At 38.5% G+C, this 57671-nt stretch carries 53 protein-coding genes (2 of these 53 cut by a window edge); 20 read left to right on the top strand and 33 right to left on the bottom strand.

Annotated elements, in window-relative coordinates; all coding sequences use genetic code 11:
• Positions 1-20, bottom strand: the beginning of a protein-coding gene (locus tag BMW39_RS02960; protein WP_131474341.1) for a glycoside hydrolase family protein. Its footprint begins 1219 nt before the window's first position; the window shows 20 of its 1239 coding nt (coding positions 1-20); the start codon lies at positions 18-20; the stop codon falls past the left edge of the window.
• Positions 1-805, bottom strand: partial view of a glycosyltransferase family 2 protein gene (locus BMW39_RS02955; protein ID WP_034977055.1) — the 5' portion only. The gene continues 8 nt to the left of window position 1, outside the view; 805 of the gene's 813 nt are visible here — the first part of the coding sequence; it begins with the start codon at positions 803-805; its stop codon lies off the left edge, out of view. Before BMW39_RS02955 ends, BMW39_RS02960 begins: the two co-directional genes overlap by 28 nt.
• A complete protein-coding gene (locus BMW39_RS02950; RefSeq protein ID WP_083391871.1) occupies positions 783-1820 on the bottom strand; it encodes an EpsG family protein in 1038 nt (345 codons plus the stop codon). The genes BMW39_RS02955 and BMW39_RS02950 overlap by 23 nt, the downstream gene beginning before the upstream one ends.
• Positions 1820-2968, bottom strand: coding sequence for a glycosyltransferase family 2 protein (locus BMW39_RS02945; protein ID WP_034977053.1), 1149 nt, complete (start codon positions 2966-2968; stop codon positions 1820-1822). Before BMW39_RS02945 ends, BMW39_RS02950 begins: the two co-directional genes overlap by 1 nt.
• 14 nt (positions 2969-2982) lie before the next feature.
• Positions 2983-4476 carry an oligosaccharide flippase family protein gene (locus BMW39_RS02940; protein WP_034977051.1) on the bottom strand — a complete coding sequence of 498 codons (1494 nt, stop codon included), beginning with the start codon at positions 4474-4476 and terminating at the stop codon, positions 2983-2985.
• A 28-nt stretch (positions 4477-4504) separates the two neighbouring features.
• Positions 4505-5008 carry an N-acetyltransferase gene (locus BMW39_RS02935; protein WP_034977049.1) on the bottom strand — a complete coding sequence of 168 codons (504 nt, stop codon included), beginning with the start codon at positions 5006-5008 and terminating at the stop codon, positions 4505-4507.
• A gap of 5 nt (positions 5009-5013) precedes the next feature.
• Positions 5014-6075: a DegT/DnrJ/EryC1/StrS family aminotransferase gene (locus tag BMW39_RS02930; RefSeq protein ID WP_034977048.1), complete on the bottom strand. Its 1062-nt coding sequence runs from the start codon at positions 6073-6075 to the stop codon at positions 5014-5016.
• Complete coding sequence (locus tag BMW39_RS02925) at positions 6075-7163, bottom strand: DegT/DnrJ/EryC1/StrS family aminotransferase (protein ID WP_034977046.1); 1089 nt, start codon at positions 7161-7163, stop codon at positions 6075-6077. Before BMW39_RS02925 ends, BMW39_RS02930 begins: the two co-directional genes overlap by 1 nt.
• A 6-nt stretch (positions 7164-7169) precedes the next feature.
• Positions 7170-8192 (bottom strand): polysaccharide biosynthesis protein, encoded by a 1023-nt coding sequence (locus tag BMW39_RS02920; RefSeq protein ID WP_034977044.1) that lies wholly within the window; start codon positions 8190-8192, stop codon positions 7170-7172.
• 25 nt (positions 8193-8217) lie between these two features.
• On the bottom strand, positions 8218-10572 hold the full coding sequence (locus tag BMW39_RS02915) for a GumC family protein (protein WP_034977042.1): 2355 nt from the start codon (positions 10570-10572) through the stop codon (positions 8218-8220).
• Positions 10573-10580: 8 nt separating this feature from the next.
• Entirely contained in the window at positions 10581-12911 is a 2331-nt protein-coding gene (locus tag BMW39_RS02910; RefSeq protein ID WP_051880023.1) for a GumC family protein, read from the bottom strand.
• 16 nt (positions 12912-12927) lie between these two features.
• A complete protein-coding gene (locus BMW39_RS02905) occupies positions 12928-13647 on the bottom strand; it encodes a polysaccharide biosynthesis/export family protein (RefSeq protein ID WP_245750440.1) in 720 nt (239 codons plus the stop codon).
• 125 nt (positions 13648-13772) lie between these two features.
• The gene (locus BMW39_RS02900) at positions 13773-15704 is read right to left on the bottom strand and encodes a polysaccharide biosynthesis protein (protein WP_034977038.1); all 1932 of its coding nucleotides are present in this window, start codon (positions 15702-15704) and stop codon (positions 13773-13775) included.
• Positions 15705-15722: 18 nt separating this feature from the next.
• The gene (locus BMW39_RS02895) at positions 15723-16856 is read right to left on the bottom strand and encodes a DegT/DnrJ/EryC1/StrS family aminotransferase (protein WP_034977036.1); all 1134 of its coding nucleotides are present in this window, start codon (positions 16854-16856) and stop codon (positions 15723-15725) included.
• A gap of 205 nt (positions 16857-17061) precedes the next feature.
• Positions 17062-17448 (bottom strand): NeuD/PglB/VioB family sugar acetyltransferase, encoded by a 387-nt coding sequence (locus tag BMW39_RS02890; RefSeq protein ID WP_245750448.1) that lies wholly within the window; start codon positions 17446-17448, stop codon positions 17062-17064.
• A gap of 38 nt (positions 17449-17486) precedes the next feature.
• A complete protein-coding gene (locus tag BMW39_RS19070) occupies positions 17487-17675 on the bottom strand; it encodes a PglD-related sugar-binding protein (protein WP_051879988.1) in 189 nt (62 codons plus the stop codon).
• Positions 17668-18276: a sugar transferase gene (locus tag BMW39_RS02885; protein WP_034977034.1), complete on the bottom strand. Its 609-nt coding sequence runs from the start codon at positions 18274-18276 to the stop codon at positions 17668-17670. The genes BMW39_RS19070 and BMW39_RS02885 overlap by 8 nt, the downstream gene beginning before the upstream one ends.
• A 45-nt stretch (positions 18277-18321) precedes the next feature.
• The gene (locus tag BMW39_RS02880; RefSeq protein WP_034977032.1) at positions 18322-18576 is read right to left on the bottom strand and encodes a hypothetical protein; all 255 of its coding nucleotides are present in this window, start codon (positions 18574-18576) and stop codon (positions 18322-18324) included.
• A 194-nt stretch (positions 18577-18770) separates the two neighbouring features.
• The gene (locus BMW39_RS02875; RefSeq protein ID WP_034977030.1) at positions 18771-21986 is read right to left on the bottom strand and encodes a T9SS type A sorting domain-containing protein; all 3216 of its coding nucleotides are present in this window, start codon (positions 21984-21986) and stop codon (positions 18771-18773) included.
• A 230-nt stretch (positions 21987-22216) separates the two neighbouring features.
• The gene (locus BMW39_RS02870) at positions 22217-27376 is read right to left on the bottom strand and encodes a YDG domain-containing protein (RefSeq protein WP_034977028.1); all 5160 of its coding nucleotides are present in this window, start codon (positions 27374-27376) and stop codon (positions 22217-22219) included.
• A 239-nt stretch (positions 27377-27615) separates the two neighbouring features.
• On the bottom strand, positions 27616-28038 hold the full coding sequence (locus tag BMW39_RS02865) for a hypothetical protein (protein ID WP_034977026.1): 423 nt from the start codon (positions 28036-28038) through the stop codon (positions 27616-27618).
• A 391-nt stretch (positions 28039-28429) separates the two neighbouring features.
• Positions 28430-28816 carry an HU family DNA-binding protein gene (locus tag BMW39_RS02860; RefSeq protein ID WP_034977024.1) on the bottom strand — a complete coding sequence of 129 codons (387 nt, stop codon included), beginning with the start codon at positions 28814-28816 and terminating at the stop codon, positions 28430-28432.
• A gap of 181 nt (positions 28817-28997) precedes the next feature.
• Positions 28998-29777, bottom strand: coding sequence for a hypothetical protein (locus tag BMW39_RS02855; RefSeq protein WP_034977022.1), 780 nt, complete (start codon positions 29775-29777; stop codon positions 28998-29000).
• Between the two features lie 301 nt (positions 29778-30078).
• Here BMW39_RS02855 and glgP point away from each other — a divergent pair, with 301 nt between their 5' ends.
• Both glgP and BMW39_RS02845 read left to right on the top strand, forming a co-directional pair.
• Positions 30079-31731, top strand: coding sequence for an alpha-glucan family phosphorylase (gene glgP, locus BMW39_RS02850; RefSeq protein ID WP_034977020.1), 1653 nt, complete (start codon positions 30079-30081; stop codon positions 31729-31731).
• A 99-nt stretch (positions 31732-31830) separates the two neighbouring features.
• The gene (locus BMW39_RS02845) at positions 31831-32487 is read left to right on the top strand and encodes a ComF family protein (RefSeq protein WP_034977019.1); all 657 of its coding nucleotides are present in this window, start codon (positions 31831-31833) and stop codon (positions 32485-32487) included.
• A gap of 62 nt (positions 32488-32549) precedes the next feature.
• Here the strand turns inward: BMW39_RS02845 and upp are convergent, their stop codons facing one another.
• The gene (gene upp, locus BMW39_RS02840) at positions 32550-33200 is read right to left on the bottom strand and encodes a uracil phosphoribosyltransferase (RefSeq protein WP_034977017.1); all 651 of its coding nucleotides are present in this window, start codon (positions 33198-33200) and stop codon (positions 32550-32552) included.
• Positions 33201-33877: 677 nt separating this feature from the next.
• Positions 33878-35188 carry a ribosome biogenesis GTPase Der gene (gene der, locus BMW39_RS02835; protein WP_028121367.1) on the bottom strand — a complete coding sequence of 437 codons (1311 nt, stop codon included), beginning with the start codon at positions 35186-35188 and terminating at the stop codon, positions 33878-33880.
• A gap of 399 nt (positions 35189-35587) precedes the next feature.
• On the opposite strand from der, the gene BMW39_RS02830 reads away from it, so the two are divergent.
• The 4 genes from BMW39_RS02830 (at position 35588) to murA (ending at position 38684) form a co-directional block, all read left to right on the top strand.
• Positions 35588-36049, top strand: a complete 462-nt coding sequence (locus tag BMW39_RS02830) for a heme-binding domain-containing protein (protein WP_034977916.1) — start codon at positions 35588-35590, stop codon at positions 36047-36049.
• On the top strand, positions 36046-36468 hold the full coding sequence (locus tag BMW39_RS02825; RefSeq protein WP_034977015.1) for a thiol-disulfide oxidoreductase DCC family protein: 423 nt from the start codon (positions 36046-36048) through the stop codon (positions 36466-36468). The genes BMW39_RS02830 and BMW39_RS02825 overlap by 4 nt, the downstream gene beginning before the upstream one ends.
• A gap of 234 nt (positions 36469-36702) precedes the next feature.
• A complete protein-coding gene (locus BMW39_RS02820) occupies positions 36703-37371 on the top strand; it encodes a DUF4290 domain-containing protein (RefSeq protein ID WP_034977013.1) in 669 nt (222 codons plus the stop codon).
• A complete protein-coding gene (gene murA, locus BMW39_RS02815) occupies positions 37371-38684 on the top strand; it encodes a UDP-N-acetylglucosamine 1-carboxyvinyltransferase (protein WP_034977011.1) in 1314 nt (437 codons plus the stop codon). The genes BMW39_RS02820 and murA overlap by 1 nt, the downstream gene beginning before the upstream one ends.
• A gap of 60 nt (positions 38685-38744) precedes the next feature.
• Here the strand turns inward: murA and BMW39_RS02810 are convergent, their stop codons facing one another.
• The 3 genes from BMW39_RS02810 to BMW39_RS02800 form a co-directional block, all read right to left on the bottom strand.
• The gene (locus tag BMW39_RS02810; protein ID WP_074719303.1) at positions 38745-39056 is read right to left on the bottom strand and encodes an NIL domain-containing protein; all 312 of its coding nucleotides are present in this window, start codon (positions 39054-39056) and stop codon (positions 38745-38747) included.
• A gap of 25 nt (positions 39057-39081) precedes the next feature.
• Positions 39082-39513, bottom strand: a complete 432-nt coding sequence (locus tag BMW39_RS19690; protein ID WP_074719284.1) for a DUF4395 domain-containing protein — start codon at positions 39511-39513, stop codon at positions 39082-39084.
• A gap of 197 nt (positions 39514-39710) precedes the next feature.
• On the bottom strand, positions 39711-40337 hold the full coding sequence (locus tag BMW39_RS02800; RefSeq protein ID WP_034977008.1) for a YiiX/YebB-like N1pC/P60 family cysteine hydrolase: 627 nt from the start codon (positions 40335-40337) through the stop codon (positions 39711-39713).
• A 307-nt stretch (positions 40338-40644) separates the two neighbouring features.
• Between BMW39_RS02800 and BMW39_RS02795 the strand changes: the two genes are divergently transcribed.
• The 6 genes from BMW39_RS02795 (at position 40645) to proC (ending at position 45508) form a co-directional block, all read left to right on the top strand.
• A complete protein-coding gene (locus tag BMW39_RS02795) occupies positions 40645-41847 on the top strand; it encodes a pyridoxal phosphate-dependent aminotransferase (RefSeq protein ID WP_034977007.1) in 1203 nt (400 codons plus the stop codon).
• A 17-nt stretch (positions 41848-41864) separates the two neighbouring features.
• The gene (locus BMW39_RS02790) at positions 41865-42311 is read left to right on the top strand and encodes a hypothetical protein (protein ID WP_034977005.1); all 447 of its coding nucleotides are present in this window, start codon (positions 41865-41867) and stop codon (positions 42309-42311) included.
• Positions 42311-43324, top strand: a complete 1014-nt coding sequence (gene murB, locus BMW39_RS02785; protein WP_375600491.1) for a UDP-N-acetylmuramate dehydrogenase — start codon at positions 42311-42313, stop codon at positions 43322-43324. The genes BMW39_RS02790 and murB overlap by 1 nt, the downstream gene beginning before the upstream one ends.
• A 73-nt stretch (positions 43325-43397) precedes the next feature.
• Complete coding sequence (locus tag BMW39_RS02780; RefSeq protein WP_034977001.1) at positions 43398-44099, top strand: DsbA family oxidoreductase; 702 nt, start codon at positions 43398-43400, stop codon at positions 44097-44099.
• A 234-nt stretch (positions 44100-44333) separates the two neighbouring features.
• Positions 44334-44621 (top strand): hypothetical protein, encoded by a 288-nt coding sequence (locus tag BMW39_RS02775; protein WP_131474340.1) that lies wholly within the window; start codon positions 44334-44336, stop codon positions 44619-44621.
• Positions 44622-44704: 83 nt separating this feature from the next.
• Entirely contained in the window at positions 44705-45508 is an 804-nt protein-coding gene (proC, locus tag BMW39_RS02770; protein WP_034976997.1) for a pyrroline-5-carboxylate reductase, read from the top strand.
• A 39-nt stretch (positions 45509-45547) separates the two neighbouring features.
• On the opposite strand, the gene BMW39_RS02765 is transcribed toward proC, so the two are convergent.
• Entirely contained in the window at positions 45548-45982 is a 435-nt protein-coding gene (locus BMW39_RS02765) for a VanZ family protein (RefSeq protein ID WP_175459319.1), read from the bottom strand.
• 89 nt (positions 45983-46071) lie between these two features.
• On the opposite strand from BMW39_RS02765, the gene BMW39_RS02760 reads away from it, so the two are divergent.
• Together BMW39_RS02760 and nhaA are read left to right on the top strand one after the other, a co-directional pair.
• Positions 46072-48273 carry a RelA/SpoT family protein gene (locus BMW39_RS02760; protein WP_034976995.1) on the top strand — a complete coding sequence of 734 codons (2202 nt, stop codon included), beginning with the start codon at positions 46072-46074 and terminating at the stop codon, positions 48271-48273.
• Complete coding sequence (nhaA, locus tag BMW39_RS02755) at positions 48273-49439, top strand: Na+/H+ antiporter NhaA (protein WP_034976994.1); 1167 nt, start codon at positions 48273-48275, stop codon at positions 49437-49439. Before BMW39_RS02760 ends, nhaA begins: the two co-directional genes overlap by 1 nt.
• Positions 49440-49648: 209 nt before the next feature.
• Here nhaA and BMW39_RS02750 read toward each other — a convergent pair whose 3' ends face one another.
• Positions 49649-50587, bottom strand: coding sequence for a YihY/virulence factor BrkB family protein (locus tag BMW39_RS02750; RefSeq protein WP_034976992.1), 939 nt, complete (start codon positions 50585-50587; stop codon positions 49649-49651).
• Between the two features lie 30 nt (positions 50588-50617).
• On the opposite strand from BMW39_RS02750, the gene rlmH reads away from it, so the two are divergent.
• Positions 50618-51091, top strand: coding sequence for a 23S rRNA (pseudouridine(1915)-N(3))-methyltransferase RlmH (gene rlmH / locus BMW39_RS02745; RefSeq protein ID WP_034976990.1), 474 nt, complete (start codon positions 50618-50620; stop codon positions 51089-51091).
• Between the two features lie 231 nt (positions 51092-51322).
• On the opposite strand, the gene BMW39_RS02740 is transcribed toward rlmH, so the two are convergent.
• Both BMW39_RS02740 and BMW39_RS02735 read right to left on the bottom strand, forming a co-directional pair.
• Entirely contained in the window at positions 51323-51883 is a 561-nt protein-coding gene (locus tag BMW39_RS02740; protein ID WP_034976989.1) for a phosphatase PAP2 family protein, read from the bottom strand.
• Positions 51884-51888: 5 nt separating this feature from the next.
• A complete protein-coding gene (locus BMW39_RS02735; RefSeq protein ID WP_034976987.1) occupies positions 51889-52215 on the bottom strand; it encodes a Sec-independent protein translocase subunit TatA/TatB in 327 nt (108 codons plus the stop codon).
• A gap of 149 nt (positions 52216-52364) precedes the next feature.
• Here BMW39_RS02735 and BMW39_RS02730 point away from each other — a divergent pair, with 149 nt between their 5' ends.
• Positions 52365-53615: a chloride channel protein gene (locus BMW39_RS02730; RefSeq protein WP_034976986.1), complete on the top strand. Its 1251-nt coding sequence runs from the start codon at positions 52365-52367 to the stop codon at positions 53613-53615.
• Between the two features lie 95 nt (positions 53616-53710).
• On the opposite strand, the gene BMW39_RS02725 is transcribed toward BMW39_RS02730, so the two are convergent.
• Positions 53711-54928, bottom strand: a complete 1218-nt coding sequence (locus tag BMW39_RS02725; RefSeq protein WP_034976984.1) for a TCR/Tet family MFS transporter — start codon at positions 54926-54928, stop codon at positions 53711-53713.
• A 125-nt stretch (positions 54929-55053) separates the two neighbouring features.
• Here BMW39_RS02725 and BMW39_RS02720 point away from each other — a divergent pair, with 125 nt between their 5' ends.
• From BMW39_RS02720 to BMW39_RS02705, 4 genes are all read left to right on the top strand, one after another.
• Positions 55054-55887, top strand: a complete 834-nt coding sequence (locus BMW39_RS02720; RefSeq protein ID WP_034976982.1) for a hypothetical protein — start codon at positions 55054-55056, stop codon at positions 55885-55887.
• A 105-nt stretch (positions 55888-55992) separates the two neighbouring features.
• Entirely contained in the window at positions 55993-56364 is a 372-nt protein-coding gene (locus BMW39_RS02715; RefSeq protein ID WP_034976980.1) for a hypothetical protein, read from the top strand.
• Between the two features lie 57 nt (positions 56365-56421).
• Positions 56422-56688, top strand: coding sequence for a hypothetical protein (locus tag BMW39_RS02710; protein ID WP_131474339.1), 267 nt, complete (start codon positions 56422-56424; stop codon positions 56686-56688).
• Positions 56689-56758: 70 nt separating this feature from the next.
• Entirely contained in the window at positions 56759-57451 is a 693-nt protein-coding gene (locus BMW39_RS02705; RefSeq protein ID WP_034976976.1) for a hypothetical protein, read from the top strand.
• Positions 57452-57671: the final 220 nt, after the last annotated feature.

The following is a 57671-nucleotide window of genomic DNA, read 5'->3' as shown; positions in this document are numbered from 1 at the left end:
GTTTTAAATAAACTAAGCATAATCTTCTAAAAAATTTGAGATATGAAAATAATAAAACTTTTACCAACTTACCAAAACCAAGCGCTTTTGCATGATAAAGATCTTTATACGTGGATATTTCCCCTTTTTGCATGGCGAAAAGATGGGCAGACAATCCGCTTTGTCCAAAGTTAGCTTTTCCAAAAGCGTTTTTTCCGAGGATCTTATTAATGAAAATAGCATCCCGTTTCTGTAACAACCTTAACCAAAGATCATAATCTTCGCCGTATCTTTTGTTATCGTCAAAAAAGTGATCCATCTCCAAAAGGTATTCTTTTTTGATAAAAACCATAGGCGTCGCGAAATAGTTCTTGAACAACAATTGGTCAAATGTGATCTTTTCAAAGTAAGGCACATTCTCCTCCACCTCATGATAAAAGGCGCCTGCGATGATAGAAACCTCTGGATACTGAAGTGCCAGATCAAGCTGCTCTTGCAACTTGCTTGGGATCCAGACATCATCGGAATCCAGGAATGCAATATAAGTTCCTTTTGCCAGATCGATCGCTCTGTTTCTGGTTCGTGATGGGCCAGCATTGGGCTGATCGAACAAACTAAACCTTGATCTGATCTCATCGTTTTGGGAATTGATGAAATTTTCTACGATCTGTTTGCTGTCGTCTGTAGAGCCATCATTTACGATGACAACTTCCCAATTGGTATAGGTCTGTTCCAATACAGATCGTAAACTAAGTACAATCGAATCTTGCGCATTGTACAAAGGAACAATGACGCTGACCAAGTTATCTTTCCCAATAAAACTCATAAGGCAGGAATGGTGTTGTTACTTCTTTCTCTTCGTTCATAAAGTTTCTTATCTTCAGTGAAAAACTCATAAAGCCAATCAGAATGAAATAGATCAAATATCGTTTTTTGAATTCTTTGATCTCCTGAAAAAATGCAATGTAGATCAACAGTGTGAAAATAAACAAACTCTGGAATCTTAATCCAGAATATGAGCTAAGCGATAATATAAACGATGCGATCTGAAGCCCAAATATGATGAAAAATATTTTGTTTATCTTTTTATTTAAAAACCAATTGAGGCCAAAGATAAGCGTAAACAATATAAGCGGCGTGATCCCAGAAATACCTGAGGGTTTTGTAAGGTCTTTGTACATATCGACCTTATTATCAAAATAACTAAGATCCAGAACGTTGAAAAGGACGTAAACGACAACAATCAACAGGACGGTATGAATTTTTTTGAAGTTAATTCTCGAAAAGTAGATCATAGCAATAATGATAATTGAGGAATATTGCATGCTGACGGCCAAAAGTCCGAAGAAGAAAAATGATTTTACCTTATCCTCTAGAATTAGTTTTGCAGCATAGGCACTGATCGCAAAACTTAGACCGTACCTAAGACCATTCATTGTCATATCGAAATAGAAGAATGGAAACAGGAGGAAGGTAAAAACAATCAAACGCCATTTGCTATCCGAAAAGGCTAACCAAAGAAATATGGTTGTAATTAACCCTACTACCGGAATGATAAAGTATTCACTAGGATAGATCAGTGATAACCAATAGGTCAAATATTTGAAGCCTGGCTCATAGGCAATTTTATCTATATCCCCTTCGAAAGTATTGGAAATCCAAATGTAGTAACTAGACTTATCTGTACCCGAATCACCACTTAATATCGCTATTAAAGCAGCAGGCAGTAGACCCAGGAACAATATTGCTTTGTAGGATTTTAGGTTTAGTTTGGAGACATACGTCATGAACGTAACACCGGCCAAAAATAAAAATGGTAATAAATAGACTAAGAAACCCATTAAGACTTGTTTACCGTTTGGTTATATAATTTGAAGGCCTGTAGAATATCTTCTACATTCTCTATCACGACAGATTTGGAAGCGAAAGAATCTCTGTACATTCTCTTGCCTTTATCTATAACTAGACCAAGCACAGAAAAAGATACTCGACTCCAAAAGACCAGTTTGCCAATCTTCTTTTCCTTCCTTAATTTTTCACACTTTTCAATCATGTAGTTTAGAATCTGCTTTCTATTCATAAGAAGAGCTTGTGCCACCAATGGATAAATATTAAAATATTGGCGGTACTCAGGCATTTTCATGGCATCTATACTATTGAGCCCACTGTCTCCCCAGATTGTGGTCACACTATAGAATTCCGGAATGTCCTTATCCCAAACATATGGAACTTTACGATTCCTCAGGTGAGGCATATCCTTGAGTTCACCACTGTGTAAACCCTTGAACTGATCTGCTGTGGTACTTGTTCTACAAACACCTGCAATCGTCAAAGGTTTATCAATAATATAATGATTTTTACAAGAAAGTGCAATCGCCACCACAGAAAAAATATCTGGACTAAGCGCTCCGTAAAAATTACCCGATTTTTCCTTTATCTCAAGCATTATGTCTTTTTTCACAAAACCATGATAGGATTTGGGAAGATCAAAGAACATATAATTTACAATGCCAGCTTCCAATAACTTGACCAATTCTTTTTTGGCATCTACTTTCTTCTTTCCTTCTGTAAATTTGCTCACAAACAATCCACCGCTTTCATAACTTGGATGTGCGCCCGGCCAAAAATATGGGATAGTGTCTTTGCAGCAGAAAGAATCAATATTATTCAATTTCGCCCATTCCAGATAGTCCATGGCTTCTGGCAAGATGCCGTCATCATCACCTAGCAGACAGATGTATTCACCTGTGGTCATTTCCATAGCACGGTTGAAGTTATCTATAGATGAGATCGGACTATTATCATAAAGATATGCAATCTGCGGTGATGCCAGAGCATCCACGAATTCTTTGACCTTAGTTGTATTGCTATTGTCTGCAACTGTGATCTGAATCCTATCATCCTTAAATGAAAGAATAGACTGAATGGTCTTGATACAGTATTGTTCTCGATCTTTGGTTGCTATTGCTATGCTTAATAATGGTTGCATTGTTAAAATAGGTATTATTTTTTTTTCAGATTGATCAATTGCTTTATATCTTTAATGGGAACCAAAACAAACAATGATATCATTAAGGTTGCAAATGTAGCAATACCTATCCAAACTAAAGAAAAGATTCTGCTATTATCTACCAGAATAGGAATCTTGGAAAATAGATAAGCTACGATTCCCGCAATTAAAAACGGTAAAACGAATTGTCTCCAATAGATATCCTTGATGATATCACTTTTGATAAATTTTTTATTAATAAAAAACAAATAAATAATCGTGGTAACTATCTGAACACCACAAAAAACTGAAGCTGCCCCTATGGCTCCATAATATTTTGTAACAAAAAAGTATCCTGGAATAGTTGCGAAAAGGCTAATAATCCCTAATACATTATTCAGCTTAGTATAGCCATTTGCAATAGCAATATTGTACGGTAAAAACTGTATCGCAAACATAGCATAGGCCATTGCCACAATTGGAACAAGATGACGTGTTTTCTCCGCCAATAATTCATTACCTGTCCAAACCCAAATCAAATCCTTGGCAAAGAAAGACATAACCATCATAATTGAGAATACTAAAATAGAAACGAGAACACTCATTCTTGTGAAGAGTAATCTTGCTTCTTGATGTTTGTCAGTAGAGAAAAAGGCAGTAAATCTAGGTAACAATGCCGTTGCAATGGGGTTTACCAAAATGATAAGGCCTTGACAAAGCGAAACAGCCAAAGTGTAATATCCAAGATTTTCTATAGACAATAATTTACTAATAGCCAATTTGTCCATCTGTGTATTGAACGCTGACACCAGAGCGATAAGTAACATTCCTGACGCAAATTGCCAGACCTTCGAAAGGATCTGTTTTTCTATTTTAAAGTTGAAATTGAGTGTATATATTCCAAGAACAATCTTGTCTAAAAAAATCTTAGTAATTATTGTGAATACAATGGTTGCGATGGCTTGCCAAGCAAAAAACATTTCTAAAGTGGGAAAATAGATAATAGCCAACACGACGAGACCATTTCTAAAAATACCCCATCCAACTTGAACAATATTGGCTTCAACTTGTTTTTCTAAACCTAAAAGACCACCCATGTAGAACCTCAAAAGAAGTTGAAAACCAATCTCAAAACTGATGATTTTTAAAAAAAAAGAAATTCTATCAGGAGTTATTGTATTTATCTTTAGCCACTTATCAGCCACATAGTCTGATGAAACAAAAATACTGAGGATACAAATGAAAATTACAATGAAATATAGTGTCTCTAAATTCTTGAAAATATTTCTTTTTTCGGTAATATCATTATCCCTTCGCGCAAATTCTCTGGATAATGTAGCAGTAAGGCCACCGTCCAAAACTGCCATTATACCAGCAATCATCAGTGTAAAACTGATGACAGAATAACTTTCAAAACCAAGGTATTTTATATAAAGTGGAATAAATAAAAAATTTGAGAGTATGCCCCAAAATCTTCCGACAAAATTAGCTATTATGTTTTTTTTCATCCTTATGTCAAGTCAAAATCATTGATTTTTAGAAATTCCTATCATTATATGTCAACGATACTACCACTTGAGGGAAATCATAGATCATGAAATTGATCTCATTATACTTTTCGGCTTGTACCGAATGTTTATCAATTAGTTTCCACCCAAATTTTTCGTAATAGAGAACAAGGTGGTCTTTACAAAGCAAAATGCCTTTCCATTGGTTTTGCGTCAATACGGTATTCACTTCTTTCATCAAAACATTTCCAAAACCCTTTCCAGTTTCTGAAGTACAGACATTTCCTATTCCTCTAACTTGCACATTTTCATCGTTGATGATTGCAGTGATGTCGACTAAATTGGTGTAGGCAATCGGTTTCTCACCATCGTTTATTAGAATATGGAAATCATTGGCCTGGATATTCTCGATCATCCATTTTTTGTGCTGATCCAACGTGTAATCCCAGCGTATTGCTTTGAGCTTACAGATCTCCGTCAGTTGTTCCTCGGAGATGTCAGAATGCTTTATAAGTGTCGTTGTAAATTTCATTTCAATTATAAATTTACCCACCAGCCAGATGGTATTGCCACATATTTTTTCATAAACTCGTTCACGCCCGGAAGATCTTTGTCATTCTGAAAAACAGAATAAATGTTATTGTTGATATGCACGCCGGTCGCATAGAAGCCTTTATCCTTCATCTGCTGCAGGAACTCGGTTTTGTTTTCTGCCAAAACGCCATAGACCCAATAGTTTGGGTTGACATTTTTATTAATTTTCAGAGTTTTTGCGTCCGCGTGGTCTTCAAAAAAAGAATTCCATTTTTCGGCATTGGCTTTTTGCTTAGCAAACAAAACTTCTATTTCCTCCATCTGTTTCATTCCAATGTACGAATTGATCTCGCTCATTGTCGCACCATATCCCTCGATAGAAATGTCACAATTGGGATTGATCTCGCCGTTTTGCAGACGAAAATTGGCTCTTTCGATACCGTAATCTCTTACCAGCTTTGCTTTTTCAAAGAAGGCTTTATTATTAAAAGCGATGGCACCACCATCAATAGTGTTCGGCAAACGCACGGTCTGAAATGAGAATACCGTCATATCGGCGCCGGTATTTCCTGTCTTCTTTCCTTTATATTCTGTCCCGAAAGCTTCTATACAATCGTCTACTACAGGAATTCCAAATTCTTTTCCGATCTTATAAACTTCATCCAGTTCTCCGGCATAGCCACAAAAAAGATTGTTGAAGATAGCTTTTGTATCTTTTGTGATGAGTGATCTCAGCTGTGAAACATCCATTGCACTGGTTTCCGGGTCTACGTCGATCCATTTTACGCGAAGATTTTTCACGGCAAATGGTTGATTACTGGCAAGACAACTTACAGGACTTGCAATAATCTCGTCGCCAGGTTTCAAATCTAGAATCGACAAAACCATCAACAGTGCCTGATTGTATGTGGCAGCGGTCAGAACATCTGGATTGCCAATAAACTGAGAGAGAGTTTTTTCAAACTCCCTACCATATTTTCCATAGGCCAACTGCCCTGAATATAAAATCTCGTTAATGCCTTCCGTAATGTTCTCCGGCATGAAGGGTTTGTAAATAGAGACCATTACCAACCGCCTTTTATGATTTCTACCATCTTGTCGCAGTCCGCTTTGGTCACCCACCATCCACAAGGAAGATGCACCATTTTGCTGTAGAATTCGTCCAGGTTTGGTAATTCTAAACTAAAATCATTCAAATAGGTGTGAGAATCACTTCTCTTGTGAAGTTCGGAAGCCATGATTCCATTGTCAGCCATTTTTTTGATGAAAGCCTCCCTGTTTTCCACTTTGATGGTGTAAAGCCAGTACGAAGGTTCTGTGTTTGGATAGTACTGGATCAGTTCTACACCATCAACACCTTTTAGTTGCTCATCTAAATATTTTCCGTTGGTAATGTACTTTTGTACAAGCTCCTCGATATTTTCTAATTGTACCAATCCTACCGTAGCATTCACATTGTTCATGTGGTATTTGTAACCTTGGATGGTAATATTATTATCCATTCGGCTCAGTTTTTTATCCAAACCGAACCAGCGGATCACTTTTCCTTTTTCATACAATTCTTTGTCCTGGATCTGCAAAGCACCACCATCAATAGTAGTTAAATGCTTAATCGCCTGGAAAGAATAGACTGTAAACGGGAAATGGTTTCCTGCTTTTTTACCATTGAATTTGGAACCCAAAGCGTGCGCAGCATCCTGAATTACGGGAATATTATATTTCTCAGAAATCTCCTGAATGCGTTGGATATCGACAGGAATCCCAGCGTAATCTACTACGATGATCGCCTTTGTCTTGGGATTGATAGATTTTTCGATTGCATCCGGAGAAATATTTCCGGTTTCTGGATCCACATCTGCATATCTAATTTTTGCTCCAACTGCTTTGATAGAAGTATTTGTAGGCTCTGCTGTTAAAGCGGTACTGATCACCTCATCACCTTCTTTTACACCAGCAAGTATCAATGCGATGTGCAAAGCTGCTGTCCCAGAATTAAGTGAAAGCGTGTGACCACCTCCAATGTATTCCTCAAATTTTCTTTCAAACTCTTCTACTGCTTCACCTTGTGCAACGTAGCCGCTGTATAAAATTGCTTCCAATTTCGGCATCAAAATTTCTCTTGGCGGAATGGAAGTCTGTACTAATGGTAGCATGTTTTATTATTTGTTGTGAGTGGCTAATTCGTCTTGTACGTAATCTAGAGTAAGAAGAAGTTCTTTCAATTCCTCAACGTTCAATCTCTCTGTGTTGTCAGAATTGTACTCTTGATCTATTAATTTCGGACCGTCTTTCTGAACATAATTGGTGTAGTTCAAATCTCTGAAATCTGCAGGAACTCTGTAGAATCTACCCAAGTCTTCTGCTTTGGACATCTCTTCTTTAGAACACAAAGTTTCGTACATTTTTTCTGCATGTCTTTCACCAATGATATTGATCTCGTTGTCAGCATTGAATAATTCCTTCAGCGCTTGAGCAAGCACATGGATCGTGGCACCTGGGGATTTCTGCACGAAAATATCACCTGGCTTACCATTTTTGAATGCAAACATCACCAACTCTACAGAATCGTCCAATGACATCATGAAACGTGTCATTTCCGGGTTCGTGATTGTCAAAGGTTTTCCTTCTTTAATTTGTTTGATAAAAAGAGGAATGATAGATCCACGGGAACACATCACGTTACCATATCTAGTGGCTGTGTAAATTGCATTTGCGTTTTCCACTCTTCGGTCTCTGGCCTTTGCAACTGCCATCTTTTCCATCATCGCTTTGGAAATTCCCATCGCATTGATCGGATAGACCGCTTTGTCTGTACTTAGGACGACCACTCTTTGTACATTATTTCTAGCAGCAGCTTCTAATACGTTTTCTGCACCCAAGATATTGGTTTGCACTGCCTGCATCGGATAAAATTCACAAGAAGGGACTTGCTTCAATGCCGCAGCATGGAACACAAAGTCTACGCCGTTCATTGCTGCATTAATACTATTAAAATCTCGAATATCTCCAATCACAAAATTTAATTTGTCATTTTTATATTCGATCCGCATGTCTTCCTGTTTTTTCTCATCACGGGAAAAGATCTTTATTTCCTTTAGGTCGGAATTAAGAAAACCTTTCAACATTGCGTTTCCAAAAGAGCCTGTACCTCCTGTAATTAAAAGTGTTTTATCCTTAAACATAATAAATCATTTGTTTGTTTTTATTCTACAAAATTTTTTGCCACCATTTTTTTTCTTCAGCCTGGTAGCCATAACCATATTTATTACCATAGCCAAAATTATTCTTATGAACATCGTTGAGCACGAAACCTACATTCTTGATCTTCGCAGCATCAATATTGTTATTGGCAAAATTAATAAAATCTTTTTGTGTAACCTCCGATCTCGTGACATATACTGTAGCATCTGCAGTATCTGAGATCAGGAAGGAATCTGTTACCAGCATCAACGGTGCTGTATCCAGAATAATGAAATGATAATCGTCCTTTACAGAATCTATCAATTGCGAGTAACGTCCGTTCTGCAACAGGTCTGTAGGATTAGGCGGTATGACGCCAGAGTATATAAAATCACAATTCGGATGATAACCGCTTGGGTGGATGATCTCTTTTGCGTTTTCAATCTCTTCATAAAGATATTCAGATAGTCCTTTGACATTTTTCATTGCCGGATTATATCTTTGCAGTTGTGGGTTTCTAATGTCGGAACCAATCACCAAGACTTTTTTGGTGGCACTCGCAAGTGCAAGAGCTAGATTGACGGACACAAATGTTTTACCTTCTCCCTTGATCGTGGATGTCACAAAAACAGTTTTTGCAGAACGATCCTTTGGTAGCATAAAATTCAAATTGGTGACCAAGATCCTGAACGATTCTGCCAACGGGGATACATCATTGTTTTTAATAATCTCACCATCTCTTTTGTATAATCTCGGTATTTCTGAAAGTATCGGCGTTGTTGTAAGTTTTTCCAGATCATGCTTGCTTATCAACTTATTATTCAACAATTCTTTGATATAGATAAACAAGAAAGGTATCAGCGACCCTATAACCAGAGCTGCAAGCAACGAGATCATTTTTTTGGGTGCGACCTGATTTTTCATGATATACGCATGGTCTACAACTCTTGCCTTGTTGTCTGACATCGCCATAGAGATTGCAGCTTCTTCTCTCTTTTGCAATAGTAGCAGGTACAGGTTTTCTTTGATCTGCTGTTGACGTTCTATGTTTCTAAAAAGTTTCTCTTGTCCTGGAACCTTTTTTACCTCGTTATCACTTCTGTAATTTTCTCTTTCATTTAGATTTTTTGTAGAAATTAAGTTGGTAATGAATTGTTGAAGACTTTCTCGCATAGCAACACGAAGTCCTATCAAATCTTTAGAAACCTCTTTCACCAAAGGATTTTCGGGCGTCGCATTTTCCAAGAGTCGATTTCTATCCATCACCAATTTGTTATAGGCGGTAATGTTGGATGTTGCAGAAGGATTATCCAGCCCAACGTTCGTTGGCAAAATTTGAAATGTAGAGGTTTGATTATCGATGTACGACAGAAGCATTCTGCTGACTTCTATCTGGGTTTCCAATTCGATGCCTCTTCTTCTCGTCTCGTTGTAGATCCCCATATTCAGTTTGGCCTCGGACGGGATATCGATGATATCATTATCCAGTTTGAATCGCTCCTTATCACTCTCTACATCACCCAATTCTTTAGAGATCAAAACAATTCTTTCATCTATGAAATCTTTTGTTTTCTTTGATTCTGTGTTTTTGTCGTTGATCGCATATTCATTATAAATATCGACAAGATTGTTCAAAATGTCTTTAGACTTATCTTTGTTGGCATGTGCCATAGAAAGACCGATAACAGTCGCATCTTTGTCCACCAAACCAACATCTACAGATTCTTGGTAGCCATTTACGGTACCTACAAAATCGCTGTAGGTAAAATAGATATCATTAAGACTTAGTTTTTTTACCTTTTTTGGTTTGTAATTTTGATTTTTGGTGATGATAAAATTAGCATAAGGCAAGCTTACCGTTTTATCAAACGTCGTGATGATGTCCTTTTTCAATTCTTCTGAAGACAAGGTGATCTTCTGTCCTTCAATTTTTATATTGATCGGTTTGGTTGGAAGTGCTTCGTCTTCTTTTTCATTTACGACTAAAACGTTGAAAGGATTAGTATCCTTGTAGAGCTCCACATCGTGGTATTTTTCACGAGAGAAGATAGAGACTTGTAATTTAAGATTTTTGGTGACATCTTCTATTATTTTTTTTGATTTGAAGATTTCCAATTCATTTTCGATGCTATTGGTTCCCATACCGGCAAATCCACCTAAGCCAGATAAAACACCAAAATCACCAGATGCATTGGACATTTTTTTAGCATCTTTGATCAAAACAGAAGATTGCGCCATGTAGATCGGCGTCGTGTACTTAATATATAGTATAGCAAGGGCTAAGGTAATTATCACAGATATGAAAAACCAGTACCACTTCTTGATATAGGGTTTTATTAGTTCTCTTAAATTAAATTCATCTTCTTTCCTCGTTACGTCCATTAAAGTAATTATTTATTGTTATAGCCATAGCCATACTTGTTGCCGTAGCCAAAATTTTCTTTTGTAACATCATTCAGCACAAAAGCTACATTGTCCAATTTACCGGTCTCCATCGTGTCATTAGCGAAGTCGATCAATGCCTTGTCTGTAAAATTGGATCTCGTAACATAAAGTTTAAGATCTGCATGTTGAATAATGGTCAAAGTATCTGTCACCAATAGCAATGGAGCTGTATCCACAATGATATATTGGTATTTTGATTTAAGTTCTTCCAACAAAGCTTCTAGTCTTCCATTCTTCAACAATTCTGTTGGGTTTGGCGGAATGGTTCCAGAATAGATGATATCACACTTGACATTGTTAGGGTTTTGGAAAATGATCTCATCTACAGTTGTGCTTTTGTCATATAGGAATTCTGTCAAGCCCTTTCCTGGGTTTTTCCCTTGGTTATATCTTTGCAATTGCGGATTTCTAATATCAGCACCTATAATTATAACTTTATCACTGTCAGACTGGGACAGAGACAATGCCAGATTCATGGACACGAAAGTCTTACCTTCTCCTTTGATAGATGACGTCACAAATATCGTCTTACCACTATTTATCTTTGGTAACATAAAGCCGATATTCGTAGTTAAAATCCTAAATGCTTCTGCCAGTGGTGAGAAATCATTTTGTTTAATAACATGCGCAATGTTTTTCTTCACCGACGGAATCTCTGCCACAACAGGTGTATTTGTCAATCTCTTCAGATCATCCTTGGATGTGATCTTCGTATTGGTCAATTCTTTCAAATAGATAAACACAAAAGGTAATAAGATCCCAAGAACCAAACTCGCCAAAAGAATGATCATTTTCTTTGGCGCAACAGGCTTATCTCCTACAAAAGCCGGTTCTACGATTCTCGCCTTTGGTGCAACTACAGCCAACGAAATAGCGGTCTCCTCACGTTTCTGAAGCAACAAAAGATAAAGATTTTCCTTGATCTGCTGTTGTCTTTCCAAACTTCTGAACAGCTTTTCTTGAAAAGGGATCTTTGTAATCCTTGACCCTATCTTATTTTGCTCAGATTGGTATTCGTTTAAAGCAAGCTGCAAAGCTACTTTATTTTTATTTAAAGATTCCGAAACCGATCGCTTCATAGAATTGATCTGCTGCGTGATCTCTTGGACCAGTGGATTCTGTGGTGTAGCATTTTCCAACAACCTGTTTCTATCCATCACCATTTTATTATAATTGGCAATACTGGCATTAGATTCCTGATTATCCAGTCCTATATTGACAGGTAACAGCTGATATGTATTTTGCTTGCTAAGATAATTTATCAAGTTATTATTAAGTTCTAGCTGGGCATCCAATTCCAACTGTTTCTTTTTTGCATCTGCAGAGCTTTCCAAGTTGATCTTGGCCTCTGTCATTAGGTCTGTGATCTTGTGCTCGGTTTTGAATCTTTCTTTTTCTGACTCTACATTTCCGAGTTCCACAGATATTTTACCAATTCTTTCGTCGATGAATTCTTTTGTCTTGTGAGATTCAGAATTCTTGTCCACGATGGCATCCTTATTATAAGAATCGACCAATGATCTCAATATGGCCTTAGCCTTGTCCGTTTGTGGATGATCGATATTAAGATTGATCACAGTTGCATCCTTATCCGCAAGATCCACCTGCACCATTTTTTGAATGTTTGATGCTGCAGACTCCAAAGGCGCAAAATCAATTTCCAACTCATCCCCGATCTTCCCTGCTTTTTCCTTATCAAAAGCTGCGTTCTTTGTGATGATTATATTAGCAAAAGGAAGACTTATCGACCTGCCATATTCAACATTTTGATCAAAGTTAAATTCTTCCGATCTCAAACTTACCTTGTTTTTTTCAAAACTGATCAAGAAAGACTCCGTAGGAAAATCTTTGTTCTTCTTCTCATTGATCACATGAATAATAATCGGAGAAGTATCGCCAAAAAGTTCTCTCTTCTGGAATTCCTGGTTTGAAAACACAGAGGTCTGAAGATGATTGATAGCTGCAACATCTCGCGCCAGCTTTTTGGTTTTAAAAACCTCAACCTCATTTTCTATACTATTGGTGCTCATCCCTCCGAAACCAGAAAGTCCTCCCAGAACGCCCATATCATCAACACCTGCTCCCAGAGACTTTTGGGCATCTTTGATAAGGACTGCACTTTTCACGTTATAAACTGGCACGGACGTTTTAATAAACAAAAGGCCCAAAATTACAGCCAATACAATGCTGATAAGAAACCAATACCATCTTGTGAGGTACGGCTTTATCAACGAATTAATATCAAAATCTGAAGTGTTATTTGTGTTTTTTTCCATCATTATGTACTGTGTGTTATCTGAATAGCAAAGCCAAAAGCCCTACAACAACCGATGCAACGGAGATGAAGATACCAGTCTGTGGTCCGAATGAAGACGATCCCTTTTTTGCTTTATTTGGAGCAACATAGATGACATCATTTTGTTTCACATAGTAATAAGGTGAGTTGATGAACTCTGCGTTGGTAAGGTCAATATATTCTTTCGTAGTAGTACCATCTATATTCCTAACAATTAGAACATTCTGTCTTTGTCCGTAGATCGTGAGGTCTCCTGCCATACCCAGCATGCTGAGAATGGTCACAGATTGTCCATCCGGAATCAAAAAGGTTCCAGTTTTGCTAACTTCTCCAAGAACTGTTACTTTGAAATTTGTATTTCGCACATTGACTCCCGGATCCTTTACATATTGTTTCAATCTTTCTCTTACCACATCACGAAACTGTTCGATGGTCTTGCCACTTGTACTCAACTCCCCTAGGATAGGATATTGAATGTTGCCTTTAGAATCAACAAGGTACGAAGGTCCAGAGACAGAAGTCTGCCCTTGCATTGGCAAGTTACTACTGGAAAGTGAATATTGTGAAATTTCTCCAGAAGAATAATTCTGGTTGAAAGGTTTCACCACGTCATTATCTTTAGCCGTCACCGATATCATCAATTGATCTCCTGGCTGTATTGTGAAAGTAGATGTCTGAAGAGACGTATTGATCGCTGTCTGTTCAATATTCGTCATGTAATCGATATTATCTTTCGATTTACATGAAAAGATTACACAAAACAATGAAGCCATAAAAATTATGGATAAAACTCTTTTCATAAATGTTGTCTTAAATTTAAGGTCTGCAAATATAGGGATTCTTATTTATCTAACGATTCATAAATAGAATTATTGCTTTTAAATTCTTTTACGATAGTTTTTAATACTCTTACAATTTCGTGCTTTTCCTCCTTTCTGGAAAAGTCTATCACAAGCTCTGTCAACTCATCAATTTCATTGAAATGCATGGAAGGATCCTTGGAGATCATGATCTTTTCGTGGGACGTTGGCAGCGTGCTGGCATTGTTGCTTAGCAACTCCTCGTACAACTTTTCACCAGGTCGCAGTCCTGTACAGATTATCTTGACATCAATATCTGGCTCGAAACCGGAAAGTTTGATCATCCGTTTTGCGAGATCCATGATCTTTACCGGCTCTCCCATATCGAAAACAAAGATCTCACCACCCTGTCCCATGGTTCCGGCATTTAGAACCAATTCACAGGCTTCGGCAATGGTCATGAAATATCTCACAATATCAGGATGCGTGATCGTGACTGGACCTCCTTTTGCTATTTGTTTTCTAAAGTGTGGGATCACAGAACCGTTGGAACCTAAAACATTACCAAAACGGGTTGTGATGAACTTTGTGCGTGTGCCTTCCAAGTTTTGCAATGACTGTACAAATAACTCCGCAACCCTTTTGGACGCTCCCATCACATTGGTAGGATTCACAGCCTTATCTGTAGAAACCATCACAAACCTATTGACTTGATACTTGCAGGACAATAATGCCAAATTCTTTGTTCCCATGACATTCACAAGCACAGCTTCGTGTGGATTCTCTTCTACGATCGGAACATGTTTGTAGGCAGCGGCATGATAAACCATTGAAAAATTATACTTTTTAAAGATAGGCTCGAGGCGACCTTTGTTGGAAATATCTGCCAAAACAAATTTGAAGTTGATGTGTGGATAAGTTTCCCTCATCTCCAACTCCGTCTCATAAAGTGGTGTTTCGGATTGGTCCAGAATGATGATTTGCAATGGCTCCAGAAGTGCAACCTGCCTTACTATTTCGCGACCAATAGAGCCCGCACCTCCAGTGACCAATATGGTTTTTTGAAAATGTATCTTTTTTACCTCAATATTATCCAATTTGATCTGCCTCCTGTTGAGGAGATCTTCGATCTGGATGGTCTTGATAGAATCGATGTTTTCACTACTCCTTAGTTTTCTCAAACTCGGAGCTTTGTAGATTTTAAGGTTGTTTTCCAACAATACATTTACCCAAAAATCCAACTCTCCCTTCCGCAAAGTTTCCTTGATGACCAAGACACCGTCGACATCCTTTTTCCCTTCTTTTAGATTATTAATGAAGTTGATCTTGGTAATAATCGGCCGGTCCAATAATTTAATACTTACCCTTTTATCATGATAAGATATAAAACCTTGGATATCAAATGGCAAATTGGGATTTGAAAGGACGACTTGAGCAATGGCCACAGAAGTATCATCATCTCCCAAGATATAAATTTTCTTTCTGGTAGAGCTTCTTTTATTTTCCTTGATAATATTGAAAAAACCTTTTACACATAGGCGAAAAACGAACAAAAACAAACACGAAATGGCAAAATACAATCCTAAAAAAGGCATTAGGACAACCTTCGTGTGGAAAGTTAGATAGTAAGTATAATTAATGATCACAATGGTAAGCACTCCACATAAGTTGGCAAAGAATATCTTGAAGAGATCAACAAATGTAGAATGCCTGATGACTCCAAGATACGTTTTGAAGACATACATATAAAAAACATTGACGCCCATCATAAACATGAAAACATACACCAAAGGAAACACTTTATAATGTTTTACTTCCAGCCCAAGTATTAGCAAATGCGAAGCTAATAATGATAGTAATATAATAAATACGTCAATGACCAAGATGATCCATCTCGGCAGAAATTTGAGATCTGCGAGATCCAACACATTATCATTAAGCGAAAATCCCTTGAGATTTTTAACCTTCTCCATTTCTTTTAGGTCGCAATTTTAAAATTGAAAATTGATGATCACATCAAGAATTCTTTTTTTATCTTCATCTTTAAGGTTGGAGCCAGAGGGCAGGCAAAGACCTTGGTCAAATAATTCTTCAGCTACATTCTCTCCGTAGTATGGACAATCTTTGAAAACCGGCTGAAGGTGCATAGGCTTCCACAATGGCCGCGTTTCTATATTTTTCTCGGCAAAGGAAGCCATCAGATCATGATTCGTCTTTGCTGTTATATTTTTATCTAATGTAATACTTGTGAGCCAATGGTTGGAAAAAAAATCTGAACTCGCTTCGGTAAAGATGTTCACAGCTTCTATGTTAGCAAAAATCTCTTTGTAGAAATCATGATTTGCCCTTCTTAGTTTGACTCTTTCTTCTAAAACTTCCATCTGTCCTCTTCCAATCCCAGCGGAGATGTTGCTCAATCTATAATTGTATCCGACTTCTGAGTGCTGATAATGTGGCGCCTGATCCCTGGCCTGGGTGGACAAGAATATCGTTTTAGCCTTTTGCTCCCATGTACCACATATCAATGCACCGCCTCCTGAAGTGGTGATGATCTTGTTACCATTAAAAGAAAGTACTGAGAACGCTCCAAAGGTTCCGCATTTTTGTCCTTTATAAGTAGAACCTATGGATTCTGCGCTATCTTCGATGAGCGGAATTTCGTACTTAGTGCAAATCTCCAATATCTCATCCATCATCGCGGGCATGCCGTAAAGATGAACCACGATCACAGCTTTTGGTTTCTTATGATTCTGGATCCTGTCTTGGATCGCAATTTCCAAAAACTCAGGTGACATGTTCCAGTTGGTCTTATCAGAATCTACAAACACAGGAGTTGCTCCAAGATATTTGATGGGATTTGCCGAAGCAGAAAATGTGAAAGATTGGCAGATCACCTCATCGCCGTAGCCCACACCTAACTGTATTAATGCCAAATGTAAAGCTGCAGTTCCAGAACTAAGTGCTGCAGCGAATTTATTTTCTTGCAGGAAATCTTCTATGGCAATCTCGAATTCATCCACATTCTTTCCCAATGGCGCCACCCAATTGTGGTCAAATGCTTCCTGAATGTACCTCATCTCTCCTCCTCCCATATGAGGCGATGAAAGCCAAATTTTAGATTCCATTGTTATTTGTTTTTGAGGATGCAAATATATTACAATATCTGTATTTGTTTTGATCAATCTTAAATTATTAATTAAATTGATCACCTAATTTAGAATAGTTCAGAACAATTTTAGAATATCCGATATTTTTTATAATCTAATTTCCTTTAATTATTAGAATTTGTCAAATGCATGTTTTTTTTTTAAATCAATCTTTCATTTCTATTTAAACAACTGTGACCGTTTTAATTGGTTTTGCTGGGTTCCCAACTACCACGGTATAATCTGGCACATCATCCACTACAACGGCTCCAGCCCCAACAATGGACCATTTTCCAATAGTAATATTTTGCTTTACACATGCACCGATTCCGAGGTGCGCACCTTCCATCACTTTAACATTTCCTGCAACAGCGACTCTCGGCGAAATATGCACATAGTCTTCAATCGTACAATCGTGATCGACGCTAGCTCCAGTATTCACTATGCAATAGTTGCCAATCTTGGTAGAGGAGTTGACAATGGATCCGGCCATCATCACATTACCAAAACCCATCACTACCCTACTAGAAATAACGGCAGAAGGATGAATCAGATTAATAGGATTTTCCAGAAATTTTCCGAGGTTTTCCTTTCGACTTTTATTGCTCCCTAAGCCAAGGAAAATATTTTGGTGTCAGATATTTTTTGAAAATTATGATTGACAGGATACTCCAAAATTGTTTTCACATTCCTATCTTGGTCAAAGATCTCCACAATCTTATAGCCTAGCAACTCAGCAATCTCTATCACTACTTTTGCATGTCCACCTGCGCCCAGTATACGAATCTCCTTAGCCATTGTTCCCTTTAAAATTTTCTGTTGTTGCTTGTCCCACTGTATTGATACCTTCGCTTTGTATGACTTTTTTTACAGTCAGAAATAATATTTTGAGGTCCAAATAAAACGACATATGTTTCACGTACCACACATCAAACTCGAATTTTTTCTCCCAACTTATCGTATTCCTGCCATTCACTTGGGCCCAGCCTGTAATGCCAGGTTTGATCAAGTGACGCTTCTTTTGTTCATCATTGTAAAGTGACAGGTAGTTAACCAAAAGTGGTCTTGGTCCTATGAAGCTCATTTCTCCCTTCAAAACATTGATGAGTTGTGGCAGTTCGTCCAAAGAAGTTTTACGGACAAATTTACCAAGCCGGGTAAGTCTCATTGCATCAGGAAGCAGATCTCCATTTTCATCCCGCTGATCGGTCATGGTCTTGAACTTTATAATGTTGAAAACCTTCTCATCTTTGCCTGGCCTCTCTTGAAAAAAGAAAACATTTCCTTGGTTGAAAAGATAAAGCAAGAAGATCAATAAAATAAATACAGGAGAAAGAATGATGATCATCACCAGCGCCGAAAGGAAATCAAAAAAAGGTTTGAAGATGTTTCTGTACATGATGACAAAATAAATCCGAAATTAAGAAATTTCGGATTTAAATATTTAGATGTTAACTTTTTTATTTTTCCTCTGAGAATAAATGATAATAGACATTCCAGCGAAAAGTAACCATGGGATATAGTCATCGATTGGTGCTTTTGGTGCTCCTGGATTACCTGGAGTCCAACCACCTTCATCCAGCGAGCTTCCCTCACTTTCCAAATTTGAAGAAACCTCCGTCGAGTTGGACGAAGTTTGCCTTTCCATATTCGCCTGATTACCATCAAAGGTATTCTCTGAGAACTGAGCGAAAGACATAACACTGAATGTTATAAGTAAAAGTATGAAATATTTCTTCATTGATTGTTTAATACTAAACATGATTTTCAAGGCGTAAAGATATAAAAAATTGGCATTATTTTTAAATTTTGATATTAAATTATATTAATCCTGTGAATTAGGTAATCAAAGCGGTCAAAACTCATTGATTCGTCACTATCAAACGGTATTTTTTACTTAAAAATTTTTTTCATCTTCGGGTCTCCTGAGTTTTCAGCCTTAATAATGTAGACAGCGTTTGGTAAGTCCGATACAACCATTCTTAGCTCCTTCTCTCTAGATGATGATTCACGAACCAATCTTCCGGCAACATCATAGACTTCAACTTTCCCTAATACCTGTGAAGATTTGACCACAAAAGAGTCTCCATCTTTATATAATACAAATTCAGATTTTCTGTTATTATCAACTCCAAGCACTTGAAGGTTTTTGTAGACTATTTCAAATCGATTCTCATCTATTCCTTTTGTTGCCTCAAAGCTGTAAGATTGGGAAGTCAAATCGGTATAAATGTTTGTCTTTTTATCTTTAAGATATATTTTTTGACCGCTTTCAAATATGCCTTGTCTTTCTTTCATAATAAATGTATAGGTCCCATCTCTGTAAAATTGCGCACCAACCTTTAACCTGTCATTTTCCAAACCAGTATTATTTCTACCTTGAATACTCAATTTTTTGTAATCATTATCAGCTAGCGTGTAGAGAGCATCCGATGATAAAGAGGGAAAATCAGAATCAAATTCGTCGAGGTTATTCTGCGCATTATCATTATAAACTACTGCTGTAGTATTGATCAAATTAGTAGGTGTGGCCAGTTGCAACCAAAATACATCTTTGGCGGCAGATTGCTTGGCAAAAAAAACACCACTGTTCGAGGTACGCATATTATTTTTGAAAATAGCTGTGGGGGAAGAAATATTTTTGGCTTTCACGATAAAACCTTGTCCAACAACTATTTTGCCGTTTGGTATTTTGCTGGCATTATTCTGTGTTCCTGTTCCCGGATTCCCGACACCAGAAGGCAAATTGTATGTTGCAAAATTATTCGTACCGTAGGCAGAATAGCCTGAGCCCATCTGTACTGCTGCCGTATTTCCTGTATTGTCCCAAAACCATAGTGTATTTTCTATTTGACTAAGATTTGAAGTGTAGAAAACTTCAGCTGAAATATTAGAAGGATACGGATTTCCTATCAGATTGTATCTATTTCCAGTTGTACGTAATTCTACTGAAATGTCACCGTTATTTGGCAGTCCAAAAAATGCCGCACTAGAATTACTGAATGATTCTCCCTGGATTGAATACCCGATGCCAGATGCAAAGTTACCGGACGGAACAGCGGTATAATAATCTGTAAGTGTGTTGTAAGTATACACTCGGTTTGCTACTACAGCGTTTCCTGACTGGTACAATCCGTAGAGATTCTGTCCAGAAACAGGGGAACTCCAGAAGTTGTATTGTGTTTTTGGGACAACCGCCTCTCTCTTTACCTTGATGTTGCCGACATTGGAAGTCGAAGGATTATTTTGGATGAAATTGCCACCACTTTCAACAATCAATGTTTTAGAACTGGAAGTTCCATTGTTATTAATCAATTCATTTTCCAATGTGACAGATTGTTCATCTCCAATTGTAAGTCCTACACCGCTATTGATTGTTAATGTTTTTGCTGAGAAAGATGGTGGCGGGGTTGAATCTCCCGAGATAATCGCAGGGCTTGTGATATTTGGACCACTGATATTATTCCACGCAGTACCTGTCCAAGTGACAGTTTGGTCATTCATCAGTTTCAAATTGTAATAATTGCTTCCATCCCAGATACCACCACTTTCATTACTCGTCGTACCATCTATAGCACCGTAGACATATGCGCCACTTTCTTTTTGAAATCTGGAAGCCACGTAATAAGTTCCTGCTGGTAAATCTTTACCAAAATCTTTGATCCAGTATTCATCATTATATTCTTTTCGGAAAGCCTGCGCCTCATTATAATTCGCTACTTTCCAAGTCCAATCCGCATCGATATTTGGGTTAGAATTGTTTATACTATATCCGATCCATGCATTGACATTTGGAGCTCGTCCGTCTCCTGGCGTTGAACCATTAATATAAACTTGTGCAAAAATGTCTACTCCAATACCTTCATACATATTCTGGTGGACTTTCGGAGACTGGATGTTTGCCCAGTTGGCAACATTGGAGTTATTGACTGTAACAGCTGAAACGGAACTAACCACTTTATCACAAGCCCCAACACCAGTCGTAGCAATACAATAATAATAGTTGGTTCCAGGATTATTAAAAACAGCAGAAGGTCCTGTTGGAGGTTCATAGGTATATGATGTTGCACCTGCAATGGAAGTGCCACCATAATTGTTTGCAACAGTGTTTCTATACCACTGGTATGAAATAGTACCAGCCACAGAAACCGATAGGTTTGTAACCGCTGCGTAGAGATCAACTGTTTGGGAAATTGGCGTGATAGAAGTCGATGGATAATTATAAGAAATAGATATCGGCGTTATCGGAAGTGCATTAACACGAGCTATGGATTTGGAGTTAGATGGTGGTATTGGTGAAAAACTTAAACCATCATTTAAAAGATTAACATTAATTGTTTTTCCCGGGGAACAAGCTACTAAAGTCTCTAGCACAACATAAACACGTAAGCCTCCAGCAGGAATATCAATATTAAGTGCATCATGTCCATACTCATTATTTGTAATTGAGTTCCCTCCGTATTCACCGTAAATAGTTGCATTATTTTCTGTTCCATCGAAAGTTTCTGAACCTGTTGCCGGTTCATAATAAATTTTAAAACCATCGTTTGCTATTTCTGTACTTTCCGCAAAAGTTCCATTATTTTTAATCCAAAACCTCTGAAGTTTCCGGTCACTCAAAGACCCAAAATCTATCTTTGCCGACATGACTACATTTTTGTTTCCCACTACAATGTTGGATGATAGATCTGAACCTCTTGTCGTGAGTTCGAAAATATAATGCTGTTTCTCGTTAAGTCCAGTATTGTGCGGATTTCCGCCATAGGAATTACCATTTCCGCAATAATTCGCATGAACGGAAGTGTAAGCAATACTTCCTGGTAACATACCCGATGCAAAAGTATAATCTCCTGTAGATTGATTTACATTTTGAGTTCCGCCACAGATATTAACTGCGGTGCCGTAGGTTAATACACTAGAAGAACCCGTCCATGTTCTTCCGAAAAGTTCATAAATGTTTGATTCATTTCCAGAATTCAGGCGCATGTATGTCGTTGCATTTTTGTCAAGATAACCGTACTTTCCAATTCCGTCGGAATCTACAATATATCTTTGCCCAAAAAGCATAGTTACTCCACAAAGGAATAACCAAAAGAAAAATTTTCTCATCAGGTTTGTGTTTTTTTTAAAGTCTGCCGCAAAAATAGATTTTTTATTTGATTTACCTCAATTCATTTAATTATTATTTAACAACAACATTATCAAAGAATTAAATTACGTTTAATCGCTATTAAAGGTAATTTAACAAACGAATGTTTACTTTTTTTAACTGAAATATCGCTTGACATAAAAAAAACACCTCTCACGAGGTGTTTTTGGTAAATTATGTTGTAAAAATTCTACTTCAATATCTTTTTGGTTCTGATATCTCCAGAATTTTCTGCACGAATAATGTAAAGCCCTTCATTGAGCGTTGCTCCATGTAACCTCACAGTCTTCTGAGTCGATTTCAGACTTCTGACCAATCTGCCTGCTGCATCATAGACCTCTACGTTTCCGAGGATCTTGGAGGACTGGATGACATAATCTGAGCCGTCCCTGTAAACAGTGAAATCAGATTTACTGGATGCAGCCGTGCCTAACACAAGGTCATCCTTGAACACGATCTCAAAACGGGTCGCATCTGTTCCTTTGGTTGCGGAGAATGTATAATCACCATTACTTAAGTTGACTGTTTTACTCATCAACTTATCTTTCAGATAGATGTTTTGATTTTCCTTGAAAATTCCGGTCTTATCATCGATGCTTATTTTTTGATCTCCATTTTCGGATATTTTGATCACCAATGGGATGACATCTTGCGGATCCAAATCTCCTTTTCTGGTCTGAATTGCCAATTTTTTAGAGTCCGAACTTAATGAATAGAAATTCTCCGTTACACCTTCGTTCAATACGGCACTATCGAAGCGTTCGAAAGCATTGGTAGCGTCGCGATTATAAGACAACGCTATCACGATATTTACATTGCGAGAAGTTGAAAGCTTAAGCCAAAAATGATCATTCGCCTCAGTAGAATTATTCTTAAAATACTGAGAATTGGTACCATTATTGACAATGGCCGAAGTTCTCATCAGATTATTTTTGAAGACAAGACCTGTCGCTGTTTCTGAGGCTCTCATAATAAAGCCTTGCCCTGGTCTTATGATCCCGTTAGGTTTCTTTCCGCTTGAACCAAGGATTGAAGCAGGCGTTCCGATACCAGACGACAGATTGACCGTTGCATAATTGTTAAGAGCATATCCCGAATACGCCGACCCTAGTTGGGTCATTTGTGTATTCCCAGTATTATCCCAAAGAAAAGCGGTGGGTGTGGCACTGGTCCCATCGTTATAGAACTGAGAGGAGTTGGCATTGTACAACTCTACAAGATTAAGATTCGAAGGAAAAGGATTTCCTATCAGATTGTAATTGAAACCCGCTGTAGACAAAGGAACAGTGTTGCTACCCACTGCTGAACTTTCGTTGTTTGGAACGCCCTCAAACTTCGCAGTGATCAAGTACGGCGCTGTTGTACTAGAAGAAGGCCCTTGGATAGAGTATCCTTTGCCAAACACAGATTTAGGATTGCTTGCAGCAGGTAAGGTCTTGAAAAGGTCATTGGCTGAGTTGTATTCCATGACAAGTGGAACGCCTGTGTACAAACTGTACAAAGTCTGATCTTTGACCGGCGAGGACCAGAAATTGAACTGTACATTTGGCACCGTGGCATTTCTCAACATCGTGATGTTACCTGTATTGGCAGCATCTACATCCTGCAAGAGGTTGGCATTGTTTCCGAAGATGGCTTTACCACCTGTCACAACCTGGATTCCTTTTTTAGCAGTGACAACATATGGAGTATCAGAATCTGTTAATACTTCTGACACAGTAAGCATAGCTGTTGAATTTGTAACCTTCAGTAAATTATTGACGGTAAAGTTTTTACCGCCAGTTTCTACGTTGCTTCCGGAAACATCAACGTTTTCATACTGTGGCGTTACTTTGATTTTAGTCGCCGAGTCACCTTGGAATTCGATGGTTGAGGTTGGGTCTAGAACATATGCTCCACCTGCATCAGGTTTTGCACCATTACCACCTGTTTTGAATCTAGAACCACTATCCATCAACAGTTCTGTAACAGATTTCCCTACTGTAAAGCTTTTGCCGTCTAAAGTTGTATTTGCCATGATGCTGACCAGACCATTAATCTCTTCCGTAGCACTTGATATTTCTTTTGTACCTCCATTTGAAAATGTAAGATCAAAATAAGTTCTTCCGCCACGTAGGGTTTGACCTCCCGAATTAGATGCTAAGTCTATCTCACCACCAGTAATAGAAGTATTGTAAAATCTTGGAATATAATCGAAATCGGCCACATCAGATGGTCTAGTAATTTTATAATAAGTATCTGGTAACATTTGTAATGCTCCACCATTTGCAATACCAGAACCTCCATTGATGTATAATGCGTCAGTTTCCACCAATCTTCCTTTGCGAATATCTAAAATCCCACCATTTCCAGAATTTACATTTGCGTTGATTGCATTTGTAATTCCAAATGATGTGCTTGGCGTGAGTGTCAGATCTTTGGTTGCGAGATCCACAATAATAGCTTTCCCACTAGACGTGGCACCCACACCAGTTCCCATAACTTGATCTGTATTACCAGTATAATGATAAGTAAGAGGCTGCGTAAAGACAGGAGCGGTATTGGTTTGAATATTACCAACTGTTCCAGATGTACTATTTACACCTGCGGGAGATGTTATTTTAAGATATGACCCAGCAGCTGCACTAAAACCTGTTCCTGTAGTACCGTTTCCTAAGATATTAAGTGCAGTTGTTCCTGCAAAACCAAAATCCAAAGTTCCACCAGATAATACATTGAATTTGGAGTTGGTTCCTAACGCAAAGTTTTGATTAATCAATTTCACATATGCTCCAGAATTTACATTAAACGTGATGTTGCCTGCTGTTGCAGGATTGGCTATATCTAAGGTTTGGGTCATCGATGCTGTTGAACCATTTCCTGTTCCTGTCAAGTTGAAAGTATTAGCTCCAGTCGCATTAGAATTAATAATCGACGTACCAGATACTGATAAATCTCCTTTGAGATTTAAAATAGATGATCCTGTAATTACACCAGTAGCTCCATTCAAAACAAACGCACCTCCATTACTTATTGTTAAATCACCTTCAATTGTGAATGATGAATTAGAGCCAAGATTTGCTGTAGGTCTAAATGCTTTTGTTCCATTATGAATAAAGTTTCCTTTTACAGTTATATTCAATACTGAAGGTGTACTTAAAAAACTAATAGCTTCTGCATAAGAATTCTCTATAATCACATTTCCCCCGATAATTGTAGTAATATTGCCCGTCGATAATGGTGTTGTATCAGAATTATTTCTGAAAATTAAATCTCTATGTGTTAATTGTAAATTAAAACCTCCAGGAACAAGATTCATTTTGCCAGTCGAGTTATCAATAATAATATTTCCGAAACATGCTGTAGTACCATTTATCGCATCAGTATACAAAGATATATCTGTAGGATTTGGAACGACTAACATTGCACTAGAATTAACTGTAACAACCTTAAATATTGAGTTTGCATGAAACATTTCTTTCGCATTCCAAATTGATGATGAAGCTGCTGCAGAATGATTATATAAAAATACTCCACCATCTTTAACTTCTAATACACCACCATTTGCCTCTGTATCTATACTTACACCATTTGCCTCTTTGCTAAACGTTCCGCCATCTTCAATAATTAACTTACCGAATGTTGTAGAAATTGAAGCATGCAATATTCCAATTTTTGTTGCATCTTCGGAATCGACACCAATAACAATATCCTTTGCTGTATTGTTTCCTAATAATTTTACATCAGTATAAATATAAATTTTATTCGCAGAACCTGATGTAGGTGGTTGCGTTGGAAGTGTTTGCGGCACCCAACTTCCATTAATTCTTCTTGACCATGTAACAGTACTCCCAGATGCTGTGCTACTCCATATCCCCGATGAAGTTGATTTCCAAGCCCCATCAGCAACCGTCACTACATTCACCGTAACCATTGTACTTTGTGCCAAATGATTTGTTCCTTCAGCTTGATTTACGGTTAGTGTCTCTGAACCTACAGTTGAACCTGCAGTTATAGTCGTTCCACTTAAAGTTGCAAACCCATTATTCGTGAGCGTATAAGTATATACTCCGTTTGATGTGGAAGAGATAGTTGAGCCAGGCAGTGCATAGGTTCCTCCAGTGGTAATTCCAATAGAAGACGTTGTAAGCACAGCTGGTGCTTTCGTCACATTCCCCGTTCCCGTTCCACTAGCCAAAGAGTAATTTGTGGACAAACCACCATTGGCGCCATTCGCCAACACATATGTGACAGTTGCTGTTTTAGCTACTCCTGCGTTAGCATCTGCATAAACTCCTGTTGCCGTTGCAGTCACTGTTTCTGCAGCAATAAATCCTGAAAGCGTTCCGACAGAAATCGCTCCGGTAGCTGAAGACCCATCATATACTTTTGAAGCAATGCTCGGCGTAGTTACTGCAAGTCCTTTTGGGGTTACATTTGCGGTCAATGTTGTTGGCTGTGCTAGTGAGTAATTTCCTGATTTTGTTCCACCTAGGGTATATCCGCTCACTAAGATAGGCTTTGATGTCCCAACGTTTGCATTAGAAAAACTGAAGGTAGGGTTTCCAGACAAAGTCACATCGTCTGTACCAACAATCCCACTTAATGATGCAATCCCCGTGACAAAAGTAGCTGTTGTTCCATCATAAACTTTATTCTGTCCAGTAATTCCTGTAACACTTAATGGCTTGGCTGTCACCGTCCACGCCAAATTCTTGGTATCGCTCCCTCCGCCATTGGTAGCAGTTATACTTATATTGTATGTTCCAACATCTACATTGTTCGCCTTTGTGATGACGTTACCTGTAAATGTAAATCCCACAGGTAACGGTCCCGTACTATATGTTGGTGAACTAGATGCTGTAATGGTATATGTATCCGCTGTTCCATACATATTAGATTTGGTTTGAGAACTTGAGATTACTGGCGGTACAATGGCATTAACGGTCAAAGTTCTAACGTCCGACTCCACAGGTGCACAAGGTGAGCTACCCGTTAATATTACTTTATATTGACGCCCACTCATAGCAACCGATGTTGCCGTTGTAGTGTATGAGCTGGAATTTGTTCCCACATTGGTCCACGCCGCTGCTCCGATTTTTTCTTGCCATTGATAACTTAGCACATTAGAAGCTACCACTGAAAAAGTTGCAGTTGCAGGCTCAGTTACGGTCTGATTGACAGGTTGAGTAGTAATTATAGGTGCTGCTGTCACCGTGATTGCCTGTGAAACAGTTCCTGCAGACCAACATTCTCCAGCATCAGACTTTGCACGAACATAATAAGTACCTGATGTAGTAGGCGCATAGGCACCAGTGGTAGGAAAAGAAGTTGAAGTTCCACCAGCTGTAGTTTGCCAAAAATATTTCACATCTGTTGGTGCAGTTCCCGAGAAACTAAGGCTTGTAGAACCACAAGCTGGAGTTGCTGTAACTGTTCCTGTAGGGTCTGCCGGAGTTGAGCAAGTAGGCGCACTGGTACCTGTTAATTTTACATCATCTAATCTAAAATTCCAACCACTTGTTCCAGTAGAGTTTCTATGAAAACGTATTGAGGTAACATTATTAGGAATTACAGTCGTTGAACTGTATAATGCCCAAGTACTTCCACTTAATACACAGGAATATCTGTGAAAACACCTGTTGAACCAGTAGTACTGTAAGATATTTTAAAGTGTGTATTAGAAGCTGCATTAACTTTGATTAATCCAAATGACAAAACTAAATCAGTGTATGAATTTGCATTAATATTATCTATAATAAAGTCTTTGTCAAAAGATTCAAATGAAACATTAATTGAAGCACTTGCGCCAGTATAACCTGAAGAAGGTGAGGTATTTCTCATAACTGCTGAACCTGAAAAAGTTAATGAGCCAGTATTCTGAAATCCTGTATACGTAGCAATGGCCTGTCCAGTGGTAGCAGTTGTTCCCATACTTTCGGAAAAAACCTGCCCCCACCCTCTCACGAATGTCAGCATAAAAAGTAAAAAGAACACGGTTCTGTGGCAGAACGGAGAATAAAATTTTTTCATCAATCAAATTTTTATTGTGGTAGGCAAATTTAAACTTTTTACCCAATCCATTGCTACTTCTTCAAAAATTTAACATTACCGTAATTAATAGACTAAACTATTGTTTAATATCAATGCCATTATGATAAAGTTTTTCACTTCGCATTGCCATTGCAGCAGGTAAATTTATTCAATAATACAAAGATATCTTGGTATGGGCCTTCCTGATATTTCATACAACATATTGTCCAAGGCTGCACATGATCACTAAAAAATAGGTTGAACTGCCAGCGGAGAATACATTGTTACCTTGTCAAAAAAAAAGTAAGCCTACTCTTTTGGAAAAGTAAGCTTACTTTGGGTCAAGAGTAAGCTTACTTTTGGGTGAAAGTAAGCTTACTTTTTTAAAGCCTTAGTCCTTTTTCTTGAAGCTGGCTGTAGACAATGAATCGCTGATGCGTTTTCCAGGTCTGTAATTGACCTTTGCTCCCTTGATGTTGGCAACTGTGAAATCCACATCTTTTTCAACACCTTCGCTGGAAAGACTAGGATAGAAACTACCCAACTTATCCAGTCGGATGATCTTTCCATTGACAAGCTGATCTTGGATGACATTCTCCAATGCAATGATCACCCCACGGATGTCGGCTTCACTCAGCGCTGAGAATTTTTCGATTTGCTTTACTAGATCATCTATAGTGACTTCTCCATCGCTGGCAATGGCGGCATACCACCTTTTTCTTCCTCCACCTGCAACACCAGGCTGTGTTCTGTGCATCAATTTGTACTTGATTGGCATAATAAAAAATATTTGTGTTTCTGCATGATTGCATTGGGCTGAAATTAATAAATAAAATTGACGTAAAAAGAAAAATATTTAACAAAAACACAAATAAAATTCTATTTAACATAATATTTTACATCAAAAACACTATATATTTAACATAATATTTCAAAAACAAAAGATTAAATCAATACGATCATTTGATCACCATCATCTGACTATGCAGATTCTCAATATGCAGAATCCTGGAGAAGGGGCTGCTGATATTCTTCAACTCTTCTTTGGCGTGGATGTAGGTGTAGCGGGAAGCGATGTTGTACATGTTAGAGACCAGCACCAGCCAGCATTCTTTCGCCTTGGAATGATAAAGTTTGTACTTGCTGTTCTTCTTCTCAATCACTTGGCGGATCTTCTCGGAATGGAGCTCATCAAACAAAGAAAAGCGGTACTCCAAAAACAAAAGAACGCCCTTGTGATGGGGCGTTCTTCTGATATGTTTGACAAATTTGGTGTTCTTGTTGTTGGTGATCGCAGATGATATCTCCTTGATCAATTGCTCTGGTTGTTGATAAAAATCGTCCTGATGATAATCGATGCTGAGGTAGTAGATACCGGAAAGACTTTTATAATCCGCCAGCAAACTCTCCACGGTTCGGAAAATGTGATTGATGTAGCTTTCCTTTTTTTTGAGTTCAAAATGATTGATGATCTCCGAAACTTCTACACCGATGCTTTGCCCTTGATAATTAATAATAAAATCCGGACTCTCGCCCGTCAGATTTTCTATCTCGATATCGGGATAATGCGCGAACAAAGTACTCAGCAAGAGAAGCTCGGTCTTCTTCTGATATTCCTCGCGCTCATGCAGATTGGCGCTGCCGATGGAGTCATACCATTTGACCAGATTATCCGACTTGCCGGTTTTGGAGGCCATACAAACGTCCAAATTCTTCTGAAGGTCTTCACAATAGATCATCTTGATTTTATTAGAAATTAAACCTGTTTAAATTTAATAAATAATTGAACACTAAATACTTATATGAATTAAAATTAATAATAAAATCAAAAGGCGGCGAGAACCTCAGCCTGACGATACAGCAACAAGCGGCAAAATAAAGGTTACAAAAAATTAAGATAAACTTCATGAACAAGCAATGACAGCGTGATCCTTCATTTGATGGTTACATTTTTGCATAATATAAGACTGTAACTGACTGTACAAAAAACTAATTGTTATATTTGCAGGCATATAGACAAGACCTTAAAAATTAAAACGAATGGATTTTAAAAACTTCAAGATGCCTTACAGCATCAATCCAGATTACGCCAAAAAAACAGCTTATTTCTCCATGGAATTCGCAATCGACCAATCGCTCAAGATCTACAGCGGTGGTCTTGGATTCCTGGCGGGTTCTCATATGAAAAGTGCTTACAATTTGAAACAGGATTTCGTGGGAATCGGGATCTTGTGGAAATATGGCTACTACGACCAAAGTAGAAATATGGATCAAACCCTGAATCCGATCTGGACCAAGAAAATGTACAGCTTCCTGGAAGACACAGGCATCAAATTCCAGATCGAGATTCACAATGCTCCGGTTTGGGTAAAAGTTTGGTACTTGGCTCCAGAGACTTTCAAAACTTGCCCGATGTTCTTCTTGAGCACAGATGTTCCTGAGAATGACCATTTATCAAAGACCATCTGCCACAAACTATACGACGCGAACGAATCTACCAAAGTTGCCCAATACATCCTTCTAGGAAAAGGTGGTGCAAAATTGTTGGACGAGATGAATTTCGAAAGAGAGGTTTACCACTTGAACGAAGCGCACGGATTGCCGGCAGCATTCTATTTATTAAGAAAATATGGTGGCGACCTGGCCAAAGTAAAAGAAAAATTGGTTTTCACCACACACACACCAGAAGAAGCCGGAAATGAAAAACACAACATCCACCTTTGCCACGATATGTCCTACTTCTGCGGATTGACAATAGACGAGGTTAAGACGATTGAAGGTGTAGAAGATGACAAATTCAACCACTCACTTTGTGCTTTGAGAATGGCGAGAGTTGCGAATGGTGTTTCCCAGCTGCACGGCGTAGTTTCCAGAGAGATGTGGAACAAGTACGAAGGCATCTGTGAGATCAAATCGATCACCAATGCTCAGGAGTTCAAATATTGGGCAGACAAAGCGCTTTACCAACATAAGGAAGATGGCGACAATGTGGAATTCGACATCAGAAAAGCTTACCTTAAGAAAAGAGCTTTCCGAATTGTGGCAGACCAGACCGGAAATATGTTTGACCCGAAAGTATTGACTATTGTTTGGGCAAGACGTTTCGCAGGCTACAAAAGAGCCGACCTTCTTTTGGCGGACAAAGAGCGTTTCAGAAAAATGCTTTCGAACAAAGAACATCCGGTGCAGATCATTTGGGCAGGAAAACCATATCCAATGGATTATGGCTCAATCTCCACTTTCAACAATTTAGTTGAAGAAAGCAAGAATCATAAAAATATGGCCGTGCTTACAGGTTACGAATTATCATTAAGCAAATCATTAAAACAAGGTTCTGACATTTGGTTGAACAACCCAAGAGTGCCTAGAGAAGCCTCCGGAACCAGCGGAATGACAGCAGCCATGAATGGATCTGTGAACTTATCAACAGATGACGGATGGATCCCGGAATTTGCGAAACACGGAGAAAACTCATTCGTGGTTCCAAAAGCAGATTATGACAACTGGCCAACACTAGAGCAAGATCAATTTGACCTTAATAATCTTTATGAAGTTTTGGAAAATGAGATCATCCCAGCATATTACGAGAAGCCAGACCAATGGAGAAAGATTGTCCATACCTCGATGGACGATGTCAAAACGCAGTTCAATAGTGATAGAATGGCAGACGAATATTACAAATTGATGTATTAATTCTTCTTCCATTAAAAATAACTCTAGCCTTTCGGATTTTCTGAAAGGCTTTTTTATTTGAATTAATTTTTTAATTTAGTTTTAAGAAAAATACAACCTATGATCTTCGATTTCCTATTCCCAAACCGCTGTCTGGATTGCAATCAGTTGATTGACAAAAGAGAGATCGTGTGCGAGATCTGCAAAGACAAGATCCATTTTTCCCATCATCGATTCTCAGAAAACAATGGTTTGAAGGAAAAGGCTTCTCTCCTATTTCCGGTCGAAAATGCATTTTCATTAATGCTTTACGAAAAGGAAAGCCTGGCGCAGAAGATCATCCAACAACTGAAATACAACCACCGGGAAAAGATAGGAAAGAATATCGCAGAATGGACCATCGAGAAATTAAACTTCGAAGACAAAAAGCCAGACCTCATCGCCACCGTTCCACTCCATCCCAAAAAGCTGAAACAAAGAGGCTACAATCAACTTCATATTTTCGCGAATGAGTTGTCAAAGCATTTTCAGATTCCAATCAGTCATTCCCTTCTTCAGCGAACAAAACATTCCAAAGCACAAGCAAAGAAAGACCAGCATGAACGCCTGAAAACAAAAAATGCCTACCAACTGACCGAGAAGATCCGTGATAAGCATCTATTATTGATCGATGATGTTTACACCACTGGAAACACAAGTTCCAACATTGCCTGGGAAATCATAAACAATTCTGACAATGTGAAGGTCAGTTTGCTTGTGATGGCGATGGACGTGTAAATATAAATGATGGTTGATAGTTGATAAATGATGAGTGGCAATCGATTATCATTTATAATGATCTATCTCTGAAGTTTCTCGCCGTAACTCAAATCGCCCGCGTCGCCCAAACCTGGCGTAATGTAACCTTTTGGAGTCAGACTTTCGTCCAATGCACCAATCCAGATCTTTGCGTCAGGATACGCTTTTTGGATGGTTTCTACACCTTGTCGGCTTGCAATAGCCGCGACGATATGAATGGAAGTTGGTTTTCCGTTGGTCAAAAGATCTTTGATGGCTTCGATTAGGGATGCGCCGGTTGCCAACATGGGATCAGCTACAATCAGTGGACGACCGTCCAATTTCGGGCAGGTGAGATAATCTTGTTTGATGGAAAAATAATCGTTGATGTCGTGCTTTCTGTACGCCGCCACAAATCCACAATCTGCCTTATCAAAATAATTGAGAATCCCTTGGAATAGCGGAACTCCAGCTCTAAGGATCGTAGTGATCACAGGCTGTGTTTCGATTTCTTTGACGGAGATCTTTTCCAGTGGCGTGGTGATTTCAATGTCGATGAAATTCAAAGTTTTACTGATCTCGAAAGCGGCAATTTCGCCGATGCGTTCCATATTTCTACGGAATTTTAAGCGGTCATTTTGTACCTCAACATTTCGAAGGTCATTGATCCAGGAGTTCACCAATGAGAATTCTTCTGATAAAACTTTTAGCATTTCGTTTATTTTGTGGGTAAATATCGTAAAAATTTGGAAATTGTCTGGATTTGGTTCCAAATAATTTTTGATGAAATACGTTATTTAATGATATTTTGATGGTTATAGGTCGCTCCTCTGGAGCTTTGCTAATGGTGTTGATTTTTTTCCTACCAACAGGTCGCTCCTCTGGAGCTCTGACAATCGTTCAATTACTTTCTACCAATAGTTCGCCACGCTGTGGTTTCTTTCTAAATCTTAGGCTTTGGTGATGTTGCCAACATCAGATTTTTTTATCATTACTTTGTCATTCCGTAGGAATGTAGACTGTTTGGATTTTCTCGGAAGATATAATTGCGTTGGTAATACATAATATTATCTTATTGTAACAGTTCGCTCCTCTGGAGCTTTGAAAATACTACAATTCTTTTTCTACCAATAAATCATCGCTCCGCGACTTTCGTCGAGACAACTTTGCTTTGAAGCACTTTGAAAACTTGAAAGATGGTTGAAAACCTCAACATAGCCCCGATAGCAACGGCATCCTTTTTCTTTTAGGTTGCATTGGTCCGAGCTGTGGCAACCTGAAAGAAAAAGATATAGTGGATAGCGGGTTGGAATGGTGAAAAGAAATAGACACGTGATGCTCCTAAAATAAAAAACCCTCTCGAAGTTTGAACTAAGAAAGGGTTTGGATTTTATTTTTGTCTGAAGTAAATCTCGATTGGCACTCCGGTGAAACCAAAGTTTTTTCGAAGTTGATTTTCGGTGAATCGCTTGTACGGCTCCTTCACATATTGCGGAAGGTTGCAGAAGAATACGAACTGTGGCGATGGCGTTGGCAACTGCACACAATATTTGATCTTAATGTATTTTCCTTTGTTGGATGGCGGTGGCATTGCTTCGAAGATCGGCAACATCACTTCATTCAGTTTGGACGTTTTGATCTTTTTCTTACGGTCTTCGTAAACGACCATTGCCATTTCTACGGCTTTCAGGATCCTTTGTTTTGTCAAAGCGGAAACGAAAAGAATGGGAATATCGTTGAACTGACCGATCTTGTCTCTGATGGATTGTTCGAAATCACGGATCGTGTTGGTGTGTTTGTCCTCGATGAGATCCCATTTGTTGACAAGGATCACGATTCCTTTTCTGTTTTTTTGAGCCAATCCGAAGATATTCATATCCTGAGATTCCCAACCCTGTGTGGCATCTACCATCAAGATCACAACATCGGAATATTCGATGGAGCGGATGGATCTCATTACGGAATAAAATTCCAGATCCTCGGAAACTTTCGCTTTACGACGCATTCCGGCAGTGTCTACCAACACAAACTCGTGTCCGAATTTGTTGTACAAAGTCTGGATACTGTCTCTTGTAGTTCCGGCAACATCGGTTACGATATTTCTTTCAACATCGAGAAGTGCGTTCGTCATTGTAGATTTCCCTACGTTTGGACGACCTGCGATGGTGATCTTTGGTAAACCTTCGAACGGATCTTTGTAATCTGTAGTCGGGAAGTCTCTCACGACAGCATCTAGCAATTCTCCAGTTCCGGAGCCTGTTGCGGAAGATAAAGTGAAATATTTTTCAACGCCTAATTGGTAAAACTCGGTTGCAGGAAGTTCTTCTTTGGAAGAATCCACTTTGTTGACTACCAAATATAAAGGCTTGTTTGATTTTCTTAATAATTCGAAGATCTCTTGATCGGTGTCTGTAAGTCCATCGTCCACGCTTACCATAAAGATGATAGAGGTTGCTTCGTCCACAGCCAATTGAACCTGCTTGCGGATCTCCACTTCGAAAACGTCGTCTGTTCCTACGTCGTAACCACCTGTGTCGATCACGGTAAAATCAACGCCGTTCCAGTCAGATTTTCCGTAATGACGGTCTCTGGTAACGCCGGCAGTGGAATCTACGATAGCTTCTCTTCTTTCTAATAATCGATTAAATAATGTGGATTTTCCTACGTTGGGACGCCCAACGATTGCGACAATATTTGACATAAATTTGTTTCTTGGTCTCAGCTCAGGTTAAGAATCATTGAGCGTAAGACTTGGTTAAGAATGGGTTACTTCGACTTTCGAAGCCCAAAATTTTTGCAAATGTACGAAATATTGTTGTTTTGATTGGGTTTATTGTTTTGATTGTGAGATTAGAGACTACTGATGTTTTAATTTTAACACTAAAGTCACTTTAGAGCATAAATAAAATGCTTATTAGAGTTCACTTAAGGAATCACTTATGTGTTCTAATGTGAACTACTATTTTATAATTAATCTAAACTTAAGTGCTAAATATTCTACTATGATAAATTAAACTTCATATACACTATTATTATTCTGCCTTCCTTCTTGATTTTAAGTTTTGGACGAGATTTTGTTATATTAATGCAAAATCAAACTATGAAAAAAGTATTAATTATTCTATTGGTGGCTTTCATTATGATCCAGTTTTTTCAAATTGATAAAGTGAATCCCGCGACCAACGACGGAATGGATTTTATAAAGATTAAAAACACGCCGGAACCGATTGCCAACATCATCAGAAATTCTTGCTACGATTGTCATTCCAACGAGACCAAATATCCGGCTTACAGTTACATTCAGCCAGCGGGTTGGCTTTTGAAAAGTCATATTGATGAAGCAAGACTGGAACTTAATTTCTCTACATTTGCAACCTACGATTCCAAACGTCAAATTCATAAATTGGAAGAGGCTGCGGAATATGTGGAGCAAAAGAAAATGCCTTTGGAAAGTTACACGCTCGGACATCCTGATGCGAAATTAACCGATGAACAAAGAAAACAATTAGTGGATTATTTCCGAATGGTCCAGAAACAAATCCAACAAGCCAACGCCTTATGACCACAGATATCTCAGTAAGTTTCAAAGACAAGAACATCGTTTTCTATGATGGCGAATGTGGATTTTGCAACCATTGGGTGCAATGGATCTTGGAGAAGGATAAAAATGACAAGTTCTTGTTCTCGTCATTACAATCGGAATTTGGGCAGAAGTTTTTGAATGAACGAAATCTGCCCAACCAGGTTTTTGATACGCTTTACCTTTGGAAACCAGATAGTTTCTATTTGACCAAATATCAGGCGATTTTGGAAATTGCTTCAGAAATTGGCGGTATCTATTCGTTAGCTTCAATTGGGAAGATACTTCCTGACGCAATTGGAAATCAATTCTACAATCTCGTTTCCAGAAATCGTAAAAAATTGGCTGCAAACCAATGTTTCTTACCAAGTGCGGACCAGCGGAAAAAATTCATCAATTAACTGGTTGTAGCGTGAATTGACGTTGTAGCTGCGTGAGTGATTGCAGCGGCATCCTTTTTTTGATGGTGGAAAATGCGGCTGTGGAAAAAAGATATAGCGGAAAGCACGGCCCGCTTGTTTTGCGTTGGGATCTTGCGGTTGGGAAACAAAGGGACACGCCCAAATAATTGTTAGTTTTTTCTAAAATTTTAAAATTGAATTTTTTCTGATTTTATATTTTTATATTTGCACATTATGGATTATAATACCGACAGAACACAACTATTACTGCCCGAATATGGGCGCAACATACAGCAGCTGGTGGAGCATTGCAAAACCCTGCAAACCAAAGAAGAAAGAAATGAAATGGCGCTTGCCATCATCGAGTTTATGGGACAGAGAAACCCACATCTCCGCGATGAGGAAAACTACAAGCACAAGCTTTGGGACCACTTGTTTATTTTGGCAGACCACAATCTGGACGTAGATTCTCCGTATCCGGTACTTTCTGCGGATGACCTGATCACAAAACCTAGAAAAATGGACTATCCTTCTTTGGATAATGCTTATAAATTCTACGGGAAAAGCATCCTGCAATTGATAGAAAAAGCCATCGCACTGGAAGAAGGCGACGAGAAAGAAGCTTTGACCCACGTGATCGCCAATAATATGAAAAAGTCCTACAATGTCTACAACAAGGAACACGTGCAGGATGATGTGATCTTCCGCCACTTGAAGGAACTTTCGAATGACAAACTGGACCTCACCACTTTGGAATCGTTGGAAAGAAGCAAGATCTACTACGCTGCCAACAGAAATAATAACAACAGGAACCCCAATAGTAACAACAGGAATCCAAATCAAAATAATAACAACAATAACAGAAGGAATAACTTCCAAAACCATAAAAACAAGAGAAAATAATGAGTAATGCGTTCGAAATACGAGGAGGAAAAAAACTAAGCGGAGAGATCACACCACAAGGTGCGAAAAATGAAGCTTTACAAATCCTTTGTGCTGTTTTGTTGACTGAAGATGAGGTGCGAATCAGTAATATTCCGGATATTAAAGATGTCAACAAATTGATTGACATCTTACAGGATTTTAACGTAAAAGTTACGAAAAACGGAAAAGGAGACTACACTTTCAAAGCAGATGAGGTCAATTTCGATTATATAAAATCTCAGGAATTCAAGAAAGATGGCGCAAAACTGAGAGGTTCTGTGATGATCTTGGGTCCAATGTTGGCGAGATTTGGTGAAGCCTATTTGCCAACACCTGGCGGAGACAAGATTGGAAGAAGACGTCTGGACACGCATTTCCAAGGTTTTGTGGAATTGGGCGCAGAATTCACTTATGATGAAGAAGAAGCTTATTATTCTCTAAGAGCTAAAGAATTGAAAGGAAAATTCATTCTTCTTGAAGAAGCTTCTGTAACCGGAACAGCCAATATCGTAATGGCTGCCGTTTTGGCAAAAGGAAAAACGAGTATTTACAATGCAGCTTGCGAACCATACCTTCAGCAACTATGCAAGATGCTGAACAGAATGGGCGCAAATATTTCCGGAATCGGTTCCAATCTTCTAATTGTAGAAGGTGTTGACAAATTGAATGGAACAGACCACAGAATGTTACCAGACATGGTAGAGATCGGCTCTTGGATCGGGTTAGCTGCGATGACCAAATCGGAGATCACCATCAAAGATGTAAACTGGAATGAACTGGGCGTGATCCCGAATACTTTCAGAAAACTAGGAATTGAATTGGAACAAAGAGGCGATGATATTTATATTCCTTCTCAGGAAAATTACAAGATCCAGAAATTCATCGATGGATCGATCTTGACTGTTTCAGATGCACCTTGGCCAGGATTTACGCCGGATCTATTATCAATCATATTGGTTGTGGCAACTCAGGCCAAAGGTTCTGTTTTGATCCACCAAAAAATGTTCGAGAGCCGTTTGTTCTTCGTCGATAAATTAATTGATATGGGCGCGCAGATCATCCTTTGCGATCCACACAGAGCAACCGTCATCGGAATGAATCAGGAAACACCGTTGAGAGGAACATCTATGGTTTCGCCAGACATCAGAGCTGGAAATGCTTTGTTGATCGCGGCGCTTTCTGCAGAAGGAAAATCCATCATTCAGAACATCGAACAGATCGATCGTGGTTATGAGAATATCGACGAAAGATTGAGAGCGATCGGCGCAGACATCAGAAGAATCGAACAATAACTAGTAATTTTAGTTGTCAGCCGACAGCTTGATCATTTATAAAAAATTAAAGGAAGCTCATTATGAAGCTTCCTTTGTTTGTTGTAGGACTGGTATTTTGCAACTCATCAGTTTATATTCACCAAGGTAATTTTCGATCTTATCTATTTCGTCATCCGTGATCTTCAGAAGAAGTTTTACGTTGCCGAAGTTATTGCCATTCAGATATTCGATATGCGCGTTCACGATCTTGTAGCTGATCTTGTAATGATTGTAGATCGTGTAAAGCAGGATATCAAATCTTATTTTACCATTCAGTTCTATTTCCAGGATTATTTCCTTTGTGGGCTTTTGAAAGAAGCCTCCTTTCTGCGTTTCTTGTGGATAGATCATAATTGAATATTTTTTGGTGAGTTGATTATTTAAATTTATTTTGGATTGGAGCGACAAGGAATTGATAGAGATAACAGCCGACACAAATTTTGAAAAAGCTTTCCAGACTTGCTAAGATGATCAGGAGAAACCCGACTGCGAAAGCCGGATCATACAATCCATTGAGCATCAATAAAAAAACCAATAATGTAAAAAGAGAACCCAGTGTCGCCGCAAATCTTTTAGGTGCCGCGAAGATCGGTTTCCTTTTCCATCCCAATATTTTCGAGATCGATCTTGAAAAAAGGGCTAAAGGAGAAAGTGATAAGCCTAAAGCCCTCATAATAAAATCAAAAACTAAGAGTAAAACCAAATACGGCCACTTGAAAATAAGGGCTACCGCGAGAACAATGATCACCAAAAACGCAGTCGATCTGATTGTATTTTCGTCCGTGTAAAATTTATTTGTTTGATTCATCGTTCTTAAAATTTTTAAATAAAAAAAGCTCTACCGGAAAGGTAAAGCTTATGACATATTCTCTCCTATCCAATGATTTACTTGGAGTTACACATTATGATTTGAGAGAAGATGCCTTTCATTTAATTCTAATTCTACTGCAAATATATAAATTATTTAATTCCCACCAAATAAGTATGAATTAAATTTAAAAAATTTTATTTCAGTTCCCCGACTTTACTCAATTTTTCAGAAGCCGCCAATCCATTGGGATTACAGCCTGGCTCACCTTCCGGAACTTTCAGGTTTCTTTCTTGATAGAATTTTTCCCAAAACGCATTGGTCGTTTTCGTTTTCGGGTCGATGAAAGTCATTGGTTCCAAAGTGAAGATTTGATTCTCACGAAACGCCCTTTCCACAAAATCTGAACAGTAATAGGAATTTTCGTCGAGAATATAATTGAAATTATAAGGTTTCCCAACCAAAGTTTCTGCCTTCGAAACAGAATTTGGAATGATACTTTGATATTCTTCTTTCAGACGATAAACGTCAATTTTTTGTCCAAGTTTGGTTTGCTCCTTCAAAAAAGAATTGAGTTTTTGTTTCTGAGAGCCGCCTTTCGGAGCAGCGTGGAGCACGTACAAATGCTCAGATTCCTTCTTCACGATTCCGATATGGTCGTACGAAGTTTTCTTTTCCGTTTGCGTCACATTGTTGATCGCGCCAGACAATCCCGTTTCCACAGCAGGCACAAAAAGCAGATCTCCGTTTTCCAAAATTGAGGTATTGTAAGTTTTACAACTTAATGTCAACAAGAACAAAAAAAGTAAAACCGATTTTTTCATAGCTGCAAAGATAATTGAAGATTCAAATTACAGAAAGCATTTACTTATTAATTTTTAGACTTTGAGTTGAAAGCTATTTACAAATATTTTTATGGCAGCTTTTCCGTCCTCCGTTCCCAATCTTTTTTGCAGAAAGTTTCCAGTTCAAATAGAATGTAAGTACAAGCAAAAAAGGATTTCCACTCAGGCCGGGCTGCAGCTTCGCAAATGTTCACGATCTGTCATCAAATCACATTCTCTCGAATTTTGAAAACTATCAACTGACAACCAAAAAATCACTATTTTTGTATCCCAAAGTCAATAAACAATGCCGAAAATATCTCAGCGCGCTCAGCATATGCCCGCTTCTCCAGTTAGAAAATTAGTTCCGTTTGCAACAGCAGCAAAACAGAAAGGAATCAAAGTTTACCACCTCAATATTGGTCAACCCGATATCGAAACGCCGGAAACTGCGCTGGAAGCCATCAAAAACAACCACCTCAAAATCTACGAATACGCACTTTCCGAAGGTAATCTGGAATACAGAACTGCGCTTAGAGATTACTACCATTCTTTAGGATTCACAGATTTGACCACAGATAATTTCATCGTAACCAACGGTGGTTCCGAAGCTCTGAACTTCGCCATTTCCACACTTTGTGATGATGGAGACGAAATCATTATTCCAGAACCATATTATGCAAATTATAACGGATTTGCAGGAACTTTCAACATCAATATCGTTGCTGTTCCATCTACGATTGATACAGGATTTGCTTTACCAGCAATCGAAGAATTTGAAGAGAGAATTACAGATAAAACAAGAGCGATTGTTATCTGTAATCCAGGAAACCCAACAGGCTATTTATATTCAAGAGAAGAACTTCAGCAATTGGCAGAGATCGCAAAGAAACACGATATCGTCATTATTTCCGACGAAGTTTACAGAGAATATGTCTACGACGGAGAACAACAGATCTCTATGTTCGAGTTTCCAGAAGTGGCAGACAACGTCATCGTCATCGACTCTGAATCAAAAAGATATTCGATGTGTGGTGCAAGAATTGGCTGTCTGATCACGCGTTCCAAAAAAATCCACGACGCGGCAATTCTTTTTGCTCAGGCAAGATTGAGTCCAGTTCTATTGGGACAGATTGCTGCAACTGCTGCGCACAAAAATGATGCAGAATATATTGCTAAAGTAAGAGAGGAATACAAACAGCGCCGTGACCTTTTGGTCGGATTATTGAATGAGATTCCCGGTGTTATCTGTCCAAAACCAAAAGGCGCATTTTACTGCGGTGTAGAATTGCCGGTGGATGACACAGAGAAGTTTGCACAATGGCTTTTGGAAAGCTATTCTAACAACGGTGAAACCGTAATGGTCGCGCCAATGGGTGGCTTCTACAGCAATCCTGAACTTGGAAAAAAACAAGTGAGGATCGCTTACGTTTTGAAACAGGAAGATCTGAAAAGAAGTGTTGAGATCCTGAAAGATGCGATCACCCAATACAATTCTGAATTTAATTAAAATAAAAAAATACAGTGATGAAAATTATCAAAATAGGATTCGTCCTTTCAGCAATCAGTTTGTTTTTGCTTAGCTGCAAAACAACTGCTCAAACTACTTCGTCCATCAAATCGGTTTCGTACAGACATACAATGGGACGAGGCGGCGCAACGTTTATCAATGCGAGCAAAGACTCTTTGGAATCATCTGCGAGAGGTGGAAGAACTGAGGAATTCCCAAGCTTCAAAAAGAAAATAAACACGAAGGATTGGACAAAATTAGTTTCCGGAATTGATATCTCAATTTTAGAAAAAACCCAAAGTGGCGAAAGACGCGGACATTATGACGGTCCAGACCAGATCTTTACCATCGTTACAGATTCCAAAGAATATGAATTTTACAATGTTCCCGTTGGATCTGTAGGTTACAAACAATTGGAAAAACTGAAAACCGAATTGAATAATTTGCTTCCTCAGTATAAATAATGATCCAGGAAAACATTTCTCTCAAACCTTTCAACACATTTGGCGTAGATGCATCCGCAAGATTTTTTGCTGAAGTCAATTCAGTAGAAGAACTCACAGAAACTCTCAAATCCTCAAACACTCAAACGCTCAAACTCTTCCTAGGTGGCGGAAGCAATCTGCTTTTGACAAAGGATTTTGAAGGTTTGGCAATTAGATTGAATCTGAAGGGAATTACGGAGGAGATCATCAATGATAATGAAATTTTAGTTACTGCAAAAGCTGGTGAAAACTGGCATCAATTTGTGATGTTTTGTCTGGAAAAAAATTATGGTGGATTGGAAAATCTGTCGTTGATTCCAGGAAACGTCGGAACTTCGCCGATGCAAAATATTGGCGCTTACGGTACGGAAATCAAGGACGTATTTGAAAGTTGCAAAGTTTTGAATCTTAAAACCCTTGAACTCGAAACCCTGAACTCGGAACAATGCCGATTTGGTTACAGAGATTCGATTTTCAAGCAGGAAGGAAAAGGGAAATATGTGATTTTGGAAGTGACTTTCCGACTGACCACAAAAACCCATAGAATTGATGTGGAATATGGCGCCATCCAATCTGAATTGGAAAATTTGGGAATCATCAATCCGACGATTCAAGATGTTTCCAGAGCGGTCATCAATATCAGACAAAGCAAATTGCCCGACCCAAAAGAGATTGGAAATGCTGGAAGTTTTTTCAAAAATCCGACAATTCCGCTCGCACAATATGAAACTTTGAAACTAAAATTCGAAAATATTCCTGGTTATCCTAATGGTGATTTTGTAAAAGTTCCTGCAGGTTGGCTCATTGAACAATGTGGCTGGAAAGGAAAGCAAATCGGGAATGTGGCTTCACATAAACTTCAGGCTCTGGTCATCATCAATGCAACTGGGAATGCGACTGGAAAGGAGATTTTTGATTTCTCAACAATGATTATTGATTCCGTAAAAGAAAAATACGGAATTGAGCTGGAACGGGAAGTGAATATTATTTAAAAACATCAGAAACCCCTTCACAGTTTGAAACTCTGAAGGGGTTGTAGAATTAGAAAATACTGAAAATAAAAAAATGAAAGTAGATATTTGGAGTGACACACGTTGTCCGTTTTGTTTCATCGGAAAAAGAAATTTTGAGAAAGCACTTCAGACATTTTCTCAGAATGATAAAGTCGAGGTCAATTGGCATTCGTTCCAACTCGACCCCAATATGAAAACCGATTTGGCCAAAAATCATTACGAATATCTATCTGAAGTGAAAGGTTTTCCGATGGCTCAAATTATGCAAATGCACGAAAACCTGATCCAATCAGGGAAAAATGCTGGGATTGATTTTAATTTTGATGACGTGAAGGTTTCTAATTCTTTCAAAAGTCAAATGTTGGTTCAAATCGCGAAAGAAAAAGGAAAAGCGAATGAAATGGAAGAACTTCTTTTTGAAGCTTATTTCAAATCAGGAAAAGATATTGATGATGTTGAAGTGCTTTCAGAAATTGGAGAAAAATTGGGATTTCCAAAAGAAGAAATCCAAGACGCTGTACAATCTCCGGAGTTGGCAAAGTTGGTAAAGAATGATATTTTCGCCGCCAATTCCTTAGGGATAAAAGGTGTTCCATTTTTTGTTTTTAATGAAAAATATGGCGTTTCCGGTGCTCAACCTATCGACCTTTTTTCCGAAGTTTTGGAAAAAAGCTGGTCAGAATTTTCTGAAAACGATTCCAAATTAAAAATTATCGAAGAAGGTGATTCCTGTAAAATTGATGGAAATTGCTAAAACAAAGAACACGAATCTTAATGAGTAAAGAAAATTCATTAATCCTTTTAGCTTTAATTTTATTACCGATTTTTGTTCTGGCAAATGCAGGCTCACCAATGATGTGGTTTGGATTCTTACATTTAATTTGGATAAACGCCATAATTGGAATTTATGAAAGTAAAACATTGACTTCTAAGTTCCATGTTTTAAATAGAAAATGGCTCATTGTTCTTGCGAATTATATTTCAATGTTTGTTGGATTATATCGCTCCACATTTTTCTGAGCTTAGTGGAAATACTGATTTTTGGGGAGGAAAAACAAGATTAGGAGAATATGAATTAAAAGGTTTTGTAGTTGGAATGTTTGTTTCTTTTCTTGCTACTTTAATAATCGAATTTCCATTTTACTTACTCGCATTAAAACAGAAAATGAGAGGCTGGAATTTACTTAGACCTTTCATATTTGTAAACTTAACAACCAATTTAATAATGTTTATTATTTATTTCTTAATTGTATCCTTCGGAGCAAAATGGAAATAAATAAATTCTTAGCTTTACTATTAAATTAGCAAATTACGACAGTAAATTGTAATTCGTAAAAGATTTAAAACTAAAAAACACAAATGAAAATCGCAGTTTTAGGAGCAGGAAATATGGGCATTTCGTTTTCGAGATCGTTCTTGAAATATGAATTGATAAAACCGCAAAACCTCCATCTCATCACACGAAATGAAAGTAAAAAATCCAAACTAAAAGAATCTTTTCCCGACTCAGCAATCTCAACGTTTGAGGAAATCAAAAATCTGGAAGCTGATTTAATCATCATCGCTGTGAAGCCTCAGGATTTCACTTTCGTTGCGGAAAATCTGCCTTTCAAAATTTCAGAAAAATCTTTGGTCTTGTCGATAATGGCAGGAATTTCCATAGAGAAAATCCAGAAACTTTTGAATCATAAATTCGTGGTTCGCGCAATGCCAAATTCCCCTACGCTTCTGGGAATGGGAATCACGGGTTATACAGCGGCAGACGGAATTTATTTTTCAGAATTAATGAATGTCGAGCGATTATTGAATTCCACTGGACGCTCTGTTTATTTGGAAGACGAAAGTCTTCTGGACGGCGTAACGGCACTTTCAGGAAGTGGCCCAGCATATTTCTATTACATCATCGATGCGATGATAAAAGCCGGAACCGAAATGGGAATCGATGAAAATCTTTCGAAACTTTTCGTGAAACAAACGATGTTAGGCGCTTATCACCTCATCAATAATTCGGACAGATCTCTGGAAGAATTAATCAAAGATGTCGCGTCAAAAGGTGGAACAACAGAAGCGGCTTTGAAAACTTTTGATGAAAATCAATTAAAATCTATTTTACAAAAAGGAATATTGGCGGCGGAAAATCGTGCTAAGGAATTGAATAAGTAATTTGAGTTGGAGAGTAGAGAGTCGGAGAATTTGAGGGTGTCAGGCTGAGGCTCTCGCAGCGCAAAATTTGTAAAACCAAAATCCTATTACTACACCAATCGTATTTAAAATAATATCATCAATATCGAATACGCCAAGTCTGGTGAAATACTGAAGACTTTCGATGATGATAATTCCGGAAAGAAAGTTGATCATTAAAGTTTTAAAATCATTGAGATTCGGAAAGCCAATTCCTAAAAAGCCGAAAGGTGTGAACATGATGATGTTCCCGAAAACATTGATAACAATCGTTTTCCACAGAATCGTTTCCTTCACAAAACTAAAGGTTGAAATCAGCGGTGAAAGCCTTACAATATTAATATCGTACTGACTTCTCCCGAATCCGAAAAACATCAGATACAAAAGAAAAATCGTGTAAAACGGAATAAAGATCCTGTAAAACTTCCTGAATATTTTCCAATATTTTTCTCTCATTAAACCAATTAATTATAAAAAAGCTGTACAAATATAGCTTGATAATCTGTATTAATTTTCTTATATTCGTTTAGAGATAAAGCCAACCGATGATCTACGATTTAGAGAAAGAAAACAAGGAAATCCTTGCCCGATATAAAGACCTTATCAACAACACCTACCGGACGTTGGATGAGGAACAGAATAAGCTGATCCGAAAGGCTTTTGACATTGCTTTGGATGCGCACAAAGACCAGCGCAGAAAAACTGGCGAGCCGTACATCTACCATCCGATAGAAGTTGCAAAGATCGTAGCCAATGAAGTTGGTCTGGGTGCGACAAGCATTGCCTGCGCCCTACTCCACGACGTGATCGAAGATTCTGAATATACTTATGAGGATCTGGAAAAGATATTCGGGAAAACCATTGCAGACATCGTAAGTGGACTGACGAAGATCTCGGTGATGAACCAGCAGAATATCTCTGTTCAATCCGAAAATTACAGAAAATTACTCCTAACGCTTTCTGAAGATTTCCGTGTGATCCTGATCAAGATCGCAGACAGGCTTCACAATATGCGAACGTTGGACAGCATGCATCCTGTGAAGCAGAAAAAGATCGCTTCGGAAACAGCCTACATCTACGCACCACTGGCGCACAGATTCGGACTTTATTCCATCAAGTCCGAGCTCGAGGACCTTTCTCTGAAATATAATAATCCCGACGTTTACCAAGAGATCCTTGGTAAATTGGAAACAGCAAAAGAAGGTCGTGAAAAATATGTTGAGGAATTCACCAAAGAAGTGTCTGAACAATTGCAGGAGGAAAATCTCAACTTCACGATCAAAGGACGTGCAAAAGCCATCAGCTCCATCTATCGGAAAATGCAGAAGCAGAACGTAACCTTTGAGGAAGTTTATGATAATTACGCCATTCGAATTATTTATAAATCCGATCCAAGAAATGAAAAATTCCTGGCCTGGAAAATTTACTCAATTGTAACCGACCTGTATCAAAGCAATCCTTCGCGAATGCGCGACTGGATCTCGCAACCAAGATCGACAGGCTACGAAAGTCTCCACTTGACCGTAATGGGTCCTGACAAAAAATGGATCGAAGTGCAGATCCGCTCCGAAAGGATGAATGAGATCGCAGAAAAAGGCGTTGCAGCGCATTACAAATACAAAGAAGGCTATCGTAAAAACACCGATGATCAGAGATTTGAAAATTGGGTAACGGAGATCCGCGATGTTTTGGAACAACAACAAAACCTTTCCACATCCGAACTTCTTGATAATATCAAATTAAATCTCTACTCCAAAGAAGTTTTCGTCTTCACCCCAAAAGGTGAGATCAAAATCCTTCCAACAGGAGCAACAGCGTTAGATTTTGCATTCTCGGTTCACTCTGATCTAGGAACAAAATGTCTTGGCGCAAAGATCAATGGTAAATTGGTTCCAATCAGTTATGTACTGCAAAACGGAGATCAGATCGATATCCTTTCTTCTCAAAACCAAAAGCCAAAACCGGATTGGCTGGATTTTGTAGTGACTTCCAAAGCCAAATCGAAGATCAAGAATATCCTTAATTCTGAAAAGAACATCAATACCTCCGAAGGAAAGGAAATTCTGCAGAGAAAAATGCGCCACGCCAAACTGAATTTTTCTGACGAAGAGATCAATGGTCTGCAAAAATCCTTGAACCTGAAAACGTCCCAAGACCTTTTCTTAGGTTTTCAGAACGGAACATTCGACATTGGCGACATCAAACGATACGCGGACGGAAAAAGCATTCTCAGCAACCTTTTCCAGCGCTTTAGAAAGACTTCCAACAAAGAAGATTTCATAGAAAAGGTAGATTCTAATCTGGACATGATCGTCTTTGGGAAAGATGAGGAAAAACTGAATTACTCCTTTGCAAAATGTTGTACGGTGATTCCAGGCGACAAGATCTTTGGATTCATCACCATTTCCGACGGGATCAAGATCCATAATGACAGCTGCCCGAATGCCATCAATCTGAGAGCAAACTACGATTACAGAGTTTTGCAGGCGAAGTGGGTGAATGCAGAAAGCTTCAAAAACAGGATCAAGATCGAGATCGAAGGTCTGGACAGAATAGGAATGATCAATGACATCACAGCGGTCATCTCTGGCTCTATGAACATGGATATGAAAAGCATGAGCATCTCCTCCAACGATGGGATCTTCACCGGAAATATCAATCTGGAAGTCAAGAACAAAAGCCAACTGGAGGAAACATTCAAACAACTGAAAGGAATTAATGGCGTTTCAAAAGTGAAACGAACGTAATGATCTTATCAAAATACTTTCAGCAATTTTTTCACAACAGCAAAAGTTCAGGAATCGTCTTGATCACTTTTGTCGTGATCTCCTTACTGATTGCTAATAGTTCTTTGTCTGATAGTTTTCAGGGTTTATTGGATTCGAAGTTTGGTATTAAGGTCTTTCATCTTAACTATTCGGTTTCCGTTTGGGTGAATGATGGATTGATGGCGATTTTCTTTCTTTTGGTGGGTTTGGAAATCAAAAGGGAATTGCTGGAAGGCGAATTGTCTGACATCAAAAAAGCGAGTCTTCCGATTTTTGCGGCCGTTGGTGGAATGCTGATTCCTGCTCTGATCTACTTTAGCTTAAATCACAATACAGATTATAAAAACGGTTGGGCAATTCCCATGGCGACGGATATTGCGTTTTCTTTGGCCATCATTTCTTTGCTTGGAAAAAGCGTTCCAAATTCTCTCAAAATATTTCTAAGCGCTTTGGCAATTGTGGATGATCTGGGAGCCATCATTGTCATCGCATTATTTTACACAGCTCAAATCGATTGGATATCTTTGGGAATTTGCGCAGGCATCACCGCCTTATTAATTATTTTTAATAGAGCTGGCGTCAAAAATTTGACTTTCTATTTGATTCCGGGTTTGTTTCTTTGGTATTTTATGCACCATTCCGGCATTCATGCGACGATTGCGGGCGTGATCTTGGCCTTCACCATTCCGACCAATAGTTCTGAAACTGAGATTTCACCTTTAGAAAAATTAGAGGGCAAACTTCATATTCCCGTTAGTTTTGTGATCATGCCATTATTTGCGCTGGCAAACACGAATATCACCTTTCAAAAAGAAGTTTTCGAAGGTTTCATCAATCCTTTGAGTTTGGGAATTATTGGTGGATTATTTGTAGGTAAAGTGGTAGGGATCAATCTATTTTCTTGGTTATCGATAAAAATGAAGTGGGCAGAATTACCAGCTTTCTCGGGCTGGAAAGCTATGATCGGTGTAGGATTTTTGGCGGGAATAGGTTTTACAATGTCCATCTTTGTTTCGCTTTTGGCCTTTCCAGATGAAGTTGAGATCCAGAACATTTCGAAGATCAGTATTTTGATTGCTTCTGTTCTATCTGGAATTACAGGATATCTTTTATTAAAATCCAATAAAAAACCTTTCAGTGTTTAGTTGAAAGGTTTGTCATTATTAATCTCTTTTAGAAGCATTTTTCTTTTCTCTTTTGGCTTCTTTTTTTTCTTTTGCTGTTTTCAAAGGCTCTTTTTTCACAGCCTTTTTTACGTCTTGACCTTTTGCCATTTTATTATATTTTAATGTTGGTTGCTTTTTAACTATTGTAAATATAATGATTTTGGCTAATTATTTCATTTAATAATGATTTAATTTATTTCGTTAATGGTCCTCATCTCATCGCGAACGATCTTTTCCAGCTTCACTTTTTTGATAGCGAGATTGAGTTCATTTCCCATCAAAACCAAAAACACATTCACGTTTACCCAGACCATGACCAAAATAATGGATCCGATGGAACCATAAAGGACGTTATATCTCGCAATATTCGCTACATAGATGGCAAAGAAATAGGTTAAAAGAACAAAGAGGACAGTCGTTAAGATCGCGCCTGGAAAAGCCTCACGAATCCGTGTGATCTTCAGACAGCCGACCCAATAGAACAAAGTCAACAAAACAAAATAGAATATCGGAAACGATACAAAACTGATGATTTTCGTTAAATTTTTGGTAAACCACGTGACGTCGTATGTTGGTGTGTAGAGCTTCAAAACAACCTCACTGTAGTAAATTCCGAAAATCGAAAGACAAACCAAGGTCAGGAAACAGATTGTCACGAGCATCGCCAAAAGGTATTCTTTGACAAAGGTTCTCGAGAGTTCCGTATTTCGATTAAATCCATTGATCAAGGTAAAACAACCATTTGTCGCAAAAACGAAAGATAATAAGATCGTCAAGTTGCTGATTGATTTCATATTCGGAATGATGCTTTCTTGGATGTAGGATGTAACGTCGCTTTGCATGTGGGACGGAAAAACCCTCGGCATCAAAACTTCGAAGATGTAGAACTGAAGTTTGTCGTAATGTGGCATAAATGGTAGCACCGACAGAAAGAACAGGATCATCGGAAAAAGACTTAGGAAAAAGTTCCACGAAATACTCGCGGCCTGTCTGCCCAAAGGATTTTTGAAGATCGCATCCGAGTATATCGAAAACATCTTCCACAGAGAGATTCCCAAAACCGGAATATGGATCCCTTCGAAAAAGTTTTTGATATTCAGGAAAAAACGCTGTATTTTTTTTGCCATTCAGTTATCTTTGCCGCACAAATATAGTGAATGCGTATTAATTTGATCTGCATCGGGAAGACGGATGACAAAGAAATCATCTCTCTCATCAAATATTATCTTCCCAGAATCCCGAAACATTGGAATTTTGACCTCATCGAAATACCTGATATCAAGAATGCTAAAAACCTGACTCCTGACCAACTGAAGAAAGAAGAGGCCAAATTGTTCCTGAATCAAATAGAATCCAATGAACTTGTGATTCTTCTGGATGAGAAGGGAAAACAGTTCACAAGTCGTGAATTCTCGGAAAAAATAGATTTTTGGATGGGAAGTTCTGTGAAGAAGATCAATTTCCTGGTTGGTGGCGCGTATGGTTTTTCGGAAGAGATCTATCAGCGTTCGAATGAAAAAATCTCCTTATCAAAAATGACCTTCACGCATCAAATGATCCGCTTATTTTTCGTGGAACAGATCTACCGAGCAGCTACGATCTTGCAAGGAAAACCTTATCATAACGATTAGTTGATAGTTGATAGTTGATAGTTGATAGTTGATAGTTGATAGTTGATAGTTGATAGTTGCAAAATTAATTCTTGATTCTTAAATCCTGGATCTTAATTTGAATACCGAATTGCCAATAGCCCCGATAGGAACGGCATCCTTTTTTGTCTTAGTGCAAATGTTCTATTGTTTACGAAACGTCGAGGACAAAAAAGATATAGTGGATAGCGGGAAATAGCTCCAAAAGAATAGCTAAGCCATGTTTCTGTTCACCACTTTCCTGGCAAGATTCGCCAAAACACCGCCAAGCAAAAATCCAACGGCAGCACCAAACGCAATGTCAAAAGGAAAATGAACGCCGAGATAGATTCGGCTGTAAGAAACGATACTCGCCCAAACGAATAAAATGTAAGGCAGATATTTGTACTTCTTTCCAATCAGGATCGTGAGAAAACTGAATAGGAAAAATGAATTGGAAGCGTGTGAAGAATAGAATCCGTAATTGCCGCCACAAATCACCAGACGCATCTGCGAAATCAAAGAATCTGTGTGGCAAGGTCTGTATCTCGCAATCCCGTGCTTAAAAATCCCAGCCAACTGGTCAGAAATTGTAATTCCGATGGTGATAAAAATTAAAATGAAAAGTAATTTCTTAAGCGGAAAACTCTTGTAAAGCAAATAAAGTAAAATGGCGTAAAACGGGATCCAGAACCATTTTCCGGTAACGGTCAACCAAAATGGATCAAAGGCAGAATTGCCCAATCCATTGAGGAAAAGAAGAAGTTCTTGGTCTTTTTCAATCAATCCGTTCATAAAAATTATCGGCTTACAGGTCCTTCGTGGGAATCGTCTTCGGAAAGGTCGATCTTTTTAGGTGTTTCTTCGTTGATGAAGGTTTCGGTCTTTCTATCGGCCAAAGGATTGTAATCCTGTGCGGACTGCTTCACTTTGTCGATCTCTTTTTTGATCTCGGAAACAGGATTGTCTGCTTCCTTCATGATCTCGGTTTTGATATCGTCTACGGCACCTCGCATCTTACGCACACCTTCGCCCAGACCTCTTGCGATTTCGGGTAATTTGTCGGGACCAAATAAAACAACGATCGCCAAAGCGATCATCAGCATTTCACCAATACTCAATTCCATGTGACAAAATTAAGCAAAGATTTAGAAAAGAGATATACAGATCATTATTAAATTTATTATAAAATTGATAAAAAGAGATTTGTCATCTTCTCTCTCAGGAGATTTTGGACATTTTATCGTAAATTTGTGACCAGTAAGAGTTTAGGGAAATGAAAAGACAAAAAGTACAGGCGCACAATTATTTCAAATTGATCACATCATCATTATTCATCGCAATCATTGCTTCTTTTCTAGCGCTTTCTCTTAAAAAGATCACAGAATTTTGCCAGGAACATCTCTTCGAATTTGCGGAGAAAAACAATTCCTATCTTTTCATCATTCTTCCTACCATCGGGATCACCGCCATTTATTTTTTAAGAAAATACCTTTTCAAAAACAGAAAGAACAAAGGCATTACAGAGATCTACAAAACGGTGGATCAGCGGAAAGACCATCTGCCTTTCTTCAAAATTCCATCGCACTACTTCAATGGATTTTTGACCGTCATTTTCGGTGGGTCAACAGGCATCGAGGTTTCAACAGTTGTAGCGACGGCGACTGTGGGGAATTCGGTTTATGAGAAAGAGTTTGCCGCGAATGTCTATAAGTTGGAACTGATCTGTGCTGGTGTCGTGGCTGGTGTTGGTGTGCTTTTCGGAAATCCATTGGTCGGTTTTCTGTTTGCTTTGGAAGTGATCGCTAGGAAATTCAGTAAGACCTTGTTCATCAGTTGTTCTGCTTCGGCCTTGTTGTCGTGGCTGTTCCTATACTTTTTCCCTTCCACTTCTTTGATCAGTTTACCAGTTACAGAGTGGCATTGGGTAGCGATTCCATTTATGGTCGTTCTAAGTTTACTCAGCGGAACTTTGTCGGTCTATTTCACGTTCTTGGTCATCAAGATGAAGGAATTCTTTTCTGGGATCAACAACAATTTTATCAGAGTCAATCTCGGTGCCTTGGCCGTTGGAACTTTGATCTGTATTTTCCCATTCCTGTACGGCGACAGTTATCATTCTTTGAATGAATTGATCGATCATCCACAAAGTTATTCACTGATGTTCCTTTTTGCTTTGATCTTGCTGAAGCCATTGGCCTCGTCTCTCACCTTAGGCGCTGGTGGCGACGGTGGTGTTTTTGCACCAAGTATTGTTGTAGGTGCCTACTTGGGATTGGCGTTTGCCATTGCGTGCAACACTTTTTTCGGAACGTCTTTGATTTTGATCAATTTTGTTTTGATAGGCATCGCCGCCACATTATCTGCCGCAATCTACGCGCCTTTCACCGCGCTGATCTTGACCTGCAGTTTGGTACCAAACGGATATGCTTTATTCTTTCCTATCTTATTGGGATGTATCCTCGCTCAGAAAACAGCTCAGAGAATTTTGCCTTACAACGTTTACACTTACGCTCCGAAAGCTTAAAATCTATTTTAAAAATCAAATCTCACAGATCCAGCAAATAAAGCAGATTTCTTTAAAAATCCGCAAAAACAATTCGATATGCAAGAGATTCATCTTTAAGATTTCTTCCCCTTAAAACTGATCAAAACAAAATAAATACTCACCGCAAACAGCAAGAATGCCAAAAAGAATGGCGCACCCGGAAACAAAAACGGTGCATACTTATGCGTGAAATAATAGAATAGATTCGTCATCAGCGGCGGACCGATGATGGAAGTGGCACTCATCAAACTGGTCAATGCCCCTTGCAGTTCGCCTTGTTCGTTGGACGGAATATTCTTGGTAATGATCGATTGCAACGCCGGGCCACAGATCCCACCCAAACAGTAAGGGATTGTGAAGACCAACATCATCCAACCTTCCGTCGCAAAGGCATACAACAGCATTCCAATCGCATAGAGCATCAAGCCGTAAAAGATACTTTTCTGATCACCGATCTTCGGATTGATCCACCGGATCAACAAACCTTGCACCAAACCTACCAACAGACCAACGACCCCAAGCGAGATCCCCACCATGCGCTCATCCCAATTAAATCGGTACATCGTGTAGAAACTCCAGTTGCTTTGCACCGCATGTCCGCCAATATAGATCAGGATCAAAGCCGTTGTAAGGGCTGAGATCTCGGGATGTTTTTTCAGGAATTTGAAAGACCCGATCGGGTTGGCGCGTTTCCAACTGAACTCCCGTCGGTTTTCTTTGCTGAGACTTTCTGGCAACACGAAGTAGCCATAGATAAAATTGATCATACACAAGACCGCCGCCGCATAGAACGGAACACGCGCGCCATAATGTCCCAAAACGCCACCCAACACGGGCCCGATGATAAACCCAAGACCAAACGCCGCCCCGATCATCCCGAAGTTCTTCGCACGGTCTTCGTCATTTGAGATATCTGCGATGTAAGCACTTGCCGTCGTGATACTTGCGCCAGTGATCCCTGCAATGATCCGCCCTACAAAAAGCCACCAGATACTCGGAGCCAAAGCCAGGAAAATATAATCGATGGAGAAGCCAAAAAGCGAAAGCAAGATCACAGGTCGGCGCCCATATTTGTCACTCAGATTTCCTACGAATGGCGAGAAAACAAACTGGATAAAGGCATAAGCAAAACTCAGCCAACCACCATATTTCGCTGCCTCGCTGATGTCTGCGTGGATCAGTTCTTCAATCAGTTTCGGCACTACGGGAATGATGATTCCCCAACCCGTAATATCTATCAGCAGCGTGATAAAGATGAAACCAATGGCAGCAGATTTTTGATTTGTTTTCATGTCTGCGAAGATAGTATTTTTTTGATTTTGGAATTTAGAATTTCGGTTGTTAAAAGCTTGGAAAATTGATTTAAAAGAAAATGACTAAATTACAACTATTAACCTTTAACTTATAAAGACCAATTATGAACATACCTTCGCCAGCAGATATACTTAATGCCATCAATGAATCTGGATATCTTTTCGAACAAGAAATTGGATCCATAATTGAGAAATTTGGATTTAACATTCAAACAAATTCTGCTTTTAAGGACATTGAGGAAGAAAAATCTAGAGAAATAGATGTAACTGGCTATAAAAGATTCTATTTTGATGAAGAAAACAAAATTTCAATTGGAATTAGAATATTGTGTGAATGCAAAAACAATAAAAATCCTTTTGTTTTTATAACTCGAAATAAAGGTAAAATTGATAATAGTTATTCTCCTCCAAATTTTCTTTACCCAAAGGATGAATATATGATTCCTACAGATGATGGACAGAACTCATTTTATAGAAGGGATGGATTCATCTACTATAATCTCAAAGAAATTTTCCCTTACAACTTAGATGATAGTAAAGCTGTGCAATTTTGTAAGCTCGTTCAAAAAAACAAAGAGTGGAATGCTTTTCACGATGGTATTTATGATTCTATTTTATTACCATTGAGTAAATGTTTGGAATACTATAAAAGTAAAGATAAAGCAATCAGAAGTGAAACCTGGAAAAACTATATTATTTACTTTCCCATAGTTGTACTAAATTCAAAAATTTTTTCCATAGACTCTCATATCGATATAAATAAGGTAAATGAAATAGGAAATATTTCATTTACACGAGAAATTGAATCGAAAAAACAAAATAATAAATATTTAATAGACTTTATTACTAAAGAAAATTTAGAAAGTTTCTTAGAAAATCATATTAATAATTTTGCTGAAAAATTTAAAGAATATATTGTGAGTAAATACGATAGCTAATAAAATATCCAACAGTGCTGCGAGCATCCCGCTTACAACAAATATAAAAAAATAGGCACCCACCCGTCTGTTTTTTATTAAATTTACCCAAACTAAAAACCACTCATGAAACTTAAAACCCTCCTACCCTTTTTTATCACGCTATTATTTTTGACCTCTTGCGATAGGATCATAGACAACTACTACGAGCAGCAAGCCCAAGAAAACTATACTTCTCCCTACATGGGAAAATGGGTCGGAAATTACACTGGACAAGGCAATGGAACACTAATTATTTCGGTTGCAAAAAGTGGCAGCATCACGGGCAATTATGGTCCAAACAACGATATGGTTCTCGGATTTGTATTAGATGACGGTGCTTTGACACCGGTCATTTCCGAAACACCTATTTTCACCATGTACGGAAGCCTCAACACCAAAAAAGGAACTTGGAAAAATGGCGATCTAACAGGCGATTGGACGCTTACCAAACAGTAATATTTTTCATTGATGCCAAACGCATCCACAAACGATAATCAAAAACAGACACCAACAATGTCTGTTTTTTTATTGAAATCATCAAAAGTATCAAATACACATTACGTCGCATTGCTGATCCAGTACAACAAACCATCGATTTACTTCGTCGGGTCTTTGATTCATTACAATGAGCTTTTGAAGGATTACGAAGTATCCGTGAATCATTACGATGAGCCATTGATTTATTACGACGAGCCGTTGAAGCATTACGATGAGGCGTTGATTCATTACGATGAGGCAAATTCACTATTAATGAATGAGTTACGTGTTTTTTCAAAATAAATTTCTACTGATTATCCTGATATAAGAATATTTTTTTATTTTAGAATCACAAACATCAAATGATCATATAATGAAAAAAGAACCTGTAATTCGGGAGTTCCATCTCACCGACGCCGTCCTGAAACAAAAAGCAGATGAATTTATCAACCTCTTGGACCGCGATATTGTAGAATTCACAGACCGGGGCTACTCGCCTGCCAAGAAAACAGAACTGACCAATGCCCGCAATGCCGTGGATGAGTTCCCATCCGATGAACAACTGGAAGCCATTAAAATAGACCTTACCGCGCAGAAAGATAATGCCCGCCGCGCATTGGAAAAAACGATGCGCACCATCCTGAACATGGCAGAGAATGTCTTTGGATTCACCAGTGCCAAGCACAAGGAGTTTGGTGCCTCGGATGTCAGCCGACAGCCAGATGCAGAGCTCGTCCGCAACGCCAGAATAATGATAGCCGCAGCAGACAAGTACCTGCGGGAATTGGAACCGGAAGGTCTTACGACGGCCAAAATCGATACGCTCACTTCGCAGCGCGAAACCCTGGACCTCGCCTTGGATGCGCAAGCCAAAGGCATCTCGGACCGGGATGTTGCCACGGAAGACCGCGTGGAAACCCTCAATACCCTCTACCGACTGCTGACCAAATATGCGGGCATCGGACAAGATATCTTCTACGAGGTCGACGAAGCGAAGTACAATGACTACATCATCTATGATACGCCAAGTGGTCTCCCAGAAGTTGTACCGCCACCTATTCAATAATAAAAGATTGGCTGATTTTGGTTTTCATTTAGTGTGTTTTTATGTGTCATAATGGTTCAGCCAATTTGGATCCTACAGATATTTTTCTGTAGGATTTTTTAATGGGTCTTCGGCTACGCTTAGACACCATTAAAAAAAGAATGATGGTTGATTAAAAAATGTGGTGTATGATATCTCGATTCCTTTGGAATGACAAAATGGTCTTCTAACTGAACACGCG

This window comes from Epilithonimonas lactis (assembly GCF_900110605.1).
GTDB classification, from domain to species: Bacteria; Bacteroidota; Bacteroidia; order Flavobacteriales; family Weeksellaceae; genus Epilithonimonas; species Epilithonimonas lactis.
Note: the sequence above shows the minus strand (reverse complement) of the source record. Positions and strands in the feature narration are given on the sequence as shown.

Coding starts and splice junctions, on each gene's coding strand:
- BMW39_RS02950 (WP_083391871.1), bottom strand. CDS start 1,820: ATGGGTTTCTTAGTCTATTTATTACCATTTTTATTTTTGGCCGGTGTT.
- BMW39_RS02945 (WP_034977053.1), bottom strand. CDS start 2,968: ATGCAACCATTATTAAGCATAGCAATAGCAACCAAAGATCGAGAACAA.
- BMW39_RS02940 (WP_034977051.1), bottom strand. CDS start 4,476: ATGAAAAAAAACATAATAGCTAATTTTGTCGGAAGATTTTGGGGCATA.
- BMW39_RS02935 (WP_034977049.1), bottom strand. CDS start 5,008: ATGAAATTTACAACGACACTTATAAAGCATTCTGACATCTCCGAGGAA.
- BMW39_RS02930 (WP_034977048.1), bottom strand. CDS start 6,075: ATGGTCTCTATTTACAAACCCTTCATGCCGGAGAACATTACGGAAGGC.
- BMW39_RS02925 (WP_034977046.1), bottom strand. CDS start 7,163: ATGCTACCATTAGTACAGACTTCCATTCCGCCAAGAGAAATTTTGATG.
- BMW39_RS02920 (WP_034977044.1), bottom strand. CDS start 8,192: ATGTTTAAGGATAAAACACTTTTAATTACAGGAGGTACAGGCTCTTTT.
- BMW39_RS02915 (WP_034977042.1), bottom strand. CDS start 10,572: ATGGACGTAACGAGGAAAGAAGATGAATTTAATTTAAGAGAACTAATA.
- BMW39_RS02910 (WP_051880023.1), bottom strand. CDS start 12,911: ATGGAAAAAAACACAAATAACACTTCAGATTTTGATATTAATTCGTTG.
- BMW39_RS02905 (WP_245750440.1), bottom strand. CDS start 13,647: ATGACGAATATTGAACAGACAGCGATCAATACGTCTCTTCAGACATCT.
- BMW39_RS02900 (WP_034977038.1), bottom strand. CDS start 15,704: ATGGAGAAGGTTAAAAATCTCAAGGGATTTTCGCTTAATGATAATGTG.
- BMW39_RS02895 (WP_034977036.1), bottom strand. CDS start 16,856: ATGGAATCTAAAATTTGGCTTTCATCGCCTCATATGGGAGGAGGAGAG.
- BMW39_RS19070 (WP_051879988.1), bottom strand. CDS start 17,675: ATGGCTAAGGAGATTCGTATACTGGGCGCAGGTGGACATGCAAAAGTA.
- BMW39_RS02885 (WP_034977034.1), bottom strand. CDS start 18,276: ATGTACAGAAACATCTTCAAACCTTTTTTTGATTTCCTTTCGGCGCTG.
- BMW39_RS02880 (WP_034977032.1), bottom strand. CDS start 18,576: ATGTCTTTCGCTCAGTTCTCAGAGAATACCTTTGATGGTAATCAGGCG.
- BMW39_RS02875 (WP_034977030.1), bottom strand. CDS start 21,986: ATGAGAAAATTTTTCTTTTGGTTATTCCTTTGTGGAGTAACTATGCTT.
- BMW39_RS02865 (WP_034977026.1), bottom strand. CDS start 28,038: ATGAAAAAATTTTATTCTCCGTTCTGCCACAGAACCGTGTTCTTTTTA.
- BMW39_RS02860 (WP_034977024.1), bottom strand. CDS start 28,816: ATGCCAATCAAGTACAAATTGATGCACAGAACACAGCCTGGTGTTGCA.
- BMW39_RS02855 (WP_034977022.1), bottom strand. CDS start 29,777: ATGATCTATTGTGAAGACCTTCAGAAGAATTTGGACGTTTGTATGGCC.
- glgP (WP_034977020.1), top strand. CDS start 30,079: ATGGATTTTAAAAACTTCAAGATGCCTTACAGCATCAATCCAGATTAC.
- BMW39_RS02845 (WP_034977019.1), top strand. CDS start 31,831: ATGATCTTCGATTTCCTATTCCCAAACCGCTGTCTGGATTGCAATCAG.
- upp (WP_034977017.1), bottom strand. CDS start 33,200: ATGCTAAAAGTTTTATCAGAAGAATTCTCATTGGTGAACTCCTGGATC.
- der (WP_028121367.1), bottom strand. CDS start 35,188: ATGTCAAATATTGTCGCAATCGTTGGGCGTCCCAACGTAGGAAAATCC.
- BMW39_RS02830 (WP_034977916.1), top strand. CDS start 35,588: ATGAAAAAAGTATTAATTATTCTATTGGTGGCTTTCATTATGATCCAG.
- BMW39_RS02825 (WP_034977015.1), top strand. CDS start 36,046: ATGACCACAGATATCTCAGTAAGTTTCAAAGACAAGAACATCGTTTTC.
- BMW39_RS02820 (WP_034977013.1), top strand. CDS start 36,703: ATGGATTATAATACCGACAGAACACAACTATTACTGCCCGAATATGGG.
- murA (WP_034977011.1), top strand. CDS start 37,371: ATGAGTAATGCGTTCGAAATACGAGGAGGAAAAAAACTAAGCGGAGAG.
- BMW39_RS02810 (WP_074719303.1), bottom strand. CDS start 39,056: ATGATCTATCCACAAGAAACGCAGAAAGGAGGCTTCTTTCAAAAGCCC.
- BMW39_RS19690 (WP_074719284.1), bottom strand. CDS start 39,513: ATGAATCAAACAAATAAATTTTACACGGACGAAAATACAATCAGATCG.
- BMW39_RS02800 (WP_034977008.1), bottom strand. CDS start 40,337: ATGAAAAAATCGGTTTTACTTTTTTTGTTCTTGTTGACATTAAGTTGT.
- BMW39_RS02795 (WP_034977007.1), top strand. CDS start 40,645: ATGCCGAAAATATCTCAGCGCGCTCAGCATATGCCCGCTTCTCCAGTT.
- BMW39_RS02790 (WP_034977005.1), top strand. CDS start 41,865: ATGAAAATTATCAAAATAGGATTCGTCCTTTCAGCAATCAGTTTGTTT.
- murB (WP_375600491.1), top strand. CDS start 42,311: ATGATCCAGGAAAACATTTCTCTCAAACCTTTCAACACATTTGGCGTA.
- BMW39_RS02780 (WP_034977001.1), top strand. CDS start 43,398: ATGAAAGTAGATATTTGGAGTGACACACGTTGTCCGTTTTGTTTCATC.
- proC (WP_034976997.1), top strand. CDS start 44,705: ATGAAAATCGCAGTTTTAGGAGCAGGAAATATGGGCATTTCGTTTTCG.
- BMW39_RS02765 (WP_175459319.1), bottom strand. CDS start 45,982: ATGAGAGAAAAATATTGGAAAATATTCAGGAAGTTTTACAGGATCTTT.
- BMW39_RS02760 (WP_034976995.1), top strand. CDS start 46,072: ATGATCTACGATTTAGAGAAAGAAAACAAGGAAATCCTTGCCCGATAT.
- nhaA (WP_034976994.1), top strand. CDS start 48,273: ATGATCTTATCAAAATACTTTCAGCAATTTTTTCACAACAGCAAAAGT.
- BMW39_RS02750 (WP_034976992.1), bottom strand. CDS start 50,587: ATGGCAAAAAAAATACAGCGTTTTTTCCTGAATATCAAAAACTTTTTC.
- rlmH (WP_034976990.1), top strand. CDS start 50,618: ATGCGTATTAATTTGATCTGCATCGGGAAGACGGATGACAAAGAAATC.
- BMW39_RS02740 (WP_034976989.1), bottom strand. CDS start 51,883: ATGAACGGATTGATTGAAAAAGACCAAGAACTTCTTCTTTTCCTCAAT.
- BMW39_RS02735 (WP_034976987.1), bottom strand. CDS start 52,215: ATGGAATTGAGTATTGGTGAAATGCTGATGATCGCTTTGGCGATCGTT.
- BMW39_RS02730 (WP_034976986.1), top strand. CDS start 52,365: ATGAAAAGACAAAAAGTACAGGCGCACAATTATTTCAAATTGATCACA.
- BMW39_RS02725 (WP_034976984.1), bottom strand. CDS start 54,928: ATGAAAACAAATCAAAAATCTGCTGCCATTGGTTTCATCTTTATCACG.
- BMW39_RS02720 (WP_034976982.1), top strand. CDS start 55,054: ATGAACATACCTTCGCCAGCAGATATACTTAATGCCATCAATGAATCT.
- BMW39_RS02715 (WP_034976980.1), top strand. CDS start 55,993: ATGAAACTTAAAACCCTCCTACCCTTTTTTATCACGCTATTATTTTTG.
- BMW39_RS02710 (WP_131474339.1), top strand. CDS start 56,422: ATGTCTGTTTTTTTATTGAAATCATCAAAAGTATCAAATACACATTAC.
- BMW39_RS02705 (WP_034976976.1), top strand. CDS start 56,759: ATGAAAAAAGAACCTGTAATTCGGGAGTTCCATCTCACCGACGCCGTC.